Genomic DNA, 50894 nt, shown 5'->3' with positions numbered 1-50894 from the left:
GCGGTGCCGCTCGGCGACCCCGCGCAGCCCCGCCGCGCGTCCCTCGACCTCGGCCACGCCCACCCCTCCGTCCGGCCCGGCGGCCGGTCGCAGCAGCAGGTCTCAGCGACCGGTGTCGGCGCGACCGCCGGCGCCCACGGCCCCGGTGGCCGTGGCGCCGTCGGACCGTAGCGCGTCCTCGGCGCGGCGCAGGTCGTCCCGCGGCGCGCGGGCCAGCAGCGCCGGCAGCAGCGGCCGCACCACCTGGACCCCGCGCAGCCAGCGCTGGCCGTAGACGTGCGGCGAGCGGCGCTCGAGCCCCTCGACCAGCCGCTCGGCGGCGGGCCCGAGCGGGTAGGTGCGACCGAGCGGGCCCGGCATCCGCTGCCGCATGGTGCGCAGGCCGTCGTGCTCGTCGGCGCCCCGCACCATGTCGGTGTCGGTCCAGGACAGGTAGGCCACGCCGACGTCGACGCCGTGGTGGCGCACCTCGGCGCGCAGCGAGTGCGCGAACGCCTCGACGCCGGACTTGCTCGCGCAGTACGCGCCCATCAGCGGGGCGGGCGCCATCGCCGCGAGCGAGGCCACCTGCAGCACGTAGCCGCGCGAGCGCACCACCTCGGGCAGGAAGGCGCGCACCGTCCGCACGCTGCCGAGCAGGTTCACCTCGATCACCCGGTCGTAGGCGACCGGGTCGGCCAGCAGCAGCGGGCCGCCTGCCGCGATGCCGGCGTTCGCCACGACGGCGTCGACGCGTCCGTACCGCTCGAGCACCGCGGCCGCCGCGCGCTGCAGGGCCGCGGCGTCGGTGACGTCGGTGGGGACGGCGAGCGCGTCCGGCAGCCGCCCCGCCTCCTGGGCCAGCAGGTCGGGGTCGAGCCCGAGCAGCGCCACCCGCGCGCCGCGGCCGGCGAGCCGCCGCGACAGCTCGAGCCCCAACCCGCGGGCCGCCCCCGTCACCACGACCACGCGTCCGTCGAGCCCGCTCACGCCGCCACCTCCTGCGCGCCGTCGGTGGTGGGGGCCGGCGCGCGGCGCGCCGCGACGTCCCAGTCGTCGAGGTCGACCCGCCGCAGCCGCAGGCGGTACCCCTGCGCGAAGCCGGGCCACAGCGTCGGGTTGCGCCCCTGGTCGTCGAGGTACCAGCTGCGGCAGCCGCCGGTGCTCCAGACCGTGCGGCGCAGCCGCCGGTGCACGGCGGCGACGGACCGCTCCTGCGCCCGCTCGCGCGGCTGCACGGGGCCGGCGCCGCGGGTGCGCCGCAGCAGGTCGGCGACGTAGCGGGTCTGCGCCTCGACGAACAGCAGCACCGAGGTGTGCCCCTGGCCGGTGTTGGGGCCCATCAGCAGGAACAGGTTCGGGAAGCCGGCGACGCCGAGCCCGAGGTGGGCCTGCATCCCGGTCGTGGACCAGTGCTCGGCGAGCGTGCGCCCGCCGGCGCGGACGACGTGCGCGAACGGCGGGTCGGTCGCGCGGAACCCGGTGGCCAGCACCAGCGCGTCCGCGCGGTGGGTGGTGCGGGTGCCGTCGGCGGACGCCGTCACCAGGCCCTCGGGGACCACCTCGACCACCGGCTCGTCGACGAGGTCGGTGTTCGGGGCGGAGAGCGCGGGGTACCAGTCGTCGCTGAGCAGGACGCGCTTGCAGCCGAGCCGGAACGACGGCGTGAGCCGCCTGCGCAGGTCGGGGTCGGGCACCTGGGCCGCCAGGTGGCGCAGGCTCGCGCGCTCCATCGGCCGCATCATCGCCGGCAGGGCGACGAACCCCAGCGCCCACGACTCGCGCCAGGCCGCCGTCGCCCAGCGCGCCAGGCGCTGCGCGAGCGGCACCCGGCGGTACAGCGCCCGCCGCAGCGGCCCGATCGCGCGGTCGTTCCGCGGCAGCACCCACGACGGCGTCCGCTGCACGACGGTGACCTGCAGCGCCTCCCGCTGCAGGTGCGGCACCAGCTGCACCGCGGAGGCGCCGGTGCCGAGGACCGCGACGCGGCGGCCCGCCGGGTCGAACGCGGGGTCCCAGCGCGCGGAGTGGAAGACCTCGCCGGCGAACGACGACAGGCCGGGCAGGTCGGGGACGGCCGGTGCCGAGAGCGCGCCCGTGCCGAGCACGAGGACGTCGGCGTCGAGGTCGCCGCGGCTCGTGCGCACGCGCCAGACCTGCGCCTCGTCGTCCCACGTCGCCGCCTCGAGGCGGGTGCCGAACCGGGTGCGCGCCCGCACCCCGGTGCGGGTGGCGACGTCGACGAGGTAGCGCTGGATCTCCTCCTGCGGGGCGAACGAGCGGGTCCAGCCCGGGTTCGGTGCCCAGGAGAAGGAGTACAGGTGGCTGGGGACGTCGCACGCGCACCCCGGGTAGGCGTTGTCGCGCCAGGTGCCGCCGACCTCGTCGGCCTGCTCGACCACGACCACGTCGCGCTCGCCGGCCCGCTCGAGCTCGACCGCGGCGGCGACGCCCGCGAAGCCGGCGCCGACCACGAGCACCCGGGTGCGGCGGGGGAGCGGCGGGCCGGCGGCTGCTGCGGCCGCCCGGTCGGAGGTGGAGGTGCTGGTGCCCACGCGTGCCGCTCCCGTCGCCCGACGGTGCGGCAGCCATTGCTACACCGGTGTATCTACACAGGTGTAGCATCGCGCCGGTGGGCAGCACAACCTCCTCGCGCCGCCGGTACGCGCCCCGCGTCCCGCCGGCGCAGCGCCGCGAGCAGCTGCTCGACAGCGCGCTCGCGCTCGTGCTCGCCGACGGCTTCCACGCGGTGACGATGGACGGCGTCGCCCGCGCCTGCGGGGTCACCCGCCCCGTCGTCTACGGGCAGTTCGCCGACGCCACCGCCCTGCTCGCGGCCCTGCTCGACCGCTCCGAGGAGCGGGCGCTGGCCCAGCTCGCGCACGTCGTGCCGGCCCTCCCCGGCCCGGACGCGACCGGGCCCGACCCCGACGACCTGCTCGTCGACGGCGTCACCGCCTTCCTGCACGCCGTCCGCGACGACCCCGGCACCTGGACGGTGCTGCTGCTGCCGCCGCAGGGCGCCCCGCCGCAGCTGCGCGAGCGGGTGTCGGCCAAGCAGCGGCTCGTGCTCGGCCAGCTGCGCGAGCTGGTGGCCTGGGGGGTGCGGCGGCGCGGCGACGACGAGCTGGACGTCGAGCTGTTCGCCCGCTCGGTGCACGCGCTCGCCGAGGGCGCCGCACGACTGCTGCTCACCTCGCCGGACCGGTTCCCGGTGGAGCGGATCGAGCGGTTCGTCCGCACCCTCGTCCGCCGCCTCGGCCCGCTCTGAGCCCGGTCCGACCGGGCGCCACCCGCGCGTTCCCCTTGACGCGGACCCCGGAGGGGGTCACCATCGTCGCGACGCGGCCCGCGCGAGCGCGGCCGGCCGAGTGCCCCCTCCCGGCGGCCCGGCCGACCCCCCGGGGACCCGCTTGGACAACCCTGCCCTGCCACGGGTATGCTGACGCTTTGCGCTGCCGTGTGTGCTCCCCCGTGCCCCGACGAGCGTCCCGACCGGGACTCCTCGTTCACGGTCCCGGGTCGTGCGGCGTGCGCACGTAACGCCCGCAGGCCCGTGGAAGGACCCCTCTTTGGCCGCCTCGCGCACCGCGTCAGACCGTTCGTCCCGCACCACTCCCGCACGTACCGAATCCGGCCGCGTCACCTTCGCGAAGATCCGCGAGCCGCTCGACGTCCCCGACCTGCTCGCCCTGCAGACCGACAGCTTCGACTGGCTGCTCGGCAACGAGGCCTGGCGCGCCCGCGTCGCCGAGGCCGAGGCGGCCGGCCGCCAGGACGTCCCCACGACGTCCGGCCTCGAGGAGATCTTCGAGGAGATCTCCCCGATCGAGGACTTCTCCGGCTCCATGTCGCTGTCGTTCCGCGACCACCGTTTCGAGCCCGCCAAGTACTCGCTCGCCGAGTGCAAGGAGCGGGACATGACCTACGCGGCGCCGCTGTTCGTCACCGCGGAGTTCATGAACGCCACCACCGGCGAGATCAAGAGCCAGACGGTGTTCATGGGCGACTTCCCGCTCATGACCGACCGCGGCACCTTCGTGATCAACGGCACCGAGCGCGTCGTGGTCTCGCAGCTGGTCCGCTCTCCCGGCGTGTACTTCGAGCGCACGCCGGACAAGACCTCCGACAAGGACGTCTACACCGCGCGCATCATCCCGTCCCGGGGTGCGTGGCTCGAGTTCGAGATCGACAAGCGCGACCAGATCGGCGTGCGCGTCGACCGCAAGCGCAAGCAGTCGGTCACCGTGCTGCTCAAGGCCCTGGGCCTGACCGAGTCCGACATCCTCGAGCAGGTGGGCGACCACGAGTCGGTCCGCGCCACGCTCGAGAAGGACCACACGGAGACCCAGAAGGACGCGCTGCTCGACATCTACCGCAAGCTGCGGCCGGGCGAGCCCCCCACCGAGGAGGCCGCGCAGAACCTGCTCGACAACCTCTACTTCAACGGCAAGCGCTACGACCTGGCCAAGGTCGGCCGCTACAAGGTCAACAAGAAGCTGGGGCTCGACGAGCCGCTCGACGCCAGCGTGCTGTCGATCGACGACGTCGTCGCCACCATCCGCTTCATCGTCGCCCTGCACGCCGGCCAGGAGACCCTGCCGCGCGCCGACGGCGAGGGCGAGGTGCGCGTCGAGACCGACGACATCGACCACTTCGGCAACCGCCGCCTGCGCAACGTCGGCGAGCTCATCCAGAACCAGGTCCGCACGGGCCTGTCCCGGATGGAGCGCGTCGTCCGCGAGCGGATGACCACCCAGGACGTCGAGGCGATCACGCCGCAGACCCTGATCAACATCCGCCCCGTGGTGGCCTCGATCAAGGAGTTCTTCGGCACCTCGCAGCTGTCGCAGTTCCTCGACCAGACCAACCCGCTGGCCGGCCTGACCCACAAGCGCCGCCTGTCGGCGCTCGGCCCCGGTGGTCTGTCGCGCGACCGCGCCGGCATGGACGTCCGCGACGTCCACCCGTCGCACTACGGCCGGATGTGCCCGATCGAGACCCCGGAGGGCCCGAACATCGGCCTGATCGGGTCGCTGTCGAGCTACGGGCGGATCAACCCGTTCGGCTTCGTCGAGACGCCCTACCGCAAGGTCGTCGACGGCGTGGTCACCGACGACGTCGCGTACCTGTCCGCCGACGAGGAGGACCAGTTCGTCATCGCGCAGGCCAACGCGCCGCTCGCCGACGACATGACGTTCGCCGAGAACCGCGTGCTGGTGCGGGCCAAGGGCGGCGAGACCGAGTTCGTGCCGGGCACCGAGGTCGACTACATGGACGTGTCCGCACGCCAGATGGTGTCGGTCGCGACCGCGATGATCCCGTTCCTCGAGCACGACGACGTCAACCGCGCCCTGATGGGCTCGAACATGCAGCGCCAGGCGGTGCCGCTGGTCAAGGCCGAGCGGCCGCTGGTCGGCACGGGCATGGAGCGGCACGCTGCGGTCGACGCCGGCGACGTCATCGTGGCCACCAAGGCCGGCGTCGTCACCGAGGTGTCGGCCGACATCGTCACCACCTCGAACGACGACGGCACCACCACCAGCTACCGGCTGGCGAAGTTCAAGCGCTCCAACCAGGGCACCTCGTACAACCAGCACGTCGTGGTCGACGAGGGCGACCGGGTCGAGCTGGGCGCGGTCATCGCCGACGGTCCCTCGACCGACAGCGGCGAGCTCGCGCTCGGCAAGAACCTGCTGGTCGCGTTCATGTCCTGGGAGGGTCACAACTTCGAGGACGCGATCATCCTCAGCCAGCGGCTCGTGCAGGACGACGTCCTGTCCTCGATCCACATCGAGGAGCACGAGGTCGACGCCCGCGACACCAAGCTGGGTGCCGAGGAGATCACGCGCGACATCCCCAACGTCTCCGAGGAGGTCCTCGCCGACCTCGACGAGCGGGGCATCATCCGGATCGGCGCGGAGGTCGTCCCCGGCGACATCCTGGTCGGCAAGGTCACGCCCAAGGGCGAGACCGAGCTCACCCCGGAGGAGCGGCTGCTGCGCGCGATCTTCGGCGAGAAGGCGCGCGAGGTGCGCGACACCTCGCTGAAGGTGCCCCACGGCGAGAACGGCACCGTCATCGGCGTCAAGCTGTTCGACCGCGACGAGGGCGACGAGCTGCCCCCGGGCGTCAACCAGCTGGTCCGCGTGTACGTGGCGCAGAAGCGAAAGATCACCGACGGCGACAAGCTGGCCGGCCGCCACGGCAACAAGGGCGTGATCGCCAAGATCCTGCCCGTCGAGGACATGCCGTTCCTCGAGGACGGCACGCCGGTCGACGTCATCCTCAACCCGCACGGCGTCCCGCGGCGGATGAACATCGGGCAGGTGCTCGAGGTCCACCTCGGGTGGGCGGCCTCGCGCGGCTGGAAGATCGACGGGAACCCGGACTGGGCCGCGCACATCGACGAGACGGTGCGCGAGGTCCAGGCCAACACGCCCGTCGCGTCCCCGGTCTTCGACGGCGCCAAGGAGGAGGAGATCACCGGCCTGCTCGGCTCCACGACGCCGAACCGCGACGGCGACCGCCTCGTCGACACCACGGGCAAGGCCCGGCTCTTCGACGGCCGCTCCGGCGAGCCGTTCCCCGAGCCGGTGTCGGTGGGCTACATGTACATCCTGAAGCTGCACCACCTGGTCGACGACAAGATCCACGCGCGCTCGACCGGCCCGTACTCGATGATCACCCAGCAGCCGCTGGGCGGGAAGGCGCAGTTCGGCGGTCAGCGCTTCGGCGAGATGGAGGTGTGGGCCCTGGAGGCCTACGGCGCCGCCTACGCCCTGCAGGAGCTGCTCACCATCAAGTCCGACGACGTGTCCGGCCGCGTGAAGGTGTACGAGGCCATCGTCAAGGGCGAGAACATCCCCGAGCCCGGCATCCCCGAGTCCTTCAAGGTGCTCATCAAGGAGATGCAGTCGCTGTGCCTGAACGTCGAGGTGCTCTCCAGCGACGGCACGTCGATCGAGATGAAGGACTCCGACGACGACGTCTTCCGCGCGGCGGAGGAGCTCGGCATCGACCTGTCCCGGCGCGAGCCGAGCAGCGTCGAAGAGGTGTGAGCGGGACGGGGCGCCCGTCCGCGGGCGCCCCGGCCCCTTCCCCCTGACTCGCAGCACCACCCAGAGTAGAAAGCAGGAAACGTCTTGCTGGACGTGAACTTCTTCGACGAGATCCGGATCGGTCTGGCCTCGGTCGACGACATCCGCACCTGGTCGCACGGCGAGGTCAAGAAGCCCGAGACCATCAACTACCGCACCCTGAAGCCGGAGAAGGACGGGCTCTTCTGCGAGAAGATCTTCGGCCCCACCCGCGACTGGGAGTGCTACTGCGGCAAGTACAAGCGGGTCCGCTTCAAGGGCATCATCTGCGAGCGCTGCGGCGTCGAGGTCACCCGCGCCAAGGTGCGTCGTGAGCGGATGGGCCACATCGAGCTGGCCGCCCCCGTCACCCACATCTGGTACTTCAAGGGCGTCCCGAGCCGGCTGGGCTACCTGCTCGACCTGGCTCCCAAGGACCTTGAGAAGGTCATCTACTTCGCGGCGTACATGATCACCTCGGTCGACGAGGAGTCGCGCCACCGCGACCTGCCGTCGCTGCAGGCGCAGATCGACGTCGAGAAGAAGGAGGTCGGCGACAAGCGCGACGCCGACGTCGACACCCGCGCCAAGAAGCTCGAGGCCGACCTGGCCGAGCTCGAGGCCGAGGGTGCCAAGGCCGACGCGCGCCGCAAGGTCCGCGAGTCGGCCGAGCGCGAGATGAACGCCATCCGCCGCCGCGCCGACCAGGCGATCGAGCGCCTCGACCAGGTCTGGGACCGCTTCGCCAACCTCAAGGTCTCCGACCTCGAGGGCGACGAGATGCTGTACCGCGAGCTGCGCGAGCGCTACGGCCTGTACTTCGAGGGCTCGATGGGCGCCGCCGCGATCCAGAAGCGGCTGGAGTCTTTCGACCTCGAGGCCGAGGCGGCCTCGCTGCGCGAGATCATCGCCACCGGCAAGGGCCAGCGGAAGACCCGCGCGCTCAAGCGGCTCAAGGTGGTCTCGGCGTTCCTCACCACCACGAACAGCCCGCTGGGCATGGTGCTCGACGCCGTCCCGGTGATCCCGCCGGACCTGCGTCCGATGGTGCAGCTGGACGGCGGCCGCTTCGCGACCTCCGACCTGAACGACCTGTACCGCCGCGTGATCAACCGCAACAACCGGCTGAAGCGCCTGCTCGACCTCGGCGCGCCCGAGATCATCGTCAACAACGAGAAGCGGATGCTCCAGGAGGCCGTCGACTCGCTGTTCGACAACGGCCGCCGCGGCCGTCCGGTCACCGGGCCGGGCAACCGCCCGCTGAAGTCGCTGTCCGACATGCTCAAGGGCAAGCAGGGCCGGTTCCGCCAGAACCTGCTCGGCAAGCGCGTCGACTACTCGGGCCGCTCGGTCATCGTCGTCGGCCCGCAGCTGAAGCTGCACCAGTGCGGCCTGCCCAAGCAGATGGCGCTCGAGCTGTTCAAGCCCTTCGTCATGAAGCGGCTGGTCGACCTCAACCACGCCCAGAACATCAAGTCCGCCAAGCGGATGGTCGAGCGCGCCGGCGGCAACAACGCCCGGTACGGCCACGTCTGGGACGTGCTCGAGGAGGTCATCACCGAGCACCCGGTGCTGCTGAACCGCGCGCCGACCCTGCACCGCCTGGGCATCCAGGCCTTCGAGCCGCAGCTGGTCGAGGGCAAGGCCGTCCAGATCCACCCGCTCGTCTGCTCGGCGTTCAACGCCGACTTCGACGGCGACCAGATGGCGGTGCACCTGCCGCTGTCGGCGGAGGCGCAGGCCGAGGCCCGCATCCTGATGCTGTCCTCGAACAACATCCTGAAGCCGGCCGACGGCCGTCCGGTGACCATGCCCTCGCAGGACATGATCATCGGCCTGTTCCACCTGACCGGTCACAAGGACGGTGCCCCGGGCGAGGGTCGCGTGTTCGCGTCCGTCGCCGAGGCGATCATGGCCAAGGACGCCGGTGCGCTCGACGTCAACGCCGAGGTCCGCATCCGGCTCGAGGGCGTCGTGCCCCCGGGCGACGTCGAGGTCCCCGAGGGGTGGGAGGTCGGGCAGCCGCTGCTGCTCACCACCACCCTGGGTCGCGCGCTCTTCAACGAGACGCTGCCCGAGGACTTCCCGTACGTGAACACCCAGGTCGACAAGAAGCGGCTCTCGGGCATCGTCAACGCGCTGGCCGAGCGGTACCCGAAGGTGCAGGTGGCGGCGACGCTCGACGCGCTCAAGGACGCCGGCTTCCACTGGGCGACCCGCTCGGGCCTGACCGTCTCCATCTCGGACGTCATCACGCCGGACAGCAAGGCCCGGATCCTCGACGACTACGAGAAGAAGGCCGAGAAGGTCCAGCAGCAGTACGAGATGGGTCTGACCACCGACGAGGAGCGCCGCAGCGAGCTCATCGACATCTGGACCCAGGCCACCAACGACGTCGCCGACGAGCTCGTGAAGAACACGCCGGCCGACAACTCGGTGGCGCGGATGGTCACCTCGGGCGCCTCCGGCAACTGGATGCAGGTCCGCCAGATCGCCGGCATGCGCGGCCTGGTGGCCAACCCGAAGGGCGAGATCATCCCGCGCCCGGTCAAGCACAACTTCCGCGAGGGCTTCTCGGTGCTGGAGTACTTCATCTCCAGCCACGGCGCCCGCAAGGGCCTGGCCGACACCGCGCTGCGCACCGCCAACTCCGGGTACCTCACCCGGCGGCTGGTCGACGTCTCCCAGGACGTCATCGTGCGCGAGGACGACTGCGGCACCGAGCGGGGTCTGACCCTGCCGATCGCGGTCAAGGGCGACGGCGGTCTGCGCCGGCACGAGGACGTGGAGACCAGCGTGTACTCCCGCACCCTCGCGGCCGCGGTGGAGCACGACGGGGCGGTGCTGGCCGACGCCGGCGCCGACGTGGGCGACGTGCTCATCGACGCGCTGGTCACGGCGGGCGTGGAGAGCATCAAGGTGCGCTCCGTGCTCACCTGCGAGTCGCGCGTCGGCACCTGCGCCAAGTGCTACGGCCGCTCGCTGGCCACCGGCAAGCTCGTCGACATCGGCGAGGCGGTGGGCATCATCGCCGCGCAGTCGATCGGCGAGCCGGGCACCCAGCTGACCATGCGCACCTTCCACACCGGTGGTGCGGCCACGGCCGGCGGTGACATCACCCAGGGTCTGCCGCGCGTCCAGGAGCTGTTCGAGGCGCGCACGCCCAAGGGCATGGCGCCGATCGCCGAGGTGGCCGGCCGGGTCACGATCGAGGAGACCGACCGGGCCCGCAAGCTCGTCGTGACCCCCGACGACGGCTCGGACGTCATCGAGCACGCCCTGACCAAGCGGTCGCGGCTGCTGGTCGAGGACGGCCAGTCGGTGGAGGTCGGCCAGCAGCTCGTGGCCGGCGCCGTCGACCCCAAGCAGGTGCTGCGCATCCTCGGCCCGCGCGCGGTGCAGAAGCACCTCGTCGACGAGGTGCAGGAGGTCTACCGCCGCCAGGGCGTGGGCATCCACGACAAGCACATCGAGGTGATCGTCCGGCAGATGCTGCGCCGGGTGACCATCATCGACGCCGGCGAGGCCGGCCTGCTGCCGGGCGAGCTGGTCGAGCGCACCCGGTTCGAGGCCGAGAACCGTCGCGTCGTGGGCGAGGGCGGCCAGCCGGCCGCCGGTCGTCCGGAGCTGATGGGCATCACCAAGGCCTCGCTGGCCACCGACTCGTGGCTCTCGGCGGCCTCCTTCCAGGAGACCACCCGGGTGCTCACCGAGGCGGCGCTCGGCGGCCGCAGCGACTCGCTGCTGGGCCTGAAGGAGAACGTCATCCTGGGCAAGCTCATCCCCGCGGGCACCGGCCTGTCGCGCTACCGCGACGTCAAGGTCGAGCCCACCGAGGAGGCGAAGGCCGCGATGTACGCGATGCCCGGCTACGACGACCTCGACTACGGCTTCGGCGTCGGGTCCGGCCAGGCCGTCCCGCTCGAGGAGTACGACAGCGGCTACCGCTGATCCGCTCCGGTCCCTCCCCAGGGACCACCCGCACCACCCGCGAGGGCCGGTCACCGCTTCGGTGACCGGCCCTCGCGGCGTCCCGGGCGCACCGGCGGGGGTGGGCCCGCGACGGGTCCGCCGCCGGGCCCGCGGGCCCAACCGGGACCGGGACGCCGGCACCAGGATCGCGGGCGTGCGCCAGCAGACCGCGTCGAGCAGGCGCCGCCTCAGAGGGGAAGGCGGCGCCGCGACGCTCGAGTACGTGGCCGTGCTGGTGGCGGTGGCCGTGGTGGTGGGCGTCGTCGGAGCGAGCGTCGCCGCCACCCGGCCGGACGTGGTGCAGGCGGTCGAGTGCACCGTCCGCGGCTTCCTCGAGGGTGACGACGGGTGCGACGACGGCGGCGGCCCGACCACCTACGACGCGACGCCCGCCGCACCACCGCCGGGACAGGGCGACTACGGCAACGCCCAGGGCGGCCGCGGCGAGGTCGACCCGCGCCGGGTCGACGACGCGGTCGGCTCCGTGCGCGACTCGCTCGACGGCGGCTGGGACGGCACCCGCCAGGACGACCTGCGCGACATCTACGACACCCTCGCCGGGCTGAACGGGCCCGAGCTCGACGCCGCGATCGCCGAGCTCTCGGACGACGAGCTGCGCCGGCTCGTCGAGCAGATGGAGGAGGGCTGGTTCGGCGGCGGCTGGAGCCGCGAGGACCGGCGGCTGTTCTGGAACATGCTGGCGGAGAAGGGCAACCGCACCACCCTCGACCGGCTGTCGCGGTACACCGACGAGCTCCGTCCCGACTTCTCGCAGGTCGGTGGCGACTCGGCCCGGGAGGACCCCGAGAGCATCGCGAACCAGTCCGACTGGGGCGAGCTCGACCACGTCCTGTTCGAGCAGGACGGCTCGGAGACCGCGATCCACCCCAACGACGTGTCGCAGGGCGCCCTCGGCGACTGCTGGTTCATCGCGCCGATGATGGCGCTGGCGCAGCAGAACCCGGGGCTGATCGAGCGCGCCATCCGGCCGAACCCGAACGGCTCGTTCACGGTGACGCTCTACCAGGACGGGCAGCCGGTGCAGTACGTCGTCACGCCCGACATGGTGATCGGCCCGGACGGCTCGTCGGCGTTCGTCGACGACCCGCGCCGCGGTGAGCAGACCGAGCTGTGGCCGCTGGTGCTCGAGAAGGCGATGGCGATGCACGCCGGCAGCTACGCCGACATCGAGGGCGACTGGCCCGACCGGGCGCTCGGTGCGCTGACCGGCCAGGAGACCACCAACTACGACGGCGGCGGCGACCTGCCGGGCATCGAGGCGCTGGACCGGTACGTGGCCGACGGCGGCGTGGTCGCGATGAGCAGCCTGTTCGACGCCGACGGCCACGACCGCTACTCCCAGCCGCCGAACGACGGCGGGCTGGTCACCGGCCACGCCTACTACGTGCAGTCGGTCGACCCCGCCGCCGGCACCGTCACCGTGGTGAACCCGTGGGGCATCTCGGACTACCCTCCGATCACGATGTCCTACGAGGAGTTCACCCGTGACTTCAGCCGGTACCACTGGAACCCGGGGGGCTCGTGATGGCGGCGCGCAGGTGGGCCGCGGGCGCGGCGACGGCCCTGGTGCTGGCGCTCGCCGGGTGCGGCGCGGCCGGGGACGGCCCTGACGTGGTGCCGGGCACGGCAGGCGGGCAGCAGGTGCCGTCGGGCACGGTCACGCTGCTCGAGACCCGGCCGCAGACCGTCGGCGGGGCCACCGTGGTGGCCTACAACGTCGTCGAGGGCGAGGCCGGTGTGAGCGTGGCCACCGGCGACGGGCCCGCCGAGGGCGCCACCGTCCGGGTGGGCGACGACGTCGACGTGGCGGGCGAGACCTGGCAGGTGGTCACCATCACCCCCGGCGGCGGGTCCGACGGCGCACCGGGCTCGAAGTCCGGCGAGGTCGTGCTCGCGCCGCAGGGCTGAGCACGGCGCGCACCCCCGGGCGAGCGCGAGGGGCACGTTTTGACGCTCCCTGAGCACGGGAGGTACCTTGGACCGGTTGCCCGGGTCATCCCGGGCCCTCGGCCACGCCCGCTGCACGACTCGGCGGGAGACGCTCGGGCCACCACCGCGACGACGACGGCGCGGCAGTGGGGGAGCGGGGCGACACGCCCGACAGCGGGGTACGCCGGACCCGCACCCAGGACCACGAGTACGACGATCAGGTAGTAGACGAGCAACGGAGACGTAGTGCCTACGATCCAGCAGCTGGTGCGCAAGGGCCGCCAGGACAAGGTCGGCAAGCAGAAGACGCCGGCCCTGAAGGGCAGCCCCCAGCGCCGCGGCGTGTGCACCCGCGTGTACACGACCACCCCCAAGAAGCCGAACTCGGCGCTGCGCAAGGTCGCCCGCGTGCGGCTGTCCAGCGGCATCGAGGTCACCGCGTACATCCCCGGTGTCGGCCACAACCTGCAGGAGCACTCGATCGTGCTCGTGCGCGGCGGCCGGGTGAAGGACCTCCCGGGCGTCCGCTACAAGATCGTCCGCGGTTCGCTCGACACCCAGGGCGTCAAGAACCGCAAGCAGGCTCGCAGCCGCTACGGCGCGAAGAAGGAGAAGAGCTGATGCCCCGCAAGGGACCGGCCCCGAAGCGGCCGCTCGTCGTCGACCCCGTCTACGGCTCGACCATGGTCACCCAGCTGGTGAACAAGGTGCTGCAGGACGGCAAGAAGTCCACCGCCGAGCGCATCGTCTACGGCGCGCTCGAGGGCGCCCGCGAGAAGACCAGCGCCGACCCGGTCGTGACGCTCAAGCGCGCGCTCGACAACGTGCGCCCCGCGCTCGAGGTGAAGAGCCGCCGCGTCGGTGGCGCCACGTACCAGGTGCCGATCGAGGTCAAGCCGGGCCGCGCCAACACGCTGGCCCTGCGCTGGCTCGTCGGCTACGCCCAGGCGCGTCGCGAGAAGACGATGACCGAGCGGCTCATGAACGAGATCCTCGACGCGAGCAACGGCCTCGGTGCCGCGGTGAAGCGCCGCGAGGACACCCACAAGATGGCCGAGTCGAACCGGGCCTTCGCGCACTACCGCTGGTGACCGCGCGGCGCGCGCCCCTCGGGGTCGCGCCGCCCACCGCGGCGATCACACGGGTCCGGCACGGGCCCACCGCTGACAGACACAACCAGGGAAGAGGCTGCCGACCGTGGCACAGGACGTGCTGACCGACCTCAAGAAGGTCCGCAACATCGGCATCATGGCGCACATCGACGCCGGCAAGACCACCACCACCGAGCGGATCCTGTTCTACACCGGGATCAACTACAAGATCGGCGAGGTCCACGACGGCGCCGCCACGATGGACTGGATGGAGCAGGAGCAGGAGCGGGGCATCACCATCACCTCCGCCGCCACCACCTGCTTCTGGGAGGGCACCCAGATCAACCTGATCGACACCCCCGGGCACGTCGACTTCACCGTCGAGGTGGAGCGCAACCTGCGGGTGCTCGACGGCGCCGTCGCCGTCTTCGACGGCAAGGAGGGCGTGGAGCCCCAGTCCGAGACGGTGTGGCGCCAGGCCGACAAGTACGACGTGCCGCGCATCTGCTTCGTCAACAAGATGGACAAGCTCGGCGCCGACTTCTTCTTCACCGTGCGCACCATCGTCGAGCGCCTCGGCGCCAAGCCGCTGGTGCTGCAGATCCCGATCGGCGCCGAGAGCACCTTCACCGGCGTCGTCGACCTGATCTACATGCGCGCCCTCACCTGGCGCGGCGACACCGGCAAGGGCGAGGCGTACGAGATCGAGGAGATCCCGGCCGACCTGCAGGAGCAGGCCGAGGAGTACCGCGCCGCGCTGCTCGAGACCGTCGCCGAGGCCGACGACGCGCTGCTGGAGAAGTACCTCGGCGGCGAGGAGCTCACGCCTGAGGAGATCAAGGCCGGCATCCGCGCCCTGACCATCTCCTCCCAGGTGTACCCGGTGCTGTGCGGCTCGGCGTTCAAGAACAAGGGCGTGCAGCCCATGCTCGACGCCGTCCTCGACTACCTGCCCTCGCCCCTGGACGTCCCCCCGACGACCGGCCACAAGCCGGGCGACGAGGAGGAGGAGGCGACGATCACCCGTCGTCCCGACACCGACGAGCCGTTCGCCGCGCTGGCGTTCAAGATCGCCGTGCACCCGTTCTTCGGCAAGCTCACCTACATCCGGGTCTACTCGGGCCAGGTGGCCTCCGGCGCCCAGGTCGTCAACTCGACCAAGGGCAAGAAGGAGCGCATCGGCAAGATCTTCCAGATGCACTCCAACAAGGAGAACCCGGTCGACGAGGCCCGCGCCGGCCACATCTACGCGGTGATCGGCCTCAAGGACACCACGACCGGCGACACCCTGAGCGACCCGCAGAACCAGGTCGTCCTGGAGTCGATGACCTTCCCGGAGCCGGTCATCTCGGTGGCGATCGAGCCGAAGACCAAGGGCGACCAGGAGAAGCTGGGCGTCGCGATCCAGAAGCTCGCCGAGGAGGACCCGACCTTCCAGGTCGAGCTCGACGAGGAGACCGGCCAGACCATCATCAAGGGGATGGGCGAGCTCCACCTCGACATCCTGGTCGACCGGATGCGCCGCGAGTTCAAGGTCGAGGCCAACGTCGGCAAGCCGCAGGTGGCGTACCGCGAGACGATCCGCCGCGCGGTCGAGAAGGTCGACTACACCCACAAGAAGCAGACCGGTGGGTCCGGCCAGTTCGCGAAGGTCCAGGTCTCCTTCGAGCCCATGGACACCTCCGAGGGCGAGATGTACGCCTTCGAGAACAAGGTCACCGGCGGTCGCATCCCGCGCGAGTACATCCCCAGCGTCGACAAGGGCATCCAGGACGCCCTGCAGCTCGGCGTGCTGGCGGGGTACCCGCTGGTGGGCGTCAAGGCGATCCTGCTCGACGGCGCCTACCACGACGTCGACTCCTCGGAGATGGCGTTCCGGATCGCCGGCTCGCAGGTCCTCAAGGAGGGCGTGCGGCGGGCCGACCCGGCGCTGCTCGAGCCGATCATGGCCGTCGAGGTGCGCACGCCCGAGGACTACATGGGCGACGTCATCGGCGACCTGAACTCCCGCCGCGGCCAGATCCAGGCCATGGAGGACGCCGCCGGCGCGAAGGTGGTGCGAGCCATCGTCCCGCTGTCGGAGATGTTCGGGTACGTGGGCGACCTGCGGTCCAAGACCCAGGGTCGCGCCGTGTACTCCATGCAGTTCGACAGCTACGCCGAGGTCCCGCGCGCGGTGGCCGAGGAGATCATCCAGAAGACCAGGGGTGAGTGAGGGCCCCACCAGGCCCGGGCGAACCCCGTCGTCCTCCACCCGGCAGGACGACTACACTCCCCCCTCGCTGATACCGCCCCGACCGGGGGCGGTCGGCGGACCCGACAAGCTCCAAGGAGGACCCCACCGTGGGTAAGGCGAAGTTCGAGCGGACCAAGCCGCACGTCAACATCGGCACCATCGGTCACGTCGACCACGGCAAGACGACGCTGACGGCCGCCATCAGCAAGGTCCTGCACGACAAGTACCCGGACCTGAACCCCTTCACGCCGTTCGACGAGATCGACAAGGCGCCGGAGGAGAAGCAGCGCGGCATCACGATCAACATCGCGCACGTCGAGTACCAGACCGAGAAGCGTCACTACGCGCACGTCGACGCCCCCGGTCACGCCGACTACATCAAGAACATGATCACCGGTGCGGCGCAGATGGACGGCGCGATCCTGGTGGTCGCGGCGACCGACGGCCCGATGGCGCAGACCCGTGAGCACGTGCTGCTCGCCCGCCAGGTCGGCGTGCCCTACCTGCTCGTCGCGCTGAACAAGTCCGACATGGTCGACGACGAGGAGATCCTGGAGCTCGTCGAGCTCGAGGTCCGCGAGCTGCTGTCGTCCTACGAGTTCCCGGGCGACGACGTCCCCGTGATCCGCGTCTCCGGCCTCAAGGCCCTCGAGGGCGACGCGACCTGGGTGAAGTCGGTCGAGGACCTGCTCGACGCCGTCGACGAGTCCGTCCCGGACCCCGAGCGCGACGTCGACAAGCCCTTCCTCATGCCGATCGAGGACGTCTTCACGATCACCGGCCGCGGCACCGTGGTGACCGGTCGCGTCGAGCGCGGCGTCCTCAACGTCAACGAGGAGGTGGAGATCGTCGGCATCAAGGAGAAGTCGACGAAGACCACCGTCACCGGCGTCGAGATGTTCCGCAAGCTGCTCGACGAGGCCCGCGCGGGCGAGAACGTCGGCCTGCTGCTGCGCGGCACCAAGCGCGAGGACGTCGAGCGCGGCCAGGTCATCGTCAAGCCGGGCTCGATCACCCCGCACACCCAGTTCGAGGCGAACGTCTACATCCTGTCCAAGGACGAGGGTGGCCGGCACAACCCGTTCTACGCGAACTACCGCCCGCAGTTCTACTTCCGCACCACCGACGTCACCGGCGTCATCACGCTGCCCGAGGGCACCGAGATGGTCATGCCCGGCGACAACACCGAGATGACGGTCGACCTCATCCAGCCGATCGCCATGGAGGAGGGCCTGCGCTTCGCCATCCGCGAGGGCGGCCGCACCGTCGGCGCCGGCCGGGTCACCAAGATCCTCAAGTAGTCCCCAGCACGACCGCGGACGAGGGTCCGGGGCTTGTCCCCGGGCCCTCGTCGCGCGCTCGGCCCCACCTGCGAGGACGCAGGCGGCCGATTGGCCAAAGGCGTCACGCCTCTGGCACTATGGACAGGTTGTTCGGCGGGAGCACGTGCTCCGGCGCCGACGTCCGGATCCCTCCGGACCGACCACCCCGACGAGACCAGGCACCAGGTGCCGGCGGCGAGTTCCGTGCCACGCGCGCGACACGCCCGACAGCGGGGGTCGGGGCCGACGGGGGTCCGGGCACCACTAGCAGCGGTACGACGAGAGAGAGTCAGACGACGCCATGGCGGGACAGAAGATCCGCATCCGGCTCAAGTCCTACGACCACGAGGTCATCGACAGCTCGGCGCGCAAGATCGTCGACACGGTGACCCGGGCCGGCGCGACGGTGGTGGGCCCCGTTCCGCTCCCGACGGAGAAGAACGTGTTCTGCGTCATCCGTTCGCCGCACAAGTACAAGGACAGCCGCGAGCACTTCGAGATGCGCACGCACAAGCGTCTCATCGACATCATCGACCCCACGCCGAAGGCCGTCGACTCGCTGATGCGACTCGACCTGCCTGCCGACGTGAACATCGAGATCAAGCTCTGAAGCCGACGAGGGACCACTCGAGATGACTAGCACTGCCACCCGCGAGGTCGCCGGCATCCTCGGCACCAAGCTGGGCATGACCCAGGTCTGGGACGAGGCCGGCCGCCTCGTGCCCGTCACGGTCGTCGAGGCGGGCCCCTGCGTCGTCACGCAGGTCCGCACCGCCGACGTCGACGGCTACAGCGCGGTCCAGATCGCGTTCGGCGCGATCGACCCGCGCAAGGTGAACAAGCCGCTGACCGGCCACTTCGAGAAGGCGGGCGTCACGCCGCGCCGCCACCTCGTCGAGATCCGCACCGCCGACGCCGACGGGTACGCGCTGGGCCAGGAGCTCACCGCCGCCACCTTCGAGACCGGCCAGGTCGTCGACGTGATCGGCACCACCAAGGGCAAGGGCTTCGCCGGTGTGATGAAGCGTCACGGCTTCTCCGGCGTGGGTGCCTCCCACGGTGCGCACCGCAACCACCGCAAGCCGGGCTCGATCGGTGGCTGCGCCACCCCGGGCCGCGTCTTCAAGGGGATGCGCATGGCGGGCCGCATGGGCGGCGAGCGCCAGACCACGCAGAACCTCACGGTGCACGCGGTCGACGCCGACAAGGGCCTGCTGCTCATCAAGGGCGCCGTCCCCGGCCCCCGCGGTGGCGTGGTGCTCGTGCGCACCGCCGCCAAGATCGTGAAGGGAGCCTGAGATGGCGACCAGCATGAAGAAGGACGTCGCGCCCGCCGAGGGCCGCGAGGTCGACGTCGTCGACGCCGAGGGCAAGAAGAGCGGCACCGTCGTGCTGCCGGCCGAGGTGTTCGACGTGCAGACCAACGTGCCGCTGATCCACCAGGTCGTGGTGGCCCAGCTCGCCGCGCGCCGCCAGGGCACCCACGCCACCAAGACCCGCGGCGAGGTCCGCGGTGGTGGCGCCAAGCCCTACAAGCAGAAGGGCACCGGCCGCGCCCGCCAGGGCTCGACCCGCGCCCCGCAGTTCGCCGGCGGTGGCGTCGTGCACGGCCCGCAGCCGCGCGACTACTCCCAGCGCACACCCAAGAAGATGAAGGCGGCCGCGCTGCGCGGTGCCCTCTCCGACCGGGCCCGGCACGGCCGGGTGCACGTGGTCAGCTCGCTGGTCACCGGCGACGCCCCGTCGACCGCGGTCGCCGTGGCCGCGCTGGCGAACCTGTCCAGCCGCAAGCACGTGCTGGTCGTCCTCGAGCGCGAGGACGCCCTCACCTGGAAGAGCCTGCGCAACGCCGAGCGGGTGCACCTGCTGGTCACCGACCAGCTGAACACCTACGACGTGCTGTGCTCCGACGACGTCGTCTTCACCGAGGCGGCCCTGCAGGCCTTCCTCGCCGGCCCGGCGACCGGCAAGTCGGTCAAGGCCGTCGGCACCGAGGACGAGGCCACCGAGGACCAGGCCACCGAGGAGGACGCGAAGTGACCGCGATCCAGAAGGACCCGCGCGACATCCTGCTCGCGCCGGTCGTCTCCGAGAAGAGCTACGGGCTGCTCGACGAGGGCAAGTACACCTTCCTCGTCGACCCCCGGGCGAACAAGACCGAGATCCGGATCGCCGTCGAGAAGGTCTTCGGCGTCAAGGTCGCGTCGGTCAACACCCTCAACCGCGAGGGCAAGACCCGCCGCACCCGGTTCGGGACGGGCAAGCGCAAGAACACCAAGCGCGCGATCGTCACCCTGTCCGAGGGCTCCATCGACATCTTCGGGGGCCCGGTCTCCTGACCGGCCCAGATCTGACTGAGGACTGCACACCATGGGAATCCGCAAGTACAAGCCGACGACCCCGGGCCGTCGTGGCTCGTCGGTCGCCGACTTCGTCGAGGTCACCCGGTCCGAGCCGGAGAAGTCGCTGGTCCGCCCCCTGACGAAGAAGGGCGGCCGCAACAACACCGGCCGGATCACCACCCGTCACCAGGGTGGTGGCCACAAGCGCGCCTACCGCGTGATCGACTTCCGTCGTCACGACAAGGACGGCGTGCCGGCGAAGGTCGCGCACATCGAGTACGACCCCAACCGCACCGCGCGCATCGCGCTGCTGCACTACCTGGACGGCACGAAGCGCTACATCATCGCGCCGACCCGGCTGAAGCAGGGCGACGTCGTCGAGAACGGTCCTGGCGCCGACATCAAGCCGGGCAACAGCCTGCCGCTGCGCAACATCCCCGTCGGCACCGTCGTCCACGCCATCGAGCTGCGGCCCGGTGGCGGCGCGAAGATCGCCCGCTCGGCCGGCACCTCGGTGCAGCTGGTCGCCAAGGAGGGCGGCAACGCGCAGCTGCGCATGCCGTCCGGCGAGATCCGCAACGTCGACGTGCGCTGCCGCGCCACCGTCGGCGAGGTCGGCAACGCCGAGCAGTCGAACATCAACTGGGGCAAGGCCGGCCGCATGCGCTGGAAGGGCAAGCGCCCGACCGTCCGCGGTGTCGCGATGAACCCGATCGACCACCCGCACGGTGGTGGTGAGGGCAAGACCTCCGGTGGTCGCCACCCGGTGAGCCCCTGGGGCCAGCCCGAGGGCCGCACCCGCAAGCCGGGCAAGGCCTCCGACCGTCAGATCGTGCGGCGCCGTCGCACCGGCAAGAAGCGCTAGGAGCCGACAGCATGCCTCGCAGCCTGAAGAAGGGCCCGTTCGTCGACGACCACCTGATGAAGAAGGTGGACGGCCAGAACGAGAAGGGCACCAAGAACGTCATCAAGACCTGGTCCCGGCGCTCGATGATCGTGCCCGAGATGCTCGGCCACACCCTCGCCGTCCACGACGGCCGCAAGCACGTCCCGGTGTTCGTCACCGAGGCGATGGTCGGCCACAAGCTCGGCGAGTTCGCCCCCACCCGCACGTTCCGCGGCCACGAGAAGGACGACCGCAAGGGCCGTCGCCGCTGACCCCCGGGTCAGCCAGCGACGTCCCCACGGTCGGACGAGTACGAGAGAGCAGAAGGTAGGACAAGCGATGGAAGCCAAGGCGCAGGCGCGGTACGTCCGTGTCACGCCCCAGAAGGCCCGACGCGTCGTCGACCTCATCCGTGGCCGCCAGGCGAACGACGCCCTCGCGGTGCTGGCGTTCGCGCCGCAGGCCGCGAGCGAGCCGGTCTACAAGGTGGTCGCCAGCGCGATCGCCAACGCGCGGGTGAAGGCCGAGGGCGCCTCCGAGGCGTTCGACGAGCGTGAGCTGGTCGTGCACACGGCGTTCGTGGACGAGGGCCCGACGATGAAGCGGTTCCGGCCGCGTGCGCAGGGTCGGGCGTTCCGCGTCCGCAAGCGCACCAGCCACATCACCGTGGTCGTCGGCTCGCCCGAGGACGGCGCCAGGGCCACCAAGGCCCCGGTGACCGGCGCGGCGAAGAAGGCGGCGGCCAAGAAGACCGCCGCGAAGAAGACCGCCGCGAAGAAGACGACGCCCGCCAAGACAACGGCTGCGAAGAAGACCGCCGCCGCGAAGGGGAGGAACTCCTAGTGGGACAGAAGGTCAACCCGCACGGGTTCCGGCTCGGCATCACCACCGACCACAAGTCGCGGTGGTTCGCCGACAGCACCAAGGCCGGCCAGCGGTACCGCGACTTCGTCAAGGAGGACGTCGCGATCCGCAAGCTGATGTCCACCGGCATGGAGCGCGCCGGCATCGCCAAGGTCGAGATCGAGCGCACCCGCGACCGCGTCCGCGTCGACATCCACACCGCCCGGCCGGGCATCGTCATCGGCCGCCGCGGCGCGGAGGCCGACCGGCTGCGCGGCGAGCTGGAGAAGCTCACCGGCAAGCAGGTGCAGCTGAACATCCTCGAGGTGAAGAACCCCGAGACCGACGCCCAGCTGGTCGCCCAGGGCATCGCCGAGCAGCTGTCGAGCCGCGTCTCGTTCCGCCGCGCCATGCGCAAGGGCATGCAGTCGTCCCAGCGCGCCGGCGCCAAGGGCATCCGGGTGCAGTGCTCGGGCCGCCTCGGCGGCGCCGAGATGAGCCGCTCGGAGTTCTACCGCGAGGGTCGCGTCCCGCTGCACACCCTGCGCGCGCAGATCGACTACGGCTTCTACGAGGCCCGCACCACCTTCGGCCGCATCGGCGTGAAGGTGTGGATCTACAAGGGCGACATGACCGCCAAGGAGCTCGCGGCCCAGCAGGCGCAGGCCCCGCGCGGTCCGCGCGGCGGCCGGCCCGAGCGGGCCGAGCGCCCGCGCGGCCGTCGTCCCGAGCGCGGCGCCGAGACCGCTCCCGCGGCCACCGAGGCCGCTCCCGCGGCCGCTGCGCCCGAGAGCACCGGACAGGAGGGCTGACGCCGTGCTGGTTCCCCGGCGGCTCAAGCACCGCAAGCAGCACCACCCCAAGCGCAGCGGCGCTGCGAAGGGTGGCACCACGATCGCGTTCGGCGACTACGGCATCCAGGCCCTCGAGCCCGCCTACGTCACCAACCGGCAGATCGAGGCCGCGCGTATCGCGATGACGCGCTACATCAAGCGCGGCGGCAAGGTGTGGATCAACATCTACCCCGACCGCCCGCTGACCAAGAAGCCGGCCGAGACCCGCATGGGTTCCGGCAAGGGCTCCCCGGAGTGGTGGATCGCCAACGTCAAGCCCGGACGCGTGATGTTCGAGCTGTCCGGCGTCCCGGAGGACGTGGCCCGCGAGGCGATGCGCCTGGCGATCCACAAGCTCCCGATGAAGTGCCGCTTCGTGCGGCGCGAGGGTGGTGAAGGGTGATGGCAGTCGGTTCGAAGGACCTGGCGGCCGAGCAGCTGCGCGGCTACGACGCCGAGCGCCTGGTCGAGGAGCTGCGCAAGGCCAAGGAGGAGCTGTTCAACCTCCGCTTCCAGTCGGCCACCGGCCAGCTGGAGAGCCACGGCCGGCTCAAGGCCGTGCGTCGTGACATCGCCCGGATCTACACGATCATGCGCGAGCACGAGCTCGGCATCGGCGTGGCCCCGGCTGCCCCGGCCGTCTCCGAGGAGAAGGCCGCGAAGAAGAGCAAGAAGGAGGCCGCCAAGTGAGCGAGCAGACCACCGACGCGAGCACCGAGGCGCAGGCCGAGGAGCACCGCGGGTACCGCAAGACCCGCCGCGGCACCGTCGTCAGCGACAAGATGGACAAGACCGTCGTCGTCGCCGTCGAGGACCGCGTCAAGCACCCGCTGTACGGCAAGGTGCTGCGTCGCACCAGCAAGGTGAAGGCGCACGACGAGCAGAACGAGTGCGGCGTCGGCGACACCGTCCGGATCATGGAGACCCGGCCGCTGTCCGCCACCAAGCGCTGGCGCGTCGTGCAGATCGTCGAGAAGGCCAAGTAAGGCCCGCAGGCCGTCCCATCGGTTCCGCCAGGCTCGTCCGCCGTGACGGTGGAGCGAGAACCAGCGCGACAACAGGAGTGATGAAGTGATCCAGCAGGAGTCGCGGCTCAAGGTCGCCGACAACACGGGTGCCAAGGAGATCCTCTGCATCCGCGTGCTCGGCGGCTCCGGCCGCCGTTACGCCGGCATCGGCGACGTCATCGTGGGCACCGTCAAGGACGCCATCCCCGGTGGCAACGTGAAGAAGGGCGACGTGGTCAAGGCCGTCGTCGTGCGCACCAAGAAGGAGCGCCGTCGTCCCGACGGCTCCTACATCCGCTTCGACGAGAACGCGGCCGTCATCCTGCGTCCCGACGGCGACCCGCGTGGCACCCGCATCTTCGGCCCGGTCGGCCGCGAGCTGCGCGACAAGCGGTTCATGAAGATCATCTCGCTGGCCCCGGAGGTGCTCTGAGATGGCGAAGCTGAAGATCAAGAAGGGCGACACCGTGCAGGTCATCACGGGCGCCACCCCCGAGCGGGGCGGCGACCGCGGCAAGACCGGCCGCGTCATCCAGGTGTTCCCCGACACGAACCGGGTCCTCGTCGAGGGCGTCAACCGGATCAAGAAGCACGTCAAGGTCGGCAGCACCGGCCGCGGCGCGAAGACCGGTGGCATCGAGACGCACGAGGCGCCCCTCCACATCAGCAACGTGATGCTGGTCGACCCGAGCAGCAAGAAGCCGACCCGGGTCGGTTCCCGCACCGAGACGGTCGAGCGTGACGGTCGCGAGCGCACCGTCCGGGTCCGCGTGGCCCGCCGCTCCGGTAAGGACATCTGATGAGCGACACCACCATCGAGCGCACGCAGGGCACGGGCAGCAGCCCGCGTCTGCGCACCCGCTACCGCGACGAGGTCGCGCCGGCGATGCGCGAGGAGTTCTCGTACGCCAACGTGATGCAGATCCCCGGCCTGGTGAAGGTCGTGGTGAACATGGGCGTCGGCGACGCCGCCCGTGACTCCAAGCTGATCGAGGGCGCCATCAAGGACCTCACCGCGATCACCGGCCAGAAGCCGCAGGTCACCAAGGCCCGCAAGTCGATCGCGCAGTTCAAGCTGCGCGAGGGCATGCCGATCGGCGCGCACACCACGCTGCGCGGCGACCGGATGTGGGAGTTCCTGGACCGGCTGCTGTCGATCGCGCTGCCCCGCATCCGCGACTTCCGCGGCCTGTCGCCGAAGCAGTTCGACGGCAACGGCAACTACACGTTCGGCCTGTCCGAGCAGTCGATGTTCCACGAGATCGACCAGGACCGCATCGACCGCGTGCGCGGCATGGACATCACGGTCGTGACGACCGCGACCACCGACGACGAGGGCCGGGCGCTGCTCAAGCGGCTGGGCTTCCCCTTCAAGGAGAACTGATGGCCAAGACGGCGCTGATCAACAAGGCCGCGCGCAAGCCCAAGTTCGCGGTCCGCGCGTACACCCGGTGCCAGAAGTGCGGTCGCCCGCACTCGGTGTACCGCAAGTTCGGGCTGTGCCGCGTCTGCCTGCGCGAGATGGCGCACGCGGGCGAGCTCCCCGGCGTGACCAAGAGCAGCTGGTGAGCCTGGCCGTCCGGCCAGTGCCCACCGCACCAGACCACCGAAGCGACAACCTGACGCCGCAGGTCCTCCGGCCGGGCCCCACGGGGCCGGTCCGGGGAAACCACGGCGAGGAAGGGCACAGAGCCCGATGACGATGACCGACCCCATCGCGGACATGCTCACCCGTCTGCGGAACGCCAACTCGGCGTACCACGACGAGGTGGCCATGCCGTACAGCAAGCTGAAGTCGCGGATCGCCGAGATCCTCCAGGCCGAGGGCTACATCGCCGGCTGGAAGGTCGAGGACGCCGAGGTCGGCAAGACGCTGACCATCGACCTGAAGTTCGGCCCGAACCGGGAGCGCTCGATCTCGGGCGTGCGCCGGGTCTCGAAGCCGGGCCTGCGGGTCTACGCGAAGTCCACGAACCTGCCCCGCGTGCTCGGTGGCCTGGGCGTGGCGATCCTGTCGACGTCGTCCGGTCTGCTCACCGACAAGCAGGCCGCCAAGCAGGGTGTGGGCGGGGAAGTCCTCGCCTACGTCTGGTAACCGGAGGAGGTAGCAGCATGAGCCGCATCGGCAAGCAGCCCGTGCCGGTCCCGTCCGGTGTCGAGGTGAGCATCGAGGGCCGCCAGGTGCAGGTCAAGGGTCCCAAGGGCACCCTGATCCACACCGTGGCCGACCCCATCCAGGTCGCGAAGGGCGAGGACGGCTCGCTCGAGGTGACCCGTCCGAACGACGACGGCAAGGCCCCGGCGCTGCACGGCACCACCCGCACGGTGATCGCCAACATGGTCACGGGTGTCACCGAGGGCTTCGAGAAGAAGCTGGAGATCGTCGGCACCGGGTACCGCGTGGTGGCCAAGGGCTCGAACCTGGAGTTCGCGCTCGGCTACAGCCACCCCGTCACCGTGAGCGCCCCCGAGGGCATCACGTTCGCGGTGGAGGGCCCCACCCGCCTCTCGGTGCAGGGCATCGACAAGCAGCAGGTGGGCGAGGTCGCCGCCGGCATCCGCAAGCTCCGCAAGCCCGACCCGTACAAGGGCAAGGGCGTGCGCTACGCCGGCGAGCAGATCCGCCGCAAGGTCGGGAAGGCTGGTAAGTGATGGCACTCGGAGTCAAGGGCAAGGGCTCGACCAAGTCGCGCCAGCGCCGTCACCTGCGGCTGCGCAAGAAGGTCGCCGGCACCACCGTGCGTCCGCGCCTGGTCGTCAACCGCTCCACGCGGCACCTGTTCGTCCAGGTCGTCGACGACACCGTGGGCCGCACCCTGGCCAGCGCGTCGACCATGGAGGCCGACCTGCGCTCGCTGGACGGCGACAAGACCGCCAAGGCCAAGAAGGTCGGCGAGCTCGTCGGCGAGCGGGCCAAGGCCGCCGGCATCGACACCGTGGTCTTCGACCGCGGTGGCAACCGCTACCACGGCCGCGTGGCCGCCGTCGCCGAGGGTGCCCGCGAGGCCGGGCTCACCCTCTGACGAGCCGACCGACCACACGAGAAGGACAGGAAACCAACATGCCTGGACCCCAGCGCCGAGGCGCGGGTGCCGCGACCGGCACCGGTGGCAACGACCGCGACAACCGTCGCGGCGGGCGCGACCGCGACAACCGGCGCGGTGGCGACGCCGCCGACCGCAACCAGTACGTCGAGCGGGTCGTGACCATCAACCGCGTGGCCAAGGTCGTCAAGGGCGGCCGCCGCTTCAGCTTCACCGCGCTCGTCGTGGTGGGTGACGGCGACGGCACCGTCGGCGTCGGCTACGGCAAGGCCAAGGAGGTGCCCGCGGCGATCGCCAAGGGTGTGGAGGAGGCGAAGAAGAACTTCTTCAAGGTCCCCCGCATCCAGGGCACCATCCCCCACCCCATCCAGGGTGAGGCCGCCGCCGGTGTCGTCATGCTCAAGCCCGCCTCGCCCGGTACCGGCGTCATCGCCGGTGGCCCGGTGCGCGCCGTGCTCGAGTGCGCCGGCATCCACGACGTGCTCAGCAAGTCGCTGGGCTCGAGCAACGCCATCAACATCGTGCACGCCACGGTGGCGGCCCTGAAGGGCCTCGAGCGTCCGGAGGCCGTGGCCGCCCGTCGTGGCCTGCCGCTCGAGGACGTCGCCCCCGCCGCGCTGCTGCGCGCCCGGGCAGGTGCGTGATGGCGCGGCTCAAGGTGACCCAGACCCGCTCGGAGATCGGCGGGAAGCAGAACCAGCGCGACACGCTGCGCAGCCTCGGGCTGAAGCGCATCGGTGACGTGGTGGTCAAGGAGGACCGTCCCGAGATCCGCGGGATGGTCCAGACGGTCCGTCACCTCGTGACCGTCGAGGAGGTCGACTGATCATGGCGAAGAAGAAGGAGGCGGCCGAGGCCGCCGCGACCGAGGGCCACGCGCTCAAGGTCCACCACCTGCGCCCCGCCCCCGGCGCCAAGACCGCGCGCACCCGCGTGGGTCGCGGTGAGGGCTCCAAGGGCAAGAGCGCCGGCCGCGGTACCAAGGGCACCAAGTCCCGGTACCAGGTGCCGGCCGGGTTCGAGGGTGGCCAGACCCCCCTGCACATGCGGCTGCCGAAGCTGCGCGGGTTCAAGAACCCGTTCCGCACCGAGTACCAGGTCGTGAACCTGGACCGGCTCGGCGAGCTGTTCCCCGAGGGCGGCGCGGTCACCGTCGCCGACCTCGTGGCGAAGGGCGCCGTCCGCAAGGGCGAGAAGGTCAAGGTGCTCGGCACCGGCGACATCTCGGTCAAGGTCGACGTCACCGTCGACAAGGCCTCGTCCTCCGCCAAGGAGAAGATCGAGGCCGCGGGCGGGTCCGTCACCACCGCCTGACGGTCCACCCCGCGTGGACCCGCTGCGTGCCGCGGCCCGGCCCGCTCCCTCGTCCGGCCTCGTGAGAGGTCGGGGGGAGCGGCCCGGGCCGCCGCCGCGTCAGCGGTCGGTCGCGGCGGGGTAAGGTCACTCAGCAACTGTCCAGGCCCGTCCGGGCCGTCACGGAGGACTTCACGTGCTCAGCGCATTCGTGCGGGCGTTCAAGACGCCCGACCTGCGGCGGAAGCTGCTCTTCAGCCTCGCCATCATGGCGCTGTTCCGGCTCGGGTCGTTCATCCCGACCCCGGGCGTCGACTACGGCAACGTGCAGACCTGCCTCGACCCCGCGACGTCGGGGGAGTCCAACGACCTGCTCGGCCTGGTCAACCTGTTCTCCGGCGGCGCGCTGCTCCAGCTGTCGATCTTCGCGCTGGGGATCATGCCGTACATCACGGCGAGCATCATCGTGCAGCTGCTGACGGTGGTGATCCCGCGGTTCGAGACCCTCAAGAAGGAGGGTCAGTCGGGCACCGCGAAGCTGACGCAGTACACCCGGTACCTCACCATCGGCCTGGCGATCCTGCAGTCGACCACGTACGTGGCGGTGGCCCGCTCGGGCAACCTGTTCCCGAACTGCTCGGTCCCGATCATCCCCGACGACTCGATCGTCGTGATCGGCCTGATGGTGCTGACGATGACCGCCGGCACCGGCCTGATCATGTGGATGGGCGAGCTCATCACCGAGCGCGGCATCGGCAACGGCATGTCGCTGCTGATCTTCACCTCGATCGCCGCGGGCTTCCCCGGCTCGCTGTGGGCCATCGGCCAGGACGAGAACCTGGGCTACGGGATCATGGCGCTGGTCATCGTCATCGGCCTGTTCATCGTCGCGGCCGTCATCTTCGTCGAGCAGTCCCAGCGCCGGGTGCCGGTGCAGTACGCCAAGAAGATGGTCGGACGCCGCATGTACGGCGGCTCCAGCACCTACATCCCGATGAAGGTCAACATGGCCGGCGTCATCCCGGTCATCTTCGCCTCGTCGCTGCTGTACCTGCCGGCCCTGGTGGCGCAGTTCAACACCCCCGCGCCGGGCGAGGTCCCGGCCGACTGGGTGGTGTGGATCCAGAACACCCTGGTCGCCGGCGACCACCCGCTGTACATCACGCTCTACTTCGCGCTGATCGTGTTCTTCACGTACTTCTACGTCGCCATCACGTTCAACCCCGACGAGGTGGCCGACAACATCAAGCGCGTCGGCGGCTTCATCCCCGGGATCCGGGCCGGCCGGCCGACCGCCGAGTACCTGGACTACATCCTGACCCGGATCACCCTGCCGGGGGCGTTGTACCTGGGCGTCGTCGCCCTGATCCCGCTCGTCGCCCTGGTGCTGGTCAACGCGAACCAGAACTTCCCCTTCGGCGGCACCTCGATCCTGATCATCGTGGGCGTGGGTCTGGAGACGGTGAAGCAGATCGAGTCCCAGCTGCAGCAGCGGCACTACGAAGGGTTCCTGCGCTGATGCGCCTCCTCATCCTCGGCCCGCCCGGTGCGGGCAAGGGCACCCAGGCGGTGCGGGTCGCCGAGCGCTTCGGCGTCCCGGCGATCTCGACCGGCGACATCTTCCGCCAGAACATCCGTGACGAGACGCCGCTCGGCCAGAAGGTCAAGGCGATCATCGACTCCGGCCAGTACGTGCCCGACGAGGTCACGAACGACCTCGTCCGCGACCGGCTGGCGCAGGACGACGCGCGCGGCGGCTTCCTGCTCGACGGCTACCCGCGCACCGCCGACCAGGTGCGCGAGCTCGACGACGTCCTCGCCGCGCAGGGGCTGGCCCTCCAGCACGTGCTCGAGCTCACCGTCGACACCGAGGAGGTCGTGGCCCGGCTGCTGAAGCGGGCCGAGACCGACGGGCGCAGCGACGACACCGAGGACGTCATCCGCACCCGCCAGCAGGTGTACGCCGACCAGACGGCACCGCTGCTCGACGTGTACCGCGAGCGCGGGCTGCTGGTGCAGGTCGACGGCACCGGCGAGGTCGACGAGGTCACCGAGCGGGTCCTGGCCGCGCTCGACGGCCGCCGCGCCCCGGCCTGAGCGACGCGGGGCACGACGAGGTGTTCGGCCGCGAGAAGATCCAGTACAAGACCGGCGATCAGATCCTGGTGATGCGCCGGGCCGGCCTGGTGGTCGCCGACGCGCTGGCCGCGGCCCGCGCGGCCGCCGTCCCGGGCGCGACCACCGCCGACCTCGACGCCGCCGCGCGCGCGGTGATCGAGGGCGCGGGCGCCACGTCGAACTTCCTCGGCTACGGCCACCCGCCGTTCCCGGCCGTCACCTGCGTCTCGGTGAACGACGAGGTCGTGCACGGCATCCCCGGTCCGCGCAAGCTCGAGCCCGGCGACCTGGTCTCGGTCGACTGCGGCGCGGTCGTGCGCGACGAGCAGGGCGTCGGCTGGCACGGCGACGCCGCCCTCACCCTCGTCGTCGGCGGACCGGAGGCGGCCGACCCGGAGGACCTCGCCCTCTCCCAGGTCACCCACGACTCGCTCTGGGCCGGCATCGCCGCTCTGGCGGTCGGGCGCCCGCTGTCCGACGTGGGCGCCGCCGTCGAGGACGCCGTGGGGGAGCGGTTCGCCATCCTCGACGGCTACACCGGCCACGGCATCGGCACCGCCATGCACATGGCGCCGGAGGTGCTGAACTACCGCACCCGCGAGCGCGGCCCGAGGGTGCGCGCCGGCCTGGTGGTCGCGATCGAGCCGATGTGCGTGCGCGGCGGCGGCGGCACCCGGGTCGCCGACGACGAGTGGACCGTGGTGTCCGACGACGGCTCGCGCGGCGCGCACTGGGAGCACACCGTCGCGGTGCACGACCTGGGGCTCTGGGTGCTCACCGCGCCCGACGGCGGCGCCGCCGGCCTCGCGCCGCACGGCGTGGTCCCCGTCCCGCTCTGAGCCCGCCGGGGGCAGCGTCCCCGGTCGCCCGATTTCGTGCTCAGCGGGTACCTGACGTAGACTCGTCTGTCGGTCCACGTGCACCTGCGTCCTGCCCGTGCCCCGCGGCTGGTTCGGCGCGGCAGGACGATCGTCACGACGTGGGTCAACCGGTGAGCCAGACGGTTCGTCCCACCACGCCCACGGCGTGGTGCACGCGGCCAGAGGTTCGACACGAGCGACACGGAGATTGCGGAGGACATGGCGAAGAAGGACGGAGTCATCGAGATCGAGGGCAGCGTCGTGGAGGCGCTCCCGAACGCGATGTTCCGCGTCGAGCTGTCCAACGGGCACAAGGTCCTCGCGCACATCTCCGGCAAGATGCGCCAGCACTACATCCGGATCCTCCCCGAGGACCGCGTGGTGGTGGAGCTGAGCCCGTACGACCTCACCCGCGGCCGCATCGTCTACCGCTACAAGTGATCGCGACCCAGGACACCAAGGGACAGCCATGAAGGTTCAGCCGAGCGTCAAGAAGATCTGCGACAAGTGCAAGGTGATCCGCCGCAACGGCCGGGTCATGGTGATCTGCGAGAACCTGCGCCACAAGCAGCGCCAGGGCTGATCGCAGCACCACCCCCCACCGCAGCACCCGACCCCCGAGCCCCGGCTCGGGACGCCACCCCCGGCCCCGGAGGCCGGGGACCCGCCCACGGCCCCGGCCGGCGGGACCGGTGCTGCTCCAGACCTCCGGACGATCCAGGAGACACACCACACCGATGGCACGCATCGTCGGCGTCGACCTCCCCCGCGACAAGCGGCTCGAGGTGGCGCTCACCTACATCTACGGCGTCGGGCGCACCCGCGCCCAGCAGGCCCTGACGGCCACGGGCATCAGCCCGGACCTCCGTGTCAAGGACATGGGCGAGGCCGAGCAGGTCGCACTGCGCGACTACATCGAGGCGAACTTCCGGGTCGAGGGCGACCTGCGCCGCGAGGTGGCCGCCGACATCCGCCGCAAGGTCGAGATCGGCTGCTACGAGGGTCTGCGGCACCGCCGCGGGCTGCCCGTCCGCGGTCAGCGCACCAAGACCAACGCCCGTACCCGCAAGGGTCCGAAGCGCACCGTCGCCGGCAAGAAGAAGGCCGCGCGCAAGTAGGTCCATCTCAGGTCGCGTGAGACGAACCGAACGCGCCCACCCTTCCCGCCCGACCGCGGCACCGCCGCCCGGGCACCCCGGATCCTTCAGGAGAGAACCAGCCCATGCCCCCCAAGAGCCGCACGGCTTCCGGTGCGCGCCGCCCGCGCCGCAAGGAGAAGAAGAACGTCTCCCACGGCCAGGCGCACATCAAGAGCACCTTCAACAACACCATCGTCTCGATCACCGACCCCAGCGGTGCGGTGATCTCGTGGGCCTCCGCCGGCCAGGTCGGCTTCAAGGGCTCGCGCAAGTCGACGCCGTTCGCCGCGCAGATGGCCGCCGAGGCCGCCGCGCGCCGTGCCCAGGAGCACGGCATGCGCAAGGTCGACGTGTTCGTCAAGGGTCCCGGCTCCGGCCGCGAGACCGCCATCCGCTCGCTGCAGGCCACCGGCCTGGAGGTGGGGTCCATCCAGGACGTCACCCCCAGCCCGCACAACGGCTGCCGCCCGCCCAAGCGTCGCCGCGTCTGACCGGCCGAGCAGAAGAAGGAGACTGATCGACCATGGCGCGATACACCGGCGCTGACTGCAAGCGCTGCCGCCGCGAGAAGGTGAAGCTCTACCTCAAGGGCTCCAAGTGCGACGGGCCGAAGTGCCCGATCGAGCTGCGTCCGTACCCCCCGGGTGAGCACGGCCGCGCGCGCACCAAGGAGTCCGAGTACCTGCTGCAGATGCGCGAGAAGCAGAAGTGCGCGCGCATCTACGGCGTCCTCGAGAAGCAGTTCCGCGGCTACTACGAGGAGGCGAACCGGCGTCAGGGCAAGACGGGTGAGAACCTGCTGCGCATCCTGGAGTCCCGCCTCGACAACGTGGTCTACCGCTCGGGCATGGCCAAGTCCCGCGACATGGCCCGCCAGCTGGTGCGCCACGGCCACATCCTGGTGAACGGCCACAAGGTCGACATCCCCAGCTTCCGGGTGAGCGAGAACGACATCGTCACCGTCCGGGAGAAGTCCTGGGAGATGACGCCGTTCGTCATCGCCCGCGCCGAGGCCGGCGAGCGTCCGGTGCCGGCGTGGCTCGAGGTGCAGTCCGACAAGATGCGCGTCCTCGTGCACGCCCTGCCCGCCCGCGAGGTCATCGACACCGCGGTCCAGGAGCAGCTGATCGTCGAGCTCTACTCCAAGTGAGCTGATCGTCCGGTGCCCGGCGCCGTCCCCCGCGGACGGCGCCGGTGCCCGTACCGGTGCGGCGGACCGATGCCGCACCGGTCGCCCCGCAAGGGGCAGCGCCAGGGTCATATAGCGGGCCCTGCGAAGGAAGGAACGAAGCACAGTGCTGATCGCCCAGCGCCCCACCCTGTCCGAGGAGACCCTCTCCGAGCACCGCTCCCGGTTCGTCATCGAGCCGCTCGAGCCGGGCTTCGGCTACACCCTCGGCAACTCCCTGCGCCGCACGCTCCTGTCGTCCATCCCGGGTGCCTCGGTCACGAGCATCCGCATCGACGGGGTGCTGCACGAGTTCTCCACCCTGTCCGGGGTCAAGGAGGACGTCACCGAGATCATCCTCAACCTCAAGACCCTGGTCGTCTCGTCCGAGCACGACGAGCCCGTGGTGATGTACCTGCGCAAGCAGGGCCCCGGCGCGGTCACCGCCGCCGACATCGCCCCGCCGGCCGGCGTCGAGGTGCACAACCCCGACCTGCACCTGGCCACCCTGAACGGCAAGGGCAAGCTCGAGATGGAGCTGACCGTCGAGCGCGGTCGCGGCTACGTCTCCGCCGTCCAGAACAAGTCGGGCGACGCCGAGATCGGCCGCATCCCGGTCGACTCGATCTACTCGCCCGTGCTGAAGGTGACGTACAAGGTCGAGGCGACCCGCGTCGAGCAGCGCACCGACTTCGACCGCCTCGTGGTCGACGTCGAGACCAAGCCGTCCACCCAGCCGCGCGACGCCATGGCCTCGGCCGGCAAGACGCTGGTGGAGCTGTTCGGCCTGGCCCGCGAGCTCAACGTCGAGGCCGAGGGCATCGACATGGGCCCCTCGCCGACCGACGCCGCCCTGGCCGCCGACCTGGCGCTGCCGATCGAGGAGCTCGACCTGACGGTCCGCTCGTACAACTGCCTCAAGCGCGAGGGCATCCACACCGTGGGCGAGCTCGTCGCCCGCAGCGAGGCCGACCTGCTCGACATCCGCAACTTCGGTGCGAAGTCGATCGACGAGGTCAAGGCCAAGCTGGTCGGCATGGGCCTGGCGCTCAAGGACAGCCCGCCCGGGTTCGACCCGAGCGCGGTCGTCGACAGCTACGACGACGACACGACCTACGTCGAGGACGAGCAGTACTGACCCGTCCGGTCCGTTGACCCCCGGGTCGTGCGCGTGAGAGCGGCGGCCCACACCGAGGAGACGAAGAACCATGCCTACCCCCACCAAGGGTCCGCGGCTCGGCGGCGGTCCGGCGCACGAGCGGCTGATGCTGGCGAACCTCGCCACCCAGCTGTTCGACCACCGCTCGATCACCACCACCGAGGCCAAGGCCAAGCGGCTGCGTCCGCTCGCCGAGCGCCTGATCACCTTCGCCAAGCGGGGCGACCTCGCCTCGCGCCGCCGGGTGATGACGGTCGTGCGCGACAAGTCCGTCGTGCACTTCCTGTTCACCGAGATCGCGCCGGCCATGGCCGAGCGCCAGGGCGGCTACACCCGCATCACCAAGATCGGCCCGCGCAAGGGCGACAACGCCCCCATGGCGGTCATCGAGCTGGTGCTCGAGCCGGTCGCGAAGAAGGCCACCGTGGCCGAGGCGGAGGCCGCCACCAAGCGCGCCGCCAAGGACTCGAAGGGCTCGACCAAGGCCGCGAAGGCCGCCGCCGAGGCCGAGGCCGCGGAGGCCGCCGCCGAGGAGGCGCACGAGGAGGGTGACGTCGAGGGCACCGTCGACGCCGCCGCCGAGGCCGAGGGCCACGCCGAGGACGCGCAGGACGCGGCCCCGGGCAGCGACGACGCCGCCGACGCCGCCGCTGCGGCCGACGCCGCCGAGGACGAGGCCACCGAGGCGATCGACGAGTCCGACAGCAAGGCCTGAGCACCACCACGTCGGCACCGACGTGAGCGACGTCCACGAGCCCGGCGCCCCCGAGGGGGGTGCCGGGCTCGTGCCGTCCCTGCGGCTGCGGGTCGACCTCGCCTACGACGGCACCGACTTCTCCGGGTGGGCCGCCCAGCCGGGGCGGCGCACCGTCGAGGACGTGCTGGGGTCGGCGCTGGCGACCGTGCTCCGCGTGCCGTCGGTCTCGCTCACCGTCGCCGGGCGCACCGACGCCGGGGTGCACGCGCGGGGCGCGGTGTGCCACCTCGACGTCGACCCGGCCGGGTGGGAGGCCGTCCCCGGCCGCTCGGACCGGCGTCCCGAGGACGCCGCCGTCACCCGGTTGAACGGCGTGCTGCCGGCTGACGTGCGGGTGCGCCGGGTCGCCGTGGCGCCGGCGGGGTTCGACGCCCGGTTCTCCGCGCTCGCCCGTCGCTACCGCTACCGGCTGCACGACCGTCCCGGCGACGCCGACCCGCTGCGCCGCCGCGACACCGTCGTGCTGCGCGACCCGCTCGACGTCGCCGCCATGGACGCCGCCGCCCGCCGGCTGGAGGGGCTGCGCGACTTCGCCGCGTTCTGCAAGGCCCGCGACGGCCGCACCACCGTGCGCACCCTGCTGCGGTACCGCTGGGAGCGGACCGTCGACGGCGTCCTGGAGGCGGAGGTCGCCGCCGACGCGTTCTGCCACTCGATGGTGCGGTTCCTCGTCGGTGCGGTGGTGCCGGTGGGGGAGGGGCACCGCGGCGTCGAGTGGCCGTCCGAGGTGCTCGCTGCGCGCCGGCGCGACCCCGCGGTCGTGGTGATGCCCGCGCACGGCCTGTCCCTCGAGGAGGTCGTGTACCCGCCGGACGCCGAGCTCGCCGAGCGGGCGCGCACGACCCGGGCCGTGCGCGAGACGCTCTGACGTCGCGCACCTGGTCGTCACCTCGCGCACGCCACGACGTGCGCGACGTCGCGAGCGGGTGCGCGCCGAACCGGGTGGACGTGGTCCCGCCCGCTGCGGCAGCGTGCCGGGCGTGACCGACGTGAGGGACGCGCGTCCCGAGGACCTGCCCGACGTGCTCGACCTGCTCCGCGAGGCGTTCGGGGCCGAGGGCGACGACGTCGCGCGGATCTGGGCCGCCCTGGACGAGGAGGACCTGGTCCGCGCGTCCCTGGTCGCCGAGCACGACGGCGTGGTGGTGGGGCACGTGGGCCTCAGCCCCGGGTGGGTCGACGCCCGGCGGGCGCTCGTCGACGTGCTGGTGCTGAGCCCGCTGTCGACGCTGCCCGCGCACCAGGGCGGCGGCGTCGGCACCGCGCTCGTCGCCGCCGCGCTCGCCCGGGCGCGCGAGCTGGGGGCCGCCGCCGTGTTCCTCGAGGGCAGCCCCCGCTACTACGGGCCGCGCGGGTTCGAGCAGGCGAGCGCGCGCGGCTTCGCGCCGGCGAGCGTCCGGACGCCCGACCGTGCCTTCCAGGTCGCGCTGCTGGACGCCTGGGAGGACTGGATGACCGGCCGTCTCGTGTACCCGGACGTGTGGTGGCGGCACGACGCGGCCGGGCTGCGCGACCCCGACCTGGCGCAGCTGGAGGAGCTGCTCGGCCGCTCGTCCTGAGCCGGATCGTCCGTCTCGCCGGAATCGCCGGACACAACGCGATCGGTGTCCCTACGCTGCGCGAGTGACCGGGGGACGAGGGTGGCGGCGGCTGACGACGACCGCGGTGGCGCTGGCGGCGTTGTTGCTCTCCGGGCTGGCGGCGACCGCGCCCGCCTCCGCGGCGACGACGACTGTCGTCTTCCAGCGGTACTCGGCCACGAACTGGGAACCGACCCTGCGGTCCCAGGCGGTGGCACGTGACACGGTGCGCTTCACGTCGCTGGCGGGCGGCGGGGTGCTTCTGCAGTCGTCCAACCCGTACGCGACGTTCCGTCTGGTGCCCCCCGCCGGAGACGAGCTGGCAGCCGGACGTTCCTACGGCACGTACGGAGGGCTGACGCCGCCGCCGGGCACCGCCCAGATGATCCTCAACGCGACCCGCTGCAGCCTGCCGCAGGGGACCGCGACGGTGCTCGAGGTGCTCCGGGCGCCGGACGGGGCGATCACCTCGCTCGCGGTGGACTACACCGCCACCTGCACCAACGCGCGCACGGCCGACGGCGTGGTCCGCTGGAACAGCGCCGTGCCGTTCGTGGCGACCTCGTCGACCACCCCGGCGCAGCCGGTTGCGCTGGTCGGCGAGGACGTGACGGCGACGGTGATGCTGCGCAACGAGGGTTCCGGTCCGCAGGTCCTGGGGGCGTCGACGCTGCAGGAGCTGGTGCCCGGCGGGCTCGGTACCTCCGCGATCCGGTCCGACGGGTGCGCAGGGACCACGCTGGCGCCGGGTGCGACCTGCACGGTCGGTCTGACCCTCGGCGCCCCGACCCCCCTCGACGTGCGAGTGGTGCTCGCAACCCCCGACGGGACGGGTGTCGGGACGCACCAGCAGATCCTGCGCGTCGAGGTGCTCCCCCCTCCGTCCGCGCCCGCGGCGCTCGTCCGGGCCGCACGCGGCCTCGTCCACGTCCAGGAGACCGGCGCGTACCTGCTGCGCGTCGAGCGATCCTGCGCCGCAGGCCCGTGGGAGGTGTTGCAGGCGTCGGGCCGGGACTTCCTCGACGAGACCCTGACCTATCCGACGACGTGTGCGTACCGGACGCGCGCGGTCGTCCGCGACACCGTGTCCGAGCCGTCATCGGTCGTCGTGACCGGGCCGCTGCCCGTGCCCTCGGGCAACGAGGGCCTCTTCACCGCGGTGCCACCAGCGCGGCTCGCGGACACCCGGACGTCCTCGCCGCGGGCCCGCCTGGGGCCGGGCGAGGTGCTCTCCGTCCCCGTCACCGGTCGTGCCGGTGTGCCGGCGAGCGGGGTGTCTGCCGTCGTGCTGAACGTCACGGGGGTGTCCTCGACGGCCGGCACCTGGGTCACCGCCTACCCCGGGGGAGAGGCCGTCCCGGCGACGTCGCAGCTCAACGTCGAGCCGGGCCACACCCGTGCGAACCAGGTGGTGGTCGCGGTCGGCGCGGGCGGACTCGTCGACCTGCGCAACGCGGTCGGCACCGTCGACCTCGTGGTGGACGTGCAGGGCTACTACTCGACCGTGACTGGCCCCGCGGGTGGTGGGTACCTGCGCCAGCCACCGTCACGGGCCTACGACAGCCGGACCACCGGCGCGCCAGCACCGTCGACCGTCCCGGTCGCCCTGACGGCGCCCGGGTGGCCCACGTACGCCGCTGCCGAGGTGGTCCTCACGGTGGTCGCGCCGACGGGGGCGGGGTTCGCGACGGTGTGGTCGGGTGACGGCCCCGCCCCGACGGTGTCGAACCTCAACTTCGCCCCGGGGCAAACCGTCTCGGCGCGAGCGATCGTGCCGGTGCGCCGAGATGCGTCCGGCACGTCGTGGGTGTCCGTCCGGACCGCGGGCGGCTCGGCGCACGTCGTGGTCGACGTCGTCGGCTTCTACGGGTCGTCTGCGGACGGGCAGCGGTTCCGGCCGGCGACCCAGCACCGTCTGCTCGACACCAGGACCGCCGGGGGCGGCGCGCTGCGCGACCGTTCCGACGCGGTGGTTCCGCTGCGTGCAGCCGGCCCGGCCGTGACGGCGCTGGTGAACCTCACGGCCGTGGGGGCGACGTCGAACGGGTACCTCCAGGCGTCGTCCGGCTCGCCGTGGTGGGCGGGCGACCAACCGGTGACGTCCGCGCTGACGTTCGCACCGAACGAGGTGGTGCCGGTCGCGGCGTCGACGGCGACGTCGATGAGCGGGATGGACTTCACGGTGACCAATCGCTCGACGTCGGTGCACGTCGTCGTCGACGTGGTGGGCACCTTCTACTGACGCCCGCGGTCGCGGGGGTGGGCGTCCCGTGGCACGGTCGGGGGATGAGCGAGATCTCCGACGACGTGTACCAGCCCGAGGGCGACCCCGACCAGCCCGGCGAGTCGATCCCGGACTTCGACAACACCCTGGACGGGCCCGACCAGGACGACATCATGGACACCAGCTACTCGCCCCCGGAGAAGCCCCGCAACAGCGAGGAGGGCGAGACGCTCGAGGAGCGGCTGGCCGAGGAGGAGCCCGAGGTCTGGGACCGGCGGGACCCCGACGACGACGGCATCGGCGACACCAGCGACACCGACGGCGAGGTCGTCGACGACCAGGTCGGCGACGTGCGCGCGGGCCGGCTCGTCGCCCCGGACGAGGGCGCCCACGAGGACGCCGAGAAGGACTCCGTCGCCACCGACGTCGGCATCGACGGCGGTGCCGCCAGCGCCGAGGAGGCGGCGGTGCACGTCGTCGACGAGGACCGCCTCTGACCTGGCACCGCCCCACCCGCACCCCGGCCGACGAGTTCGCGGCCGGGGTGCGGTCTGTTCTGGCGTGGAGCCCGGAACGGGCTGACGGACCACGAGATCGAGGAGCGGGACGATGAGCGAGCGCAACGGCGCCTACGCGGACGTCAACGGCATCAGCCTCTACCACGAGGTGCACGGCGAGGGTGTGCCGCTGGTGCTGCTGCACGGCGGGCTGATGAGCGGCGAGGGGTTCGACCACCTGCTGCCCGCGCTCACCGAGCGGCACCAGGTGGTGCTCGTCGACCTCCAGGGCCACGGTCGCACGGCCGACGTCGACCGCCCCCTCTCGACGCAGACGATGGCCGACGACGTCGCGGCGCTCGTCGAGCACCTCGGTCTCGGCCAGGTCGACGTGGTCGGCTACTCGCTCGGCGGCGGTGTCGCCCTGCAGGTCGCCGTGCGCCACCCGCAGGTGGTGCGTCGCCTGGTCATGTGCTCGGTGAACCTCACCCACGACGCGATCGACCCCGCGATCAGGGAGCAGCAGGGGCAGGTGAACGCTGCCGCAGCGGAGTTCATGAAGCAGACCCGATGTACGAGCTGCACCAGCGGGTCAACCCGCGGCCCGAGGACTTCCCCCGTCTGCTCGACAAGATCGGCGCGTTCATGGCCGAGCCGCTCGACGCGACCGAGGACGTCCGCGGGCTCCAGGTGCCCACCCTGGTGATGGCGGCCGACGCCGACATGGCGCCGCCGCGGCACTTCGTCGAGGTGTTCGCGCTTCTCGACGGCGGGCTGCGCGACGGCGGCTGGGACGGCTCGGGCCGTCCAGCAGGCGGGCACGCGCTCGCGATCGTCCCGGGCACGACGCACTACGACATCACCACCTCGCCGCTGTTCGGCGCGAACGTGCTGGCGTTCCTCGACCGCGACTGACCGCGACCGGCCACCCTGCGCCACCCGGCCGCCCCCGGAAACCGGTGGGCGGGCGGACGCGTCTGCGGGATCCTCGACGCATGGGCCACGTCGACGTCAACGCGGTCTCGTTCTCGCTGCCCGACGGGCGGCCGCTGCTGGACGAGGTCTCGCTGCGCGTCGGCGACGGCTCGCGCACCGCCCTGGTCGGCCCGAACGGGGCAGGCAAGACCACGCTGCTGCGGATCGTCGCCGGCGACCTGGTGCCGGACGGGGGTGCCGTCACCCGCAGCGGCGGCCTCGGCGTGATGCGGCAGTTCGTCGGCTCCGTGCGCGACGACACCTCCGTGCGCGACCTGCTCGTCGGCGTCGCGCCGGCGCCGCTGCGCGCTGCCGTCGCGGCGGTCGACGCCGCCGAGCTCGCGCTGATGGACGACGACACCGAGCCGCTGCAGATGGCCTACGCCCACGCGCTCGCCGACTACGCCGACGCCGGCGGGTACGAGGCCGAGACGCTCTGGGACACCGTCACGGTCGCGGCGCTCGGCGTCCCGTGGGAGCGGGCGCGCTGGCGCGAGGTGCGCACGCTGTCCGGCGGCGAGCAGAAGCGGCTGGTGCTCGAGGCGCTGCTGCGCGGCCCGGACGAGGTGCTGCTGCTCGACGAGCCCGACAACTACCTCGACGTGCCCGGCAAGCAGTGGCTCGAGCAGCGCCTGGTCGAGAGCCCGAAGACCGTGCTGCTGGTCAGCCACGACCGCGAGCTGCTCGGCCGCGTCGCCACCCGCGTGGCGACGCTGGAGCCGGGCGCCGCGGGCTCGACGGTGTGGGTGCACCCCGGCCCGTTCGGCACCTGGCACGAGGCGCGCGAGGCGCGCAACGCCCGGCTCGACGAGCTGCGCCGCCGCTGGGACGAGGAGCACGCCAAGCTCAAGGCGCTGGTGCTGCGGTACAAGCAGAAGGCCGCCTACAACGACGACCTCGCCTCGCAGTACCGCGCGGCCCAGACGCGGCTGCGCCGGTTCGAGGACGCCGGACCGCCCGAGGCGCGTCCGGTCGAGCAGAAGGTCACGATGCGCCTGCGGGGCGGGCGCACCGGCAAGCGCGCCGTCGTGGCCGAGGGGCTCGAGCTGACCGGGCTGATGCACCCCTTCGACGCCGAGATCTGGTTCGGCGACCGGGTCGCCGTCCTGGGGTCGAACGGGTCGGGCAAGTCGCACTTCCTGCGGCTGCTCGCGGCGGGCGGTTCCGACCCGGATCCGGAGCACCGTCCCGTCGGCGACGTGGTCGTCGCGCCGGTGAGCCACACCGGTGCCGTCCGGCTCGGTGCGCGGGTGCGGCCGGGGTGGTTCGCCCAGACCCACACCCGGCCGGACCTGCAGGGCCGGACGCTGCTCGACGTGCTGCACCGCGGCGACGAGCACCGCGACGGCATGGGTCGCGAGCCGGCGAGCCGGGCGCTGGACCGGTACGGGTTGGCCGGCGCCGCGGAGCAGGCGTTCGACAGCCTCTCCGGCGGCCAGCAGGCGCGGCTGCAGATCCTGCTGCTCGAGCTGAGCGGCGCGACGCTGCTCCTGCTCGACGAGCCGACCGACAACCTCGACCTCGACTCGGCCGAGGCGCTCGAGCAGGCGCTGGACGCGTTCGAGGGCACCGTGGTGGCGGTGACGCACGACCGCTGGTTCGCGCGCGGGTTCGACCGGTTCCTCGTCTTCCGCGCCGACGGGCGGGTCGAGGAGTCGGCGGAGCCGGTGTGGGACGAGGGGCGGGTCGCGCGGGCGCGCTGACCTCGCGAGCGGGTGCTGCAAGTTCTTGCAAGCAGAGTCTTCCCTTTGCGGGACCCGCGGCGTACGTTCTCCGCATCCCCGGAAACACCCGGACACCGGCGTCCACCTGGAGTGCACCATGGCTCGTCCTGCCCGCCTGCGCCTGACCGCGCTCCTCGCCCCGGCCCTGGCGGCCGGCCTGCTCGCGGCCCTGCCCCCCGCGGCCAGCGCGGACCACACCCCGGTGCCCACCCGGGTGGTGCTCGCCGGCTCGGTGCAGTCCGAGCTCGGTTGCGCCGGCGACTGGGACCCCGGCTGCGAGGCCACCGCGCTGGCCCCCGTCGACGGGCAGCCGGGCGTGTTCGCCCGCACGTTCGACGTCCCCGCCGGGTCGTACGACCTCAAGGTGGCCATCGGCGGCGGCTGGGACGAGAACTACGGCGCCGGTGGCGTCGAGGACGGGCCGAACATCCCGCTGGTGCTGCGGGGTCCGGCCACCCTCGAGCTCACCTACGACCACGGCACCCACCGCCTCGGCATCCGGCCGACCGAGCTGTCCGGGCCGGACGAGCCCGCCGACCGCGACCTGGCCCGGGACTCGCTGCGCGAGCCGCTCACCGACGAGCGCTTCTACTTCCTGATGGCCGACCGGTTCGCCAACGGCGACACCACGAACGACACCGGCGGGCTCGTCGGCGACCGGATGGTCACCGGGCTCGACCCCACCGACAAGGGCTTCTACCACGGTGGCGACCTGGCCGGCGTGATCGACCGGCTCGACTACATCGAGTCGCTCGGCACCACGGCGATCTGGCTCACGCCGTCGTTCAAGAACCGTCCCGTGCAGGGCGCCGGCGCGCAGGCGAGCGCCGGCTACCACGGCTACTGGATCACCGACTTCACCCAGATCGACCCGCACCTCGGCACCAACGAGGAGATGGAGCAGCTGGTCGACGCGGCGCACGCCCGCGGCATGAAGGTGTTCTTCGACATCATCACCAACCACACCGCGGACGTCATCGACTACGAGGAGGGCCAGTACACCTACGTCGACAAGGCGACCGCGCCCTACCGCGACGCAGCCGGCGAGGAGTTCGACGACCGCGACTACGCGGGCACCGGCACCTTCCCCGAGCTCGACGCCGCGACGTCCTTCCCCTACACCCCGGTCTTCCGCTCCGAGGCGGACCGCACCGTCAAGGTGCCGGCCGAGCTGAACGACCCGACGCTCTACCACAACCGCGGTGACTCGACCTTCGCCGGCGAGTCGAGCGAGTACGGCGACTTCATCGGCCTGGACGACCTGTTCACCGAGCACCCGCAGGTGGTCGAGTCGATGGGCGAGGTCTACTCCACCTGGGCCGAGTTCGGCATCGACGGCTTCCGCATCGACACCGTCAAGCACGTCGACATGGAGTTCTGGAAGCAGTTCTCCCCGACCGTCATGGACGCCGCGCACGCTGCCGGCAACGACGACTTCTTCATGTTCGGCGAGGTGTTCGAGGCGAACCCGGAGTTCATGAGCCGGTACACCACCGAGGGCACCCTGCCCGCGACCCTCGACTTCGCCTTCCAGGCGAAGGCGACCGAGTTCGCCAAGGGTGGCGCGACGACCGGCCTGCGCGACCTGTACGCGGGCGACGACTGGTACACCGACACGGACTCGAACGCCTACCAGCTGCCCACGTTCCTCGGGAACCACGACATGGGCCGCATCGGCAAGTTCCTCGCCGACGGTGGCGCCACCGGCGCCGACCTGCTCGACCGCGACCTGCTGGCGCACGAGCTCATGTACCTCACCCGCGGCCAGCCGGTCGTCTACTACGGCGACGAGCAGGGCCTGATCGGCGACGGCGGCGACAAGGACGCCCGCGAGTCGCTGTTCGCGAGCCAGGTGACGGAGTACAACGACAACCCGGTGATCGCCGGTGCGAGCGGGTCACGCGACCGCTACGACACGAACCACACGCTGTTCCAGGCGATCTCGCAGCTGGCCGCGCTGCGTGACCAGCACCCCGCCCTGGCCGACGGCGCCCAGGTGCACCGGTACGCCTCGTCCGAGGCCGGCATCTACGCCTTCAGCCGCATCTCGCGCGACAAGCGTCCGGTCGAGTACCTGGTCGTCGCGAACAACGCGACGCAGGCGAGGTCGGCGACGCTGGCCACGTACTCGCGCAACGGCGCCTTCGCGCCGGTGTACGGCACGTCTTCGCGGCTCACCACCGACCGCGAGGGACGCGTCACCGTCTCGGTGCCGCCGCTGTCGGTGCAGGTCTTCAAGGCCACCAAGCCGGTGCACGCCGGCCAGCAGGCGCCGGCGGTGTTCCTGACCTCGCCGTCCGCGGGTGCCGTCGTCGGCGGTCGCGCCGAGATCGCTGCCGCGGTGCCCGCGAACGCGTACGCGCAGGTCTCGTTCGGCTACCGCCCTGTGGGCACGCAGGACTGGACCTACCTCGGCACCGACGACAACGCGCCCTACCGCGTGTTCCACGACGTGCGCGACACCGACGCGTTCCCGAAGGGCACCCTGCTCGAGTACCGCGCGGTGCTCGAGGACTCCAAGGGACGGCTGTCGGCGAGCAGCGGGTACGGCGTGGTCGGCGACCCCGCGACCGGAGGCGGCGACGACGGCGGTGGCGGCGTCGGCCCGGTGACCCAGCCCGACGCGGTGTCGGTCCCCGGTGACCACAACTCCGAGATGGGCTGCGGCGGCGACTGGCAGCCGGACTGCGCGCAGGCGCAGCTGGGTCTCGACGCGGACGACGAGATCTGGAAGGGCACCTACGAGCTGCCTGCGGCCCCGTACGCCTACAAGGCGGCGATCGACAACAGCTGGGACGAGAACTACGGAGCCGGCGGCGCGCCGAACGGCGGCAACATCGGCTACACCGCTCCCGCGGGTCCGGTGAGCTTCTACTACGAGCACGCCCGGCACTTCGTCACCTCCGACGCGCAGGGCCCGATCATGACGCTCGCCGGCAGCTTCCAGTCCGAGCTCGGCTGCTCGTCGGACTGGGCGCCGGACTGCATGCGCGGCTGGCTGATCGACCCCGAGGGCGACGGCACCGCGACCTACGCGACGGCGGAGCTCCCGGCGGGGAGCTACGAGGTCAAGGTGGCCCACGGCCTGGCGTGGGACGAGAACTACGGCGCGGGCGGTGCCGCGGGCGGCGCCAACATCGGGTTCTCCGTCGCCGCCGGGACGGTCGTGCGGTTCTCCTACGACGTCGCCACCCACGTCCTGACGGTGACGTCGGCGGCACCGGGGGTCCAGCCGGACCTGTCGCAGGCCAAGGCGCACTGGGTGACCACGGACCTGGTGGCGTGGCCGGCCGACGCCGTGCCGCCGGGCCTGTCGCCGCAGACGCTGCGCTGGCGCCTGCACCACGCTCCGGAGGGCGGGCTCGGGCTCGACGCCGAGACCGTCACCGGCGGCACGAGCGCGCCGCTGACGTACGACCCGGCCGGTCTGCCGGCCGAGGTGACCGAGCGGTTCCCGCACCTCACCGGGTACCTCGCGCTGCGGCTCGACCGCCGCACGGCGCGCGAGGCGGGCGAGATCCTCACGGGCCAGGTCGCGGTGGCGCAGTACGACAGCAGCGGCACGCTGCGCGACGCCACGTCGGTGCAGGTGCCGGGGGTGCTCGACGACCTGTACCCCGGGGCGGCGACGCGTCCGCTCGGCCTGACCTGGAAGAAGAACGTCCCGACCTACGCGCTCTGGGCGCCGACGGCCAAGGACGTCGACCTGCTGGTGTGGCAGCACGGCAGCCCTGGTTCCGGTGACGCCGAGCCGCGCCGGGTGCAGACCACCCGCGACCGGCACGGCATCTGGTCGGTGCAGGGGCTGCCGCTGTGGAAGAACGCCCAGTACCTCTACGAGGTCACGGTGTACGCGCCGACCACCGGGAAGGTCGAGGTCAACCGGGTGACCGACCCCTACTCGGTGGCGCTCACGCTGAACTCGACGCGGTCGATCGCGGTCGACCTGGCCGACCCGGCGCTCGCGCCGCAGCAGTGGCGCACCACGCCGTCGCCCGAGCTGGAGCGCGCCGTCGACTCGTCCATCTACGAGCTGCACGTGCGCGACTTCTCGATCGGGGACGACACCGTGCCCGCGGCGCACCGCGGCACCTACCTCGCCTTCGCCGACGAGGGTGACGGGCGCGCGCACCTGCGCGAGCTAGCCGACGCCGGCCTGAACACCGTGCACCTGCTGCCGACCTTCGACATCACCTCGATCGAGGAGGACCGGGCGGCCCAGGCCGTGCCGGCGTGCGACCTGGCCTCGCTCCCGCCGGACTCGGACCAGCAGCAGGCCTGCGTGACCGCGGTCGCGGCGCGCGACGGCTTCAACTGGGGCTACGACCCGTACCACTGGATGGCGCCGGAGGGCTCGTACGCGACTGCGCCGCAGGGCGGTTCGCGGGTGCAGGAGTTCCGCACGATGGTCGGTGCGCTGCACGCCGACGGGCTGCGGGTCGTGCTCGACCAGGTGTACAACCACACCTCGAGCTCCGGCCAGGCGCAGACCTCGGTGCTGGACAAGGTCGTGCCGGGCTACTACCACCGGCTGAACGCGACCACCGGTGCGGTCGAGACCTCCACCTGCTGCCAGAACATCGCCACCGAGCACGCGATGGCGGGCAAGGCGATGGTGGACGCGACCGTGCTGTGGGCCAAGCAGTACAAGGTCGACGGCTTCCGGTACGACCTGATGGGCCACCACTCGAAGCAGAACATGCTCGACGTGCGCGCCGCGCTCGACCGGCTGACGCTCGCGAAGGACGGCGTCGACGGGAAGTCGATCTACCTCTACGGCGAGGGCTGGAACTTCGGCGAGGTGGCGAACAACGCGCGGTTCGAGCAGGCGACGCAGGGCCAGCTCGGGGGCACCGGCATCGGGACGTTCTCCGACCGGCTGCGCGACGCCGTCCGCGGCGGTGGGCCGTTCGACGAGAACCCGCGCGTCCAGGGCTTCGGGTCCGGCCTGTTCGGCGACCCGAACGGCGACGCCGGTGCGAACCCGGCCGAGACCGACGCCGCGCGCAAGGCGAACGCCACCGACCTGGTGCAGCTCGGCCTGGTCGGCAACCTGCGGTCGTACGAGTTCACCAGCACCGCGGGCGTGCTCGTGCGCGGCGACCAGGTCGACTACAACGGCTCGCCCGCCGGCTACGCCGACGAACCGGTCGAGGTGGTCACCTACGTCGACGCCCACGACAACGAGACGCTCTGGGACGCACTGACCTACAAGCTCCCGCAGAGCACGCCGATGGACGAGCGGATCCGGATGAACACCCTGTCGCTGGCCACCACGGCGCTGTCGCAGACGCCGTCGTTCTGGCACGCGGGTGCCGACCTGCTGCGCAGCAAGTCGTTGGACCGCAACAGCTACGACTCCGGCGACTGGTTCAACACCCTCGACTGGACCGGCGAGGACAACGGCTTCGGCCACGGCCTCCCGCCGGCTGCCGACAACCAGGACAAGTGGTCGTACCAGCAGCCGCTGCTGGCCGACCCGTCGCTGAAGCCGACCGCGGCGCAGGTGCAGCAGGCCTCGGCGCAGGCGCAGGACCTCCTGCGGTTGCGCACCGAGACCCCGCTGCTGCGGCTCGGCGAGTCCGACCTGATCCAGCAGAAGGTGTCGTTCCCGTTGAGCGGCACCGCGTCCGCCACGCCCGGCGTGGTCGTCATGCGCGTCGACGACACCGTCGGCACGGACGTCGACCCACGGCTGCGGGGAGCGCTGGTGGTGTTCAACACCCTGCCGACGGCCACGTCGCAGCAGGTGCCGGGCCTCGCCGGCGCGACGCTGCAGCTGTCGCCGGTCCAGGCGAACGGCTCCGACCCGGTGGTGAGGACCACCACCTGGTCGTCCGGCACCGGCACGGTGACCGTCCCCGGTCGGACGGTGGCGGTGCTGCTGCAGCCCTGACGCCTGCCGATCGCCCGTCGGACCGTCGACCCGCCTGCGCGGGTCGGCGGTCCGACCCGTTCCGGGAGCGGTGGGGCTTGCTCGCTTGCTAGTAATCTAGGAAGCGGGTACGGTCGGCACGTGGCCGAGCGACCTGCCAAGACGCAGTTCAACGTGTACCTGCCGCCGGAGCTGGTGCGGGCGGTGAAGCACCGCGCGATCGACGAGGGCGTGTCCCTGTCGGCGCTGGTGGAGGCGGCGCTCGACGACTACCTGGCCCGTCCCGCCCGGGAGGAGACCCGATGAGCGCCCCCTTCACCGTCTGCCCGTACCGGTTCAGCGCCGACCCGCCGGCGATGGTGCGGTTCCTCGACCTGCTCGGGCTGCGCCGCGAGATCACCACGGTCGGTGACGGTTTCGCGATCCTGCGCGGTCGCCGCGGGCGCGCGGCCGTGCACGCGGCCGACCGCACGGCGGTCACCGGCGTGCCGGCCGCGAGCACCTCGCTCACCTTCGTCGTCGACGACGCCCGCGCGGCGACGGCCGGCCTGGGCGCCGACGGGTACGAGGTCGCGGCGTGGGACGAGGCGTACGCCGTGCAGGGTGCCGTCCGCGACCCGTTCGGGCTCGGCGTCTGGCTGAACGAGCCGGTGCGCGACCTGCACGGGTACCTCGCGCACGAGCCGCAGCCCTCGCCGGTCGACGTGGTCGCGGTGTGCTGGACGCCCGACGCCGCCCGCTCGGAACCGTTCTTCCGCCGGCTCGGGTTCACCGGTCCGCCCCCGGTGCACGAGGGCTGGTGGCCGCTGCACGCCGAGGGCGACGGTGGTTCGGTGGGCCTGCACGCCCACGAGGGCGACCCGCCGGCCGGCCCGCGCTCGACCGACGACCCGGTGTCGCCCGCGGCCCTGGTGGGCCTCAGCTGCTGGACCGCCGAGCCGCTCGACGACCTCGGTGCCCGGCTCGAGGCGGCCGGCCACCCCGTGCGCGACGACCGCTGCGCCACCGCGCCCCACCTGACCGTCACCGACCCCGACGGCGTCGAGATCGAGCTGCACCAGGGGAGCCGGGGCGCCGGCGACTAGGGGGCGGGTACTACCCGTCCGTCGTGCAGGTCGACCCGGTCCTCGCACCGGTCGGCCACGTCCGGGTCGTGGGTGGCGAGCACCACGACGGCGCCGCGCCGCGCGTGCGACTCGAGCAGGTCGACCATCCGGTCGCGCGTCGCCGAGTCGAGCTCGGACGTGGGCTCGTCGGCCAGGACGACGTCCGGTCGGGGGGCCAGCGCGCGGGCCAGCGCCACCCGCTGCTGCTGCCCGCCGGAGAGCTGCTCGACGAGCCGGTCGGCGTGCTGGTCGAGCCCGACGTCGGCGAGCACCTCCCGGGCGGCCGCCGCGGCGTCGGCGGGACGCACCCCGCGGGCCCGCAGCGCGACCTCGACGTTCTCGGCGGCGGTGAGCACCGGCAGCAGCGCGTGCGTCTGCAGCAGGAACCCGAACCGCGCCCGCTGCGCGGTCGAGCCGTCGACCCGGTCGGTGCCGACGCGCACCTCGCCGGCCTCCGGGCGCACGAGCCCGCAGAGCACGCCGAGGAGCGTGGTCTTGCCCGAGCCCGACGGGCCTACGGCGGCCAGCATCCGCCCGGCCGACGCTCGCACCGACACCTGGTCGAGCACGTCGCGCCGGGCCCGGCGGACGACGACGCCGGTGGCCACCAGCTCGAGCGGGGACGTCACGGCGCACCCTCCTCGTGCCGGCGCAGCACGAGGTCGTCGCCGACCTCCTCGACGTCGACCAGCGTGCCCGCCGGCCACGACGTGCGCAGCCGGTCGGGCAGCTGGACCGAGCCGTCGGCGCCGACCACCGCGAGGTCGCGCCCGTGCCGCCCCTCGGCCCCGACCCGGCCGTCGCGGATGGTCACGGTGCGGCCCCACCGCGCGGCGACCTCGGGGTCGTGCGTCACCACCAGCACGGTCGTGCCCCAGCGCGCGCAGGCGGCGTCGACGAGGTCGAGGACGTGGGTGCGCTGGGCGGCGTCGAGCTGCGAGGTCGGCTCGTCGGCGAGCAGCAGCCCCGGGCCGTTCGCCAGCGCCGACGCCACCGCCACCCGCTGCAGCTGCCCGCCGGAGAGCCCGCGCAGGGGACGGTGGGCCAGGTCGGCGAGGTCGAGGGCCTCCAGCAGCTCCAGCGGCCGGGGCAGGGTGCGCCGCCGCCGCCGCGGCACGGCGCGCTGCGCGAAGGCGACGTTCTGCGCCGGCGTCGCGAAGGGGAGCAGGTTGCGCCCGGCGCCCTGCAGCACCGTGCCGACCCGGCCCGCCCGCACCCGGGTGAGGGCGCCCGGCGACAGCGTGCGCAGGTCGTCGCCGTCGAGCAGCACGCGGCCGGCGCTGGCCCGTGCCAGGCCGCCGAGCAGGGTGAGCAGGGTCGACTTGCCGGCGCCCGACGGTCCGAGGAGCGCGACCCGCTCGCCCGGCGACACCTCGAGGTCGACGCCCCGCAGCGCGACGACGTCGGCGCCCGAGGCGTCGGTGTAGATGTGCACCACGCCCTCGAGCCGCACGTCGGCCCCAGCGGTGGCGACGTGGCCGGCGCTCACGCGGTGCCCCGCATCGCGCCCTCGACGTCGCGCCGTCGCAGCGGACCGGTCACGGCGACCGCGACCAGCGCCATGAGCACCCCGGTGCCCGCGGCGACGGCCACGACGGGCCACCACAGCGCGTCGGCGGTGGTCTGGCCGGCGACGGCCTCGCTCGCACCCGTCACCTCGGCCAGCACCGGCCCGGACGTCGTGGCGACCAGCCCCGCCACCACCGCGCCGACGACCAGGCCCGGCAGCAGGACGAGGGCGTCCTCGAGCCGCCCGACCCGCCGCACGGTGCGCGCCGGCACCGCCATCGCCTGCAGCGCGGCGCCCTCCGCCCGGCGGCGGCGGGCGGTCGCGG

The 50894-nt window shown here is 72.0% G+C and carries 52 protein-coding genes and 2 pseudogenes; 49 read left to right on the top strand and 5 right to left on the bottom strand.

Annotated features, from left to right (window positions below; genetic code table 11):
- Positions 1 to 102: 102 nt before the first annotated feature.
- Both ACYVKY_RS16775 and ACYVKY_RS16770 read right to left on the bottom strand, forming a co-directional pair.
- A complete protein-coding gene (locus tag ACYVKY_RS16775; protein WP_460436122.1) occupies positions 103 to 969 on the bottom strand; it encodes an SDR family oxidoreductase in 867 nt (288 codons plus the stop codon).
- Entirely contained in the window at positions 966 to 2534 is a 1569-nt protein-coding gene (locus ACYVKY_RS16770) for a flavin-containing monooxygenase (protein ID WP_460436121.1), read from the bottom strand. Before ACYVKY_RS16770 ends, ACYVKY_RS16775 begins: the two co-directional genes overlap by 4 nt.
- Before the next feature lie 77 nt (positions 2535 to 2611).
- On the opposite strand from ACYVKY_RS16770, the gene ACYVKY_RS16765 reads away from it, so the two are divergent.
- From ACYVKY_RS16765 to ACYVKY_RS16525, 49 genes and pseudogenes are all read left to right on the top strand, one after another.
- A complete protein-coding gene (locus tag ACYVKY_RS16765) occupies positions 2612 to 3250 on the top strand; it encodes a TetR/AcrR family transcriptional regulator (RefSeq protein ID WP_460436120.1) in 639 nt (212 codons plus the stop codon).
- 301 nt (positions 3251 to 3551) lie between these two features.
- Positions 3552 to 7040 (top strand): DNA-directed RNA polymerase subunit beta, encoded by a 3489-nt coding sequence (gene rpoB, locus ACYVKY_RS16760; RefSeq protein WP_460436119.1) that lies wholly within the window; start codon positions 3552 to 3554, stop codon positions 7038 to 7040.
- Between the two features lie 84 nt (positions 7041 to 7124).
- Positions 7125 to 11009: a DNA-directed RNA polymerase subunit beta' gene (locus tag ACYVKY_RS16755; RefSeq protein ID WP_460436118.1), complete on the top strand. Its 3885-nt coding sequence runs from the start codon at positions 7125 to 7127 to the stop codon at positions 11007 to 11009.
- Between the two features lie 175 nt (positions 11010 to 11184).
- Complete coding sequence (locus tag ACYVKY_RS16750) at positions 11185 to 12576, top strand: calpain family cysteine peptidase (RefSeq protein ID WP_460436117.1); 1392 nt, start codon at positions 11185 to 11187, stop codon at positions 12574 to 12576.
- Complete coding sequence (locus tag ACYVKY_RS16745; RefSeq protein ID WP_460436116.1) at positions 12576 to 12959, top strand: DUF6406 domain-containing protein; 384 nt, start codon at positions 12576 to 12578, stop codon at positions 12957 to 12959. Before ACYVKY_RS16750 ends, ACYVKY_RS16745 begins: the two co-directional genes overlap by 1 nt.
- Before the next feature lie 267 nt (positions 12960 to 13226).
- Positions 13227 to 13601, top strand: a complete 375-nt coding sequence (gene rpsL, locus ACYVKY_RS16740) for a 30S ribosomal protein S12 (protein ID WP_460436115.1) — start codon at positions 13227 to 13229, stop codon at positions 13599 to 13601.
- Positions 13601 to 14071: a 30S ribosomal protein S7 gene (rpsG, locus tag ACYVKY_RS16735; RefSeq protein ID WP_460436114.1), complete on the top strand. Its 471-nt coding sequence runs from the start codon at positions 13601 to 13603 to the stop codon at positions 14069 to 14071. The genes rpsL and rpsG overlap by 1 nt, the downstream gene beginning before the upstream one ends.
- Before the next feature lie 106 nt (positions 14072 to 14177).
- Positions 14178 to 16286 carry an elongation factor G gene (fusA, locus tag ACYVKY_RS16730; RefSeq protein WP_460436113.1) on the top strand — a complete coding sequence of 703 codons (2109 nt, stop codon included), beginning with the start codon at positions 14178 to 14180 and terminating at the stop codon, positions 16284 to 16286.
- A gap of 128 nt (positions 16287 to 16414) precedes the next feature.
- The gene (gene tuf, locus ACYVKY_RS16725) at positions 16415 to 17608 is read left to right on the top strand and encodes an elongation factor Tu (protein WP_460436112.1); all 1194 of its coding nucleotides are present in this window, start codon (positions 16415 to 16417) and stop codon (positions 17606 to 17608) included.
- Positions 17609 to 17930: 322 nt separating this feature from the next.
- Positions 17931 to 18239 (top strand): 30S ribosomal protein S10, encoded by a 309-nt coding sequence (rpsJ, locus tag ACYVKY_RS16720; RefSeq protein WP_012867945.1) that lies wholly within the window; start codon positions 17931 to 17933, stop codon positions 18237 to 18239.
- Between the two features lie 22 nt (positions 18240 to 18261).
- A complete protein-coding gene (gene rplC / locus ACYVKY_RS16715; RefSeq protein ID WP_460436111.1) occupies positions 18262 to 18927 on the top strand; it encodes a large ribosomal subunit protein uL3 in 666 nt (221 codons plus the stop codon).
- 1 nt (position 18928) lies between these two features.
- A complete protein-coding gene (gene rplD, locus ACYVKY_RS16710; RefSeq protein WP_460436110.1) occupies positions 18929 to 19669 on the top strand; it encodes a 50S ribosomal protein L4 in 741 nt (246 codons plus the stop codon).
- Complete coding sequence (gene rplW / locus ACYVKY_RS16705; RefSeq protein WP_460436109.1) at positions 19666 to 19968, top strand: uL23 family ribosomal protein; 303 nt, start codon at positions 19666 to 19668, stop codon at positions 19966 to 19968. Before rplD ends, rplW begins: the two co-directional genes overlap by 4 nt.
- A 31-nt stretch (positions 19969 to 19999) precedes the next feature.
- Positions 20000 to 20836 (top strand): large ribosomal subunit protein uL2, encoded by an 837-nt coding sequence (rplB, locus tag ACYVKY_RS16700; RefSeq protein ID WP_460436108.1) that lies wholly within the window; start codon positions 20000 to 20002, stop codon positions 20834 to 20836.
- A gap of 11 nt (positions 20837 to 20847) precedes the next feature.
- Positions 20848 to 21129, top strand: a complete 282-nt coding sequence (gene rpsS / locus ACYVKY_RS16695) for a 30S ribosomal protein S19 (protein WP_460436107.1) — start codon at positions 20848 to 20850, stop codon at positions 21127 to 21129.
- 67 nt (positions 21130 to 21196) lie between these two features.
- Positions 21197 to 21544: pseudogene (rplV, locus tag ACYVKY_RS16690) on the top strand (50S ribosomal protein L22); the annotation flags it as partial.
- Between the two features lie 155 nt (positions 21545 to 21699).
- Positions 21700 to 22512, top strand: coding sequence for a small ribosomal subunit protein uS3 (gene rpsC, locus ACYVKY_RS16685; protein ID WP_460436106.1), 813 nt, complete (start codon positions 21700 to 21702; stop codon positions 22510 to 22512).
- A 4-nt stretch (positions 22513 to 22516) separates the two neighbouring features.
- A complete protein-coding gene (gene rplP / locus ACYVKY_RS16680; protein ID WP_460436105.1) occupies positions 22517 to 22936 on the top strand; it encodes a large ribosomal subunit protein uL16 in 420 nt (139 codons plus the stop codon).
- Positions 22936 to 23223: a 50S ribosomal protein L29 gene (gene rpmC, locus ACYVKY_RS16675; protein ID WP_460436124.1), complete on the top strand. Its 288-nt coding sequence runs from the start codon at positions 22936 to 22938 to the stop codon at positions 23221 to 23223. Before rplP ends, rpmC begins: the two co-directional genes overlap by 1 nt.
- Positions 23220 to 23519, top strand: coding sequence for a small ribosomal subunit protein uS17 (gene rpsQ / locus ACYVKY_RS16670; protein WP_460436104.1), 300 nt, complete (start codon positions 23220 to 23222; stop codon positions 23517 to 23519). Before rpmC ends, rpsQ begins: the two co-directional genes overlap by 4 nt.
- Positions 23520 to 23604: 85 nt before the next feature.
- Positions 23605 to 23973, top strand: a complete 369-nt coding sequence (gene rplN, locus ACYVKY_RS16665) for a large ribosomal subunit protein uL14 (protein ID WP_460436103.1) — start codon at positions 23605 to 23607, stop codon at positions 23971 to 23973.
- A gap of 1 nt (position 23974) precedes the next feature.
- On the top strand, positions 23975 to 24340 hold the full coding sequence (gene rplX, locus ACYVKY_RS16660) for a 50S ribosomal protein L24 (RefSeq protein WP_460436102.1): 366 nt from the start codon (positions 23975 to 23977) through the stop codon (positions 24338 to 24340).
- Complete coding sequence (rplE, locus tag ACYVKY_RS16655; RefSeq protein ID WP_460436101.1) at positions 24340 to 24924, top strand: large ribosomal subunit protein uL5; 585 nt, start codon at positions 24340 to 24342, stop codon at positions 24922 to 24924. Before rplX ends, rplE begins: the two co-directional genes overlap by 1 nt.
- Positions 24924 to 25109, top strand: coding sequence for a 30S ribosomal protein S14 (locus tag ACYVKY_RS16650; protein WP_460436100.1), 186 nt, complete (start codon positions 24924 to 24926; stop codon positions 25107 to 25109). Before rplE ends, ACYVKY_RS16650 begins: the two co-directional genes overlap by 1 nt.
- A 127-nt stretch (positions 25110 to 25236) precedes the next feature.
- On the top strand, positions 25237 to 25635 hold the full coding sequence (rpsH, locus tag ACYVKY_RS16645) for a 30S ribosomal protein S8 (protein WP_460436099.1): 399 nt from the start codon (positions 25237 to 25239) through the stop codon (positions 25633 to 25635).
- 17 nt (positions 25636 to 25652) lie between these two features.
- Positions 25653 to 26192: a 50S ribosomal protein L6 gene (gene rplF / locus ACYVKY_RS16640; protein ID WP_460436098.1), complete on the top strand. Its 540-nt coding sequence runs from the start codon at positions 25653 to 25655 to the stop codon at positions 26190 to 26192.
- Positions 26192 to 26563 carry a 50S ribosomal protein L18 gene (rplR, locus tag ACYVKY_RS16635; protein ID WP_460436123.1) on the top strand — a complete coding sequence of 124 codons (372 nt, stop codon included), beginning with the start codon at positions 26192 to 26194 and terminating at the stop codon, positions 26561 to 26563. Before rplF ends, rplR begins: the two co-directional genes overlap by 1 nt.
- Before the next feature lie 38 nt (positions 26564 to 26601).
- Positions 26602 to 27228 carry a 30S ribosomal protein S5 gene (rpsE, locus tag ACYVKY_RS16630; protein ID WP_460436097.1) on the top strand — a complete coding sequence of 209 codons (627 nt, stop codon included), beginning with the start codon at positions 26602 to 26604 and terminating at the stop codon, positions 27226 to 27228.
- Positions 27228 to 27410: a 50S ribosomal protein L30 gene (rpmD, locus tag ACYVKY_RS16625; RefSeq protein WP_007924709.1), complete on the top strand. Its 183-nt coding sequence runs from the start codon at positions 27228 to 27230 to the stop codon at positions 27408 to 27410. The genes rpsE and rpmD overlap by 1 nt, the downstream gene beginning before the upstream one ends.
- Before the next feature lie 2 nt (positions 27411 to 27412).
- Complete coding sequence (gene rplO / locus ACYVKY_RS16620) at positions 27413 to 27898, top strand: large ribosomal subunit protein uL15 (RefSeq protein ID WP_460436096.1); 486 nt, start codon at positions 27413 to 27415, stop codon at positions 27896 to 27898.
- 175 nt (positions 27899 to 28073) lie between these two features.
- The gene (gene secY, locus ACYVKY_RS16615) at positions 28074 to 29396 is read left to right on the top strand and encodes a preprotein translocase subunit SecY (RefSeq protein WP_460436095.1); all 1323 of its coding nucleotides are present in this window, start codon (positions 28074 to 28076) and stop codon (positions 29394 to 29396) included.
- A complete protein-coding gene (locus ACYVKY_RS16610) occupies positions 29396 to 29974 on the top strand; it encodes a nucleoside monophosphate kinase (protein ID WP_460436094.1) in 579 nt (192 codons plus the stop codon). The genes secY and ACYVKY_RS16610 overlap by 1 nt, the downstream gene beginning before the upstream one ends.
- Before the next feature lie 20 nt (positions 29975 to 29994).
- Complete coding sequence (map, locus tag ACYVKY_RS16605; protein WP_460436093.1) at positions 29995 to 30834, top strand: type I methionyl aminopeptidase; 840 nt, start codon at positions 29995 to 29997, stop codon at positions 30832 to 30834.
- A gap of 240 nt (positions 30835 to 31074) precedes the next feature.
- Complete coding sequence (infA, locus tag ACYVKY_RS16600) at positions 31075 to 31296, top strand: translation initiation factor IF-1 (RefSeq protein WP_043501486.1); 222 nt, start codon at positions 31075 to 31077, stop codon at positions 31294 to 31296.
- A gap of 28 nt (positions 31297 to 31324) precedes the next feature.
- Positions 31325 to 31438 carry a 50S ribosomal protein L36 gene (gene rpmJ, locus ACYVKY_RS16595; RefSeq protein ID WP_006592630.1) on the top strand — a complete coding sequence of 38 codons (114 nt, stop codon included), beginning with the start codon at positions 31325 to 31327 and terminating at the stop codon, positions 31436 to 31438.
- A 154-nt stretch (positions 31439 to 31592) separates the two neighbouring features.
- Positions 31593 to 31973: a 30S ribosomal protein S13 gene (rpsM, locus tag ACYVKY_RS16590; protein WP_460436092.1), complete on the top strand. Its 381-nt coding sequence runs from the start codon at positions 31593 to 31595 to the stop codon at positions 31971 to 31973.
- A gap of 104 nt (positions 31974 to 32077) precedes the next feature.
- Entirely contained in the window at positions 32078 to 32485 is a 408-nt protein-coding gene (gene rpsK / locus ACYVKY_RS16585; RefSeq protein WP_460436091.1) for a 30S ribosomal protein S11, read from the top strand.
- Between the two features lie 32 nt (positions 32486 to 32517).
- A complete protein-coding gene (rpsD, locus tag ACYVKY_RS16580; protein WP_460436090.1) occupies positions 32518 to 33144 on the top strand; it encodes a 30S ribosomal protein S4 in 627 nt (208 codons plus the stop codon).
- Between the two features lie 145 nt (positions 33145 to 33289).
- Positions 33290 to 34300, top strand: a complete 1011-nt coding sequence (locus tag ACYVKY_RS16575) for a DNA-directed RNA polymerase subunit alpha (protein WP_460436089.1) — start codon at positions 33290 to 33292, stop codon at positions 34298 to 34300.
- 70 nt (positions 34301 to 34370) lie between these two features.
- Positions 34371 to 35036: a bL17 family ribosomal protein gene (gene rplQ / locus ACYVKY_RS16570; RefSeq protein WP_460436088.1), complete on the top strand. Its 666-nt coding sequence runs from the start codon at positions 34371 to 34373 to the stop codon at positions 35034 to 35036.
- A gap of 22 nt (positions 35037 to 35058) precedes the next feature.
- On the top strand, positions 35059 to 35946 hold the full coding sequence (gene truA / locus ACYVKY_RS16565) for a tRNA pseudouridine synthase A (RefSeq protein WP_460436087.1): 888 nt from the start codon (positions 35059 to 35061) through the stop codon (positions 35944 to 35946).
- Positions 35947 to 36058: 112 nt separating this feature from the next.
- Complete coding sequence (locus ACYVKY_RS16560) at positions 36059 to 36637, top strand: GNAT family N-acetyltransferase (RefSeq protein ID WP_460436086.1); 579 nt, start codon at positions 36059 to 36061, stop codon at positions 36635 to 36637.
- Positions 36638 to 36701: 64 nt separating this feature from the next.
- Positions 36702 to 38900: a hypothetical protein gene (locus ACYVKY_RS16555; RefSeq protein WP_460436085.1), complete on the top strand. Its 2199-nt coding sequence runs from the start codon at positions 36702 to 36704 to the stop codon at positions 38898 to 38900.
- Between the two features lie 44 nt (positions 38901 to 38944).
- Positions 38945 to 39379 carry a DUF5709 domain-containing protein gene (locus ACYVKY_RS16550; RefSeq protein ID WP_460436084.1) on the top strand — a complete coding sequence of 145 codons (435 nt, stop codon included), beginning with the start codon at positions 38945 to 38947 and terminating at the stop codon, positions 39377 to 39379.
- A 112-nt stretch (positions 39380 to 39491) separates the two neighbouring features.
- Positions 39492 to 40294 (top strand): annotated as a pseudogene (locus ACYVKY_RS16545) (alpha/beta fold hydrolase).
- Between the two features lie 80 nt (positions 40295 to 40374).
- Positions 40375 to 42057, top strand: a complete 1683-nt coding sequence (locus ACYVKY_RS16540) for an ABC-F family ATP-binding cassette domain-containing protein (protein WP_460436083.1) — start codon at positions 40375 to 40377, stop codon at positions 42055 to 42057.
- A gap of 118 nt (positions 42058 to 42175) precedes the next feature.
- Positions 42176 to 47974: a pullulanase-type alpha-1,6-glucosidase gene (pulA, locus tag ACYVKY_RS16535; RefSeq protein ID WP_460436082.1), complete on the top strand. Its 5799-nt coding sequence runs from the start codon at positions 42176 to 42178 to the stop codon at positions 47972 to 47974.
- Positions 47975 to 48094: 120 nt separating this feature from the next.
- Positions 48095 to 48259 (top strand): YlcI/YnfO family protein, encoded by a 165-nt coding sequence (locus ACYVKY_RS16530; RefSeq protein WP_460436081.1) that lies wholly within the window; start codon positions 48095 to 48097, stop codon positions 48257 to 48259.
- Positions 48256 to 49038 (top strand): hypothetical protein, encoded by a 783-nt coding sequence (locus ACYVKY_RS16525; protein ID WP_460436080.1) that lies wholly within the window; start codon positions 48256 to 48258, stop codon positions 49036 to 49038. Before ACYVKY_RS16530 ends, ACYVKY_RS16525 begins: the two co-directional genes overlap by 4 nt.
- On the opposite strand, the gene ccmA is transcribed toward ACYVKY_RS16525, so the two are convergent.
- The 3 genes from ccmA to ACYVKY_RS16510 all read right to left on the bottom strand — a co-directional run.
- Complete coding sequence (gene ccmA, locus ACYVKY_RS16520; protein ID WP_460436079.1) at positions 49035 to 49688, bottom strand: ABC transporter ATP-binding protein; 654 nt, start codon at positions 49686 to 49688, stop codon at positions 49035 to 49037. The genes ACYVKY_RS16525 and ccmA overlap by 4 nt on opposite strands.
- Positions 49685 to 50548 (bottom strand): ABC transporter ATP-binding protein, encoded by an 864-nt coding sequence (locus ACYVKY_RS16515; protein WP_460436078.1) that lies wholly within the window; start codon positions 50546 to 50548, stop codon positions 49685 to 49687. The genes ccmA and ACYVKY_RS16515 overlap by 4 nt, the downstream gene beginning before the upstream one ends.
- Positions 50545 to 50894: hypothetical protein (locus ACYVKY_RS16510; protein ID WP_460436077.1), on the bottom strand; the 350-nt coding region annotated here is incomplete at its 5' end. The genes ACYVKY_RS16515 and ACYVKY_RS16510, both read right to left, overlap by 4 nt.

This window comes from Angustibacter speluncae, from assembly GCF_054777815.1.
The sequence above is the reverse complement of the archived record's forward strand: the minus strand, read 5'-3'. Positions and strand labels throughout refer to the sequence as shown.

Bases quoted from the DNA above. Each gene is read 5' to 3' on its own strand.
- ACYVKY_RS16610 (WP_460436094.1), top strand. From the start codon at position 29,396: ATGCGCCTCCTCATCCTCGGCCCGCCCGGTGCGGGCAAGGGCACCCAG.
- ACYVKY_RS16745 (WP_460436116.1), top strand. From the start codon at position 12,576: ATGGCGGCGCGCAGGTGGGCCGCGGGCGCGGCGACGGCCCTGGTGCTG.
- rpsH (WP_460436099.1), top strand. From the start codon at position 25,237: ATGACGATGACCGACCCCATCGCGGACATGCTCACCCGTCTGCGGAAC.
- rplC (WP_460436111.1), top strand. From the start codon at position 18,262: ATGACTAGCACTGCCACCCGCGAGGTCGCCGGCATCCTCGGCACCAAG.
- rplR (WP_460436123.1), top strand. From the start codon at position 26,192: ATGGCACTCGGAGTCAAGGGCAAGGGCTCGACCAAGTCGCGCCAGCGC.
- rpsG (WP_460436114.1), top strand. From the start codon at position 13,601: ATGCCCCGCAAGGGACCGGCCCCGAAGCGGCCGCTCGTCGTCGACCCC.
- rpsJ (WP_012867945.1), top strand. From the start codon at position 17,931: ATGGCGGGACAGAAGATCCGCATCCGGCTCAAGTCCTACGACCACGAG.
- rplD (WP_460436110.1), top strand. From the start codon at position 18,929: ATGGCGACCAGCATGAAGAAGGACGTCGCGCCCGCCGAGGGCCGCGAG.
- rpsK (WP_460436091.1), top strand. From the start codon at position 32,078: ATGCCCCCCAAGAGCCGCACGGCTTCCGGTGCGCGCCGCCCGCGCCGC.
- rpmJ (WP_006592630.1), top strand. From the start codon at position 31,325: ATGAAGGTTCAGCCGAGCGTCAAGAAGATCTGCGACAAGTGCAAGGTG.
- rpmC (WP_460436124.1), top strand. From the start codon at position 22,936: ATGGCAGTCGGTTCGAAGGACCTGGCGGCCGAGCAGCTGCGCGGCTAC.
- pulA (WP_460436082.1), top strand. From the start codon at position 42,176: ATGGCTCGTCCTGCCCGCCTGCGCCTGACCGCGCTCCTCGCCCCGGCC.
- rplO (WP_460436096.1), top strand. From the start codon at position 27,413: ATGGCGAAGAAGAAGGAGGCGGCCGAGGCCGCCGCGACCGAGGGCCAC.
- infA (WP_043501486.1), top strand. From the start codon at position 31,075: ATGGCGAAGAAGGACGGAGTCATCGAGATCGAGGGCAGCGTCGTGGAG.
- rplX (WP_460436102.1), top strand. From the start codon at position 23,975: ATGGCGAAGCTGAAGATCAAGAAGGGCGACACCGTGCAGGTCATCACG.
- rpsM (WP_460436092.1), top strand. From the start codon at position 31,593: ATGGCACGCATCGTCGGCGTCGACCTCCCCCGCGACAAGCGGCTCGAG.
- ACYVKY_RS16540 (WP_460436083.1), top strand. From the start codon at position 40,375: ATGGGCCACGTCGACGTCAACGCGGTCTCGTTCTCGCTGCCCGACGGG.
- rplE (WP_460436101.1), top strand. From the start codon at position 24,340: ATGAGCGACACCACCATCGAGCGCACGCAGGGCACGGGCAGCAGCCCG.
- rpsE (WP_460436097.1), top strand. From the start codon at position 26,602: ATGCCTGGACCCCAGCGCCGAGGCGCGGGTGCCGCGACCGGCACCGGT.
- rpmD (WP_007924709.1), top strand. From the start codon at position 27,228: ATGGCGCGGCTCAAGGTGACCCAGACCCGCTCGGAGATCGGCGGGAAG.
- rplQ (WP_460436088.1), top strand. From the start codon at position 34,371: ATGCCTACCCCCACCAAGGGTCCGCGGCTCGGCGGCGGTCCGGCGCAC.
- rpsD (WP_460436090.1), top strand. From the start codon at position 32,518: ATGGCGCGATACACCGGCGCTGACTGCAAGCGCTGCCGCCGCGAGAAG.
- ACYVKY_RS16525 (WP_460436080.1), top strand. From the start codon at position 48,256: ATGAGCGCCCCCTTCACCGTCTGCCCGTACCGGTTCAGCGCCGACCCG.
- ACYVKY_RS16650 (WP_460436100.1), top strand. From the start codon at position 24,924: ATGGCCAAGACGGCGCTGATCAACAAGGCCGCGCGCAAGCCCAAGTTC.
- rpsS (WP_460436107.1), top strand. From the start codon at position 20,848: ATGCCTCGCAGCCTGAAGAAGGGCCCGTTCGTCGACGACCACCTGATG.
- rplB (WP_460436108.1), top strand. From the start codon at position 20,000: ATGGGAATCCGCAAGTACAAGCCGACGACCCCGGGCCGTCGTGGCTCG.
- ACYVKY_RS16550 (WP_460436084.1), top strand. From the start codon at position 38,945: ATGAGCGAGATCTCCGACGACGTGTACCAGCCCGAGGGCGACCCCGAC.
- rplF (WP_460436098.1), top strand. From the start codon at position 25,653: ATGAGCCGCATCGGCAAGCAGCCCGTGCCGGTCCCGTCCGGTGTCGAG.